The 57671-nt window shown below is 47.4% G+C and carries 54 protein-coding genes and 3 riboswitches (2 of these 57 cut by a window edge); of the genes, 43 read left to right on the top strand and 11 right to left on the bottom strand.

The annotated features are described in order from the left end of the window. The 4 genes from M3629_RS20115 to nfsA all read left to right on the top strand — a co-directional run. Positions 1–279, top strand: partial view of a heavy metal translocating P-type ATPase gene (locus M3629_RS20115; protein ID WP_435368250.1) — the 3' end only. 2283 nt of this gene lie to the left of the window's left edge; only the last 279 of its 2562 coding nucleotides appear in the window; its start codon lies off the left edge, out of view; its stop codon occupies positions 277–279. 306 nt (positions 280–585) lie between these two features. Then, positions 586–1746 carry a YhgE/Pip domain-containing protein gene (locus M3629_RS20120; RefSeq protein WP_090918797.1) on the top strand — a complete coding sequence of 387 codons (1161 nt, stop codon included), beginning with the start codon at positions 586–588 and terminating at the stop codon, positions 1744–1746. A 158-nt stretch (positions 1747–1904) separates the two neighbouring features. Beyond that, positions 1905–2501: a TetR family transcriptional regulator gene (locus M3629_RS20125; protein WP_251509759.1), complete on the top strand. Its 597-nt coding sequence runs from the start codon at positions 1905–1907 to the stop codon at positions 2499–2501. Next, positions 2494–3237, top strand: a complete 744-nt coding sequence (gene nfsA, locus M3629_RS20130) for an oxygen-insensitive NADPH nitroreductase (RefSeq protein WP_251509760.1) — start codon at positions 2494–2496, stop codon at positions 3235–3237. Before M3629_RS20125 ends, nfsA begins: the two co-directional genes overlap by 8 nt. A 150-nt stretch (positions 3238–3387) precedes the next feature. On the opposite strand, the gene M3629_RS20135 is transcribed toward nfsA, so the two are convergent. The 5 genes from M3629_RS20135 to M3629_RS20155 all read right to left on the bottom strand — a co-directional run bounded on the left by M3629_RS20135 (position 3388) and on the right by M3629_RS20155 (position 7691). After that, the gene (locus M3629_RS20135; protein WP_251509761.1) at positions 3388–4197 is read right to left on the bottom strand and encodes a TatD family hydrolase; all 810 of its coding nucleotides are present in this window, start codon (positions 4195–4197) and stop codon (positions 3388–3390) included. A gap of 101 nt (positions 4198–4298) precedes the next feature. Then, on the bottom strand, positions 4299–5162 hold the full coding sequence (locus M3629_RS20140; RefSeq protein ID WP_251509861.1) for an ABC transporter ATP-binding protein: 864 nt from the start codon (positions 5160–5162) through the stop codon (positions 4299–4301). Positions 5163–5364: 202 nt separating this feature from the next. Continuing rightward, positions 5365–6123 (bottom strand): ABC transporter permease, encoded by a 759-nt coding sequence (locus tag M3629_RS20145; protein ID WP_251509762.1) that lies wholly within the window; start codon positions 6121–6123, stop codon positions 5365–5367. After that, on the bottom strand, positions 6123–6413 hold the full coding sequence (locus tag M3629_RS20150) for an MTH1187 family thiamine-binding protein (RefSeq protein ID WP_251509763.1): 291 nt from the start codon (positions 6411–6413) through the stop codon (positions 6123–6125). The genes M3629_RS20145 and M3629_RS20150 overlap by 1 nt, the downstream gene beginning before the upstream one ends. Before the next feature lie 237 nt (positions 6414–6650). Then, entirely contained in the window at positions 6651–7691 is a 1041-nt protein-coding gene (locus M3629_RS20155) for an ABC transporter substrate-binding protein (protein WP_251509764.1), read from the bottom strand. Between the two features lie 211 nt (positions 7692–7902). Next, positions 7903–8015, bottom strand: a riboswitch (TPP riboswitch). A 141-nt stretch (positions 8016–8156) separates the two neighbouring features. Here M3629_RS20155 and M3629_RS20160 point away from each other — a divergent pair. Further along, complete coding sequence (locus tag M3629_RS20160; RefSeq protein ID WP_251509862.1) at positions 8157–8651, top strand: hypothetical protein; 495 nt, start codon at positions 8157–8159, stop codon at positions 8649–8651. 54 nt (positions 8652–8705) lie between these two features. Here M3629_RS20160 and M3629_RS20165 read toward each other — a convergent pair whose 3' ends face one another. After that, positions 8706–8885, bottom strand: a complete 180-nt coding sequence (locus tag M3629_RS20165) for a hypothetical protein (protein WP_154984922.1) — start codon at positions 8883–8885, stop codon at positions 8706–8708. A 423-nt stretch (positions 8886–9308) separates the two neighbouring features. Here M3629_RS20165 and serS point away from each other — a divergent pair, with 423 nt between their 5' ends. From serS to sdaAA, 26 genes are all read left to right on the top strand, one after another. Beyond that, on the top strand, positions 9309–10604 hold the full coding sequence (gene serS, locus M3629_RS20170; RefSeq protein ID WP_251509765.1) for a serine--tRNA ligase: 1296 nt from the start codon (positions 9309–9311) through the stop codon (positions 10602–10604). A gap of 110 nt (positions 10605–10714) precedes the next feature. After that, complete coding sequence (locus M3629_RS20175) at positions 10715–11839, top strand: Ig-like domain-containing protein (RefSeq protein WP_251509766.1); 1125 nt, start codon at positions 10715–10717, stop codon at positions 11837–11839. 123 nt (positions 11840–11962) lie between these two features. Then, complete coding sequence (locus M3629_RS20180) at positions 11963–12514, top strand: GrpB family protein (RefSeq protein WP_251509767.1); 552 nt, start codon at positions 11963–11965, stop codon at positions 12512–12514. Further along, positions 12511–12924, top strand: coding sequence for a DUF2809 domain-containing protein (locus M3629_RS20185; protein ID WP_251509768.1), 414 nt, complete (start codon positions 12511–12513; stop codon positions 12922–12924). The genes M3629_RS20180 and M3629_RS20185 overlap by 4 nt, the downstream gene beginning before the upstream one ends. Positions 12925–12953: 29 nt before the next feature. After that, a complete protein-coding gene (locus tag M3629_RS20190) occupies positions 12954–13511 on the top strand; it encodes a GNAT family N-acetyltransferase (protein WP_251509769.1) in 558 nt (185 codons plus the stop codon). Between the two features lie 47 nt (positions 13512–13558). Next, on the top strand, positions 13559–13888 hold the full coding sequence (locus M3629_RS20195; RefSeq protein ID WP_090918766.1) for a DUF952 domain-containing protein: 330 nt from the start codon (positions 13559–13561) through the stop codon (positions 13886–13888). A gap of 24 nt (positions 13889–13912) precedes the next feature. Continuing rightward, positions 13913–14479, top strand: coding sequence for a DUF1572 family protein (locus M3629_RS20200; RefSeq protein ID WP_251509770.1), 567 nt, complete (start codon positions 13913–13915; stop codon positions 14477–14479). A gap of 28 nt (positions 14480–14507) precedes the next feature. Next, entirely contained in the window at positions 14508–15083 is a 576-nt protein-coding gene (locus M3629_RS20205; RefSeq protein ID WP_251509771.1) for a histidine phosphatase family protein, read from the top strand. A 9-nt stretch (positions 15084–15092) separates the two neighbouring features. After that, on the top strand, positions 15093–15830 hold the full coding sequence (gene pxpB, locus M3629_RS20210; RefSeq protein WP_251509772.1) for a 5-oxoprolinase subunit PxpB: 738 nt from the start codon (positions 15093–15095) through the stop codon (positions 15828–15830). Beyond that, positions 15830–16855, top strand: a complete 1026-nt coding sequence (locus M3629_RS20215; RefSeq protein WP_251509773.1) for a biotin-dependent carboxyltransferase family protein — start codon at positions 15830–15832, stop codon at positions 16853–16855. Before pxpB ends, M3629_RS20215 begins: the two co-directional genes overlap by 1 nt. Next, positions 16852–17631, top strand: a complete 780-nt coding sequence (locus M3629_RS20220) for a LamB/YcsF family protein (protein ID WP_285888943.1) — start codon at positions 16852–16854, stop codon at positions 17629–17631. The genes M3629_RS20215 and M3629_RS20220 overlap by 4 nt, the downstream gene beginning before the upstream one ends. 27 nt (positions 17632–17658) lie before the next feature. After that, positions 17659–18117, top strand: coding sequence for an NUDIX domain-containing protein (locus tag M3629_RS20225; protein ID WP_251509774.1), 459 nt, complete (start codon positions 17659–17661; stop codon positions 18115–18117). Positions 18118–18633: 516 nt separating this feature from the next. Then, positions 18634–19050 carry a pyridoxamine 5'-phosphate oxidase family protein gene (locus tag M3629_RS20230; protein WP_251509775.1) on the top strand — a complete coding sequence of 139 codons (417 nt, stop codon included), beginning with the start codon at positions 18634–18636 and terminating at the stop codon, positions 19048–19050. Positions 19051–19551: 501 nt separating this feature from the next. Then, a complete protein-coding gene (locus M3629_RS20235; protein WP_251509776.1) occupies positions 19552–21825 on the top strand; it encodes a bifunctional 2',3'-cyclic-nucleotide 2'-phosphodiesterase/3'-nucleotidase in 2274 nt (757 codons plus the stop codon). A gap of 218 nt (positions 21826–22043) precedes the next feature. Next, positions 22044–23108 (top strand): EAL domain-containing protein, encoded by a 1065-nt coding sequence (locus M3629_RS20240; RefSeq protein WP_251509777.1) that lies wholly within the window; start codon positions 22044–22046, stop codon positions 23106–23108. 199 nt (positions 23109–23307) lie between these two features. Further along, entirely contained in the window at positions 23308–25407 is a 2100-nt protein-coding gene (locus tag M3629_RS20245) for a methyl-accepting chemotaxis protein (protein WP_251509778.1), read from the top strand. 81 nt (positions 25408–25488) lie between these two features. Then, positions 25489–26781, top strand: a complete 1293-nt coding sequence (locus tag M3629_RS20250; RefSeq protein ID WP_251509779.1) for an arsenic transporter — start codon at positions 25489–25491, stop codon at positions 26779–26781. 620 nt (positions 26782–27401) lie between these two features. Then, a complete protein-coding gene (locus M3629_RS20255) occupies positions 27402–28334 on the top strand; it encodes a phosphate ABC transporter substrate-binding protein (protein WP_145334049.1) in 933 nt (310 codons plus the stop codon). Positions 28335–28479: 145 nt separating this feature from the next. After that, positions 28480–29388: a phosphate ABC transporter permease subunit PstC gene (gene pstC / locus M3629_RS20260; RefSeq protein WP_251509780.1), complete on the top strand. Its 909-nt coding sequence runs from the start codon at positions 28480–28482 to the stop codon at positions 29386–29388. A gap of 2 nt (positions 29389–29390) precedes the next feature. After that, entirely contained in the window at positions 29391–30278 is an 888-nt protein-coding gene (gene pstA, locus M3629_RS20265; protein WP_251509864.1) for a phosphate ABC transporter permease PstA, read from the top strand. Between the two features lie 13 nt (positions 30279–30291). Beyond that, positions 30292–31047, top strand: a complete 756-nt coding sequence (gene pstB, locus M3629_RS20270) for a phosphate ABC transporter ATP-binding protein PstB (RefSeq protein ID WP_154891423.1) — start codon at positions 30292–30294, stop codon at positions 31045–31047. A gap of 312 nt (positions 31048–31359) precedes the next feature. After that, positions 31360–32073 (top strand): response regulator transcription factor, encoded by a 714-nt coding sequence (locus tag M3629_RS20275; protein ID WP_251509781.1) that lies wholly within the window; start codon positions 31360–31362, stop codon positions 32071–32073. Further along, entirely contained in the window at positions 32070–33566 is a 1497-nt protein-coding gene (locus M3629_RS20280) for a HAMP domain-containing sensor histidine kinase (RefSeq protein ID WP_251509782.1), read from the top strand. The genes M3629_RS20275 and M3629_RS20280 overlap by 4 nt, the downstream gene beginning before the upstream one ends. Before the next feature lie 12 nt (positions 33567–33578). Next, positions 33579–34676: a LolA family protein gene (locus tag M3629_RS20285; RefSeq protein ID WP_251509783.1), complete on the top strand. Its 1098-nt coding sequence runs from the start codon at positions 33579–33581 to the stop codon at positions 34674–34676. Between the two features lie 192 nt (positions 34677–34868). Beyond that, positions 34869–35042, top strand: a riboswitch (glycine riboswitch). A gap of 4 nt (positions 35043–35046) precedes the next feature. Beyond that, positions 35047–35183: riboswitch (glycine riboswitch) on the top strand. 114 nt (positions 35184–35297) lie between these two features. Then, positions 35298–35987 (top strand): L-serine ammonia-lyase, iron-sulfur-dependent subunit beta, encoded by a 690-nt coding sequence (sdaAB, locus tag M3629_RS20290; protein WP_090918738.1) that lies wholly within the window; start codon positions 35298–35300, stop codon positions 35985–35987. Then, entirely contained in the window at positions 35977–36909 is a 933-nt protein-coding gene (gene sdaAA, locus M3629_RS20295; protein WP_251509784.1) for an L-serine ammonia-lyase, iron-sulfur-dependent, subunit alpha, read from the top strand. The genes sdaAB and sdaAA overlap by 11 nt, the downstream gene beginning before the upstream one ends. A gap of 211 nt (positions 36910–37120) precedes the next feature. On the opposite strand, the gene M3629_RS20300 is transcribed toward sdaAA, so the two are convergent. Further along, on the bottom strand, positions 37121–38875 hold the full coding sequence (locus tag M3629_RS20300) for an alpha-glycosidase (protein WP_251509785.1): 1755 nt from the start codon (positions 38873–38875) through the stop codon (positions 37121–37123). Positions 38876–39233: 358 nt separating this feature from the next. Between M3629_RS20300 and M3629_RS20305 the strand changes: the two genes are divergently transcribed. From M3629_RS20305 to M3629_RS20330, 6 genes are all read left to right on the top strand, one after another. Further along, entirely contained in the window at positions 39234–39917 is a 684-nt protein-coding gene (locus tag M3629_RS20305) for a response regulator transcription factor (RefSeq protein ID WP_154891416.1), read from the top strand. Continuing rightward, a complete protein-coding gene (locus tag M3629_RS20310) occupies positions 39914–41500 on the top strand; it encodes a sensor histidine kinase (protein WP_251509786.1) in 1587 nt (528 codons plus the stop codon). The genes M3629_RS20305 and M3629_RS20310 overlap by 4 nt, the downstream gene beginning before the upstream one ends. 97 nt (positions 41501–41597) lie before the next feature. Then, positions 41598–42512, top strand: a complete 915-nt coding sequence (locus M3629_RS20315) for an ABC transporter ATP-binding protein (RefSeq protein WP_090918727.1) — start codon at positions 41598–41600, stop codon at positions 42510–42512. After that, a complete protein-coding gene (locus M3629_RS20320) occupies positions 42509–43225 on the top strand; it encodes an ABC transporter permease (protein ID WP_251509787.1) in 717 nt (238 codons plus the stop codon). Before M3629_RS20315 ends, M3629_RS20320 begins: the two co-directional genes overlap by 4 nt. Position 43226: 1 nt before the next feature. Next, positions 43227–43961: an ABC transporter permease gene (locus M3629_RS20325; RefSeq protein WP_251509788.1), complete on the top strand. Its 735-nt coding sequence runs from the start codon at positions 43227–43229 to the stop codon at positions 43959–43961. A 304-nt stretch (positions 43962–44265) separates the two neighbouring features. Then, positions 44266–46974: a PAS domain-containing hybrid sensor histidine kinase/response regulator gene (locus M3629_RS20330; RefSeq protein WP_251509789.1), complete on the top strand. Its 2709-nt coding sequence runs from the start codon at positions 44266–44268 to the stop codon at positions 46972–46974. A gap of 171 nt (positions 46975–47145) precedes the next feature. Here the strand turns inward: M3629_RS20330 and M3629_RS20335 are convergent, their stop codons facing one another. Then, complete coding sequence (locus tag M3629_RS20335) at positions 47146–48099, bottom strand: L-lactate dehydrogenase (protein ID WP_145334020.1); 954 nt, start codon at positions 48097–48099, stop codon at positions 47146–47148. A 555-nt stretch (positions 48100–48654) separates the two neighbouring features. On the opposite strand from M3629_RS20335, the gene M3629_RS20340 reads away from it, so the two are divergent. The 4 genes from M3629_RS20340 to M3629_RS20355 all read left to right on the top strand — a co-directional run bounded on the left by M3629_RS20340 (position 48655) and on the right by M3629_RS20355 (position 53016). Further along, positions 48655–49353: a hypothetical protein gene (locus tag M3629_RS20340; RefSeq protein ID WP_251509790.1), complete on the top strand. Its 699-nt coding sequence runs from the start codon at positions 48655–48657 to the stop codon at positions 49351–49353. A gap of 151 nt (positions 49354–49504) precedes the next feature. Beyond that, positions 49505–50323, top strand: a complete 819-nt coding sequence (locus tag M3629_RS20345) for a serine/threonine-protein kinase (RefSeq protein ID WP_251509791.1) — start codon at positions 49505–49507, stop codon at positions 50321–50323. Between the two features lie 656 nt (positions 50324–50979). Beyond that, the gene (gene map / locus M3629_RS20350) at positions 50980–51726 is read left to right on the top strand and encodes a type I methionyl aminopeptidase (RefSeq protein WP_251509792.1); all 747 of its coding nucleotides are present in this window, start codon (positions 50980–50982) and stop codon (positions 51724–51726) included. 276 nt (positions 51727–52002) lie between these two features. After that, positions 52003–53016: an NADP-dependent oxidoreductase gene (locus tag M3629_RS20355; RefSeq protein ID WP_251509793.1), complete on the top strand. Its 1014-nt coding sequence runs from the start codon at positions 52003–52005 to the stop codon at positions 53014–53016. Between the two features lie 299 nt (positions 53017–53315). Here M3629_RS20355 and M3629_RS20360 read toward each other — a convergent pair whose 3' ends face one another. From M3629_RS20360 to M3629_RS20370, 3 genes are all read right to left on the bottom strand, one after another. After that, positions 53316–53801 (bottom strand): CcdC family protein, encoded by a 486-nt coding sequence (locus tag M3629_RS20360; RefSeq protein WP_186811773.1) that lies wholly within the window; start codon positions 53799–53801, stop codon positions 53316–53318. Between the two features lie 1085 nt (positions 53802–54886). Then, a complete protein-coding gene (locus tag M3629_RS20365) occupies positions 54887–55462 on the bottom strand; it encodes a TetR/AcrR family transcriptional regulator (protein ID WP_251509794.1) in 576 nt (191 codons plus the stop codon). Then, positions 55459–56184, bottom strand: a complete 726-nt coding sequence (locus M3629_RS20370) for an MBL fold metallo-hydrolase (protein ID WP_251509795.1) — start codon at positions 56182–56184, stop codon at positions 55459–55461. The genes M3629_RS20365 and M3629_RS20370 overlap by 4 nt, the downstream gene beginning before the upstream one ends. Before the next feature lie 429 nt (positions 56185–56613). Between M3629_RS20370 and M3629_RS20375 the strand changes: the two genes are divergently transcribed. Further along, the gene (locus M3629_RS20375) at positions 56614–57075 is read left to right on the top strand and encodes an RrF2 family transcriptional regulator (protein ID WP_251509796.1); all 462 of its coding nucleotides are present in this window, start codon (positions 56614–56616) and stop codon (positions 57073–57075) included. A gap of 268 nt (positions 57076–57343) precedes the next feature. Then, a protein-coding gene (locus M3629_RS20380; protein WP_090918698.1) for a nitroreductase family protein crosses the window boundary here: on the top strand, positions 57344–57671 show its 5' portion. The gene runs 299 nt beyond the window's last position; 328 of the gene's 627 nt are visible here — the first part of the coding sequence; its start codon is at positions 57344–57346; its stop codon lies beyond the right edge, outside the window.

The raw sequence follows: 57671 nt of genomic DNA on the forward strand, positions 1-57671 counted from the left end.
ACCGGAACCGACGTAGCGATGGAAGCCGCAGATATTACGTTGATGCGTGGTGACTTGAACAGCATTGCAGATGCCATCGAGATGAGCCGTCGCACGATGGGCAATATCAAGCAGAATCTGTTCTGGGCGCTTGGCTATAATGTGATTGGCATACCGATCGCGGCCGCGGGATTTCTGGCTCCGTGGCTGGCAGGGGCTGCAATGGCATTCAGCTCGGTGTCGGTTGTGCTGAACGCCCTGCGGTTGCAGCGGATGAAGCTTGCTCGAACGAAGTCATAAGATAAGAGATTAACACTTGAGTAATAAGAGCTATGTAACAGATCAATGATGATCCTTTAAAATGCGCGGCTCGCTTCAAGACGAACTGCGTATTTTTTTACGTAAAAGCGGTCATAAGCCAACCAAGATTGACACTCATGAAAATAAACCCAGCTTCATTCATGAAAATTCGGGCCTAATTTTCTGAATATTACGAAAGTATATTGACAATAAAGACATATGCCTTTAAAATTTAAACGATCGTTTGATTCAAACGAATGTTTAAATCAAATTTGAACTATTTTGAAGATGGAGGAACATAATTATATGCTGCAAGCTCTACGTACCCTATTTAAAAAACCACCAGTGATCATAGGCATTGTTACTGCACTGATGTTTCAGGTTATCTTTAGTGTGATCTGGATGACTGCATATTCCGGTGTGAACGATCGGACGAAAGAATTAACGGTAGCTATTGTGAATGAGGATGGTGAACTGTCCAAAGGGATTGCGGATCGATTGGCAGAAACATTGCCTTTCCATACCGTGGCTAACCTGAGTGCCTCTGAAGCACTGGATCAATTGAACCATCATCAAGTGCACATGGTGCTGGACATTCCGGCAGGATTTAATGAATCCCTTCAAACGGCTGGCGCTACTGCCGAGATCAAATATACGATCAATGAAGCCAATCCGGTAACGATTAAGAGCATGATGCAAGGTGTGTCACAGAGCGTGACCAACACCATTAACAAACAAGCTTCCGCGCAAGGCGTGCAAACTGTTCTTACCGCTTCCGGTGCTTCTGCCGATCAAGCTGCTCAGGCCGCTACGAACCTGACCAACCGGGTGGAAGGCAAGACAACATCGATTAATCCGGTGAACGGCATGAACAATCAGATGGTACCGATGATGATGGTGCTTGCCTCTTATGTAGGCGCCATGATTATGGGCATGAATCTTCAAGTAGCTATGGGTATGTTGTCTTCAATGTATTCTCGCATGACATTGTTCGGTGCCCGAGTTGTCATTAATGTAGGTTCTGCATTGGTTGTTTCTTTGCTTGGTTCTTCTCTGATCGTGGCGTTGGGAGGACAGATTGCACAAGGATTTGTGGCCTTCTGGCTGTTCCAGGCACTGTTCCTGTGTACGTTCATGTTTTTCTCCCAGTTCTTCCTGATTTGCTTTGGACCAGCAGGAAGTGTGTTTAACATCATCTCGCTGTCCCTGCAACTGGTGTCATCCGGTGCGATGGTGCCGCGTGAATTGTTGAACAGCTTCTACAGCGGAATCGGTCACTACTTGCCTGCAACCTATGCAGTTCAGGGTATTCTAAGCGTGCAACTAGGTGGCCCGGGCGTGCAGTCTGCCGCAGGCTCCATCGTTGTTGTACTGCTGATCGCTGTTGCACTGTCCCTCGTTGTGACGCTGCTCAAAAAAGGGCGAAAACCTGCTGGCATGCCAAGCCCGGCTCCAGCAAACAGCTAATATACGTACGCATTATGAAGCTGCGTCGTTTGTACCAAGCACCCCGGTGATTTTCATCGGGGTGCTTGGTGTAATATAATAGATGGGATGAAGTGAGGGCTACAGTCTGCGTAAAATACTGTAGCAACTGACACGAACGGATAAGAGGAGAGAAACAAATGACGGAACCGGAATTGGATATCAAAACGAGGATATTGCTTGCAGCTAAAAAACTTTTTGCATTACAAGGGTATGACGGGACGAGTGTTCGTCAAATCTGTGATGAGGCGGGGGCAAATGTGTCGCTGGTGTCTTATCATTTTGGCGGTAAAGAGAAAGTGTTCGATGCACTATTTGAGCATTTTTTCCCCGAACATATTCTGAGTAAGTTAGCTGCAGAATCGATGTCCCCTGTAGAAGGTATTCGCCGAATTGTTGGTGAAGTCGTGAGGTTTACGATGACGGATCGCGAGATGAGTGACATTGTCCAGTTGGAGATTACCCTGCGTACTCATCGGACTGCAACGGTGTTTCAATATCTGGATCCGGTCTGGAATAAAGTAAGAGAGTATCTACAGCAAGGTAAAGATGAGGGACTGTTCAAGATTGAATCTTCATCCTATGCCATGCTTCAGGTTATGGGCGTAGCACTTGCGCATAAGCGGGCCAAGCACTCGCGTTTTGGTTTTGATTATCAGGATATGAACACTGAGGAACTTGCCGAACAGACGGTGGAGTTCGTACTTCGAGGATTGGGAGTGAACAGCCATGAATGAAACGATTGAACTGATGATGAGGCACCGCTCTGTACGCAAATTCAAGCCAGACCCGGTCAGTGAGGAACAACTCGCAGCTATTGTATCGGCAGGACAGATGGCCTCCTCTTCAAGCAACGTACAGGCCTATTCGGTGATCGCTGTGACAGATCAAGAGCAGAAAGCCAAGCTGGCTGAACTTGCCGGGGGCCAGGCTTATGTCAATGAATGTCCGGTCTTTCTCGTATGGTGTGCAGACTTGTATCGATTGAAGGATGCAGCGGCGCGTTATCTTCCGGAGAAGGAGTCTTATGCGGACTCCACCGAGAATTTTATGGTTGCTACGATTGATGCTGCTCTTGCTTCTCAGAATGCTGCTCTTGCAGCCGAATCACTCGGTTTTGGCATTGTGTATATCGGCGGAATTCGCACTCGGATTGAAGAAGTAGCCGAATTGCTCCAATTACCGGAGGGGGTTTATCCAGTTTACGGGATGTGTATCGGGATTGCGGATCAGGAAACGGGCATTCGTCCACGTCTTCCACTGAAAGCCGTATTGCACCATAACCGCTACCAGTCTGCTCAGACCCTGGAAGGTGTTCGAGAGTATGATGTGACCACGACGGAATACTTGAAAGAACGTACCCAAGGTGAGCGCGCAACCCCGTGGTCGGAACTCATGGCGAAACGCCTTACCGAGCCAGCACGTTTGCAGGTGAGGGCATTCCTGGAACGCAGAGGGTTCTTGAAGCGGTAATTTAAAAGCCAGTTGGACAGGTTTGAACAAGCCACTCCATTGTCAGTTGGGTATGACCAACGTATGACTAACGGAATGTTGTTCAGCTTGGATCCAGCTGGCTTTCGCATGTTTATATGCTTGTTCGGGGTCGCTTTACTTCTCTATCGGTCAATCCTGCAGATGATAAAAACGCTTGGTGTTTCGGTAAAAAAGACGTGCCGCTCGCTCAATTCCCATACCGGTAATTTCACTCCAGGCCTGAATCACCCGACGCGTCATAGCCGGGTGTGTCATTCGTCCCTGAAACGGCCCTTCGAAGGGCCAAGGTCCATCTGTTTCAGCCATGACCTGTTCTGCTGGATATTGCCGGGCAAGCTCCCGAATCTCAGTCTCGTATAGAATATCGGGTGTAAAGGAGATAAAATATCCGTTGTTTGCCATACGCCGAATGGTCTGTTTTGATCCTTTGAACCAGTGAAAGTGGGCGCGTGTAAACTGATGTTTTTCCAGCAGTCCGCAGGCTATATCGGCATCCTCATACACGGCATGCAGGATGATGGGTTTATGGTGTTTTTTGGCGAGGATGATGAACTGCTCCAGCAGATCAATATATGCGCTTTGGTCAAAGCTAAGGCCTGCACGCTGTACTTCTTCACGGCTGTAATAGGGCAGGCCCACCTCACCGATGGCAATAGCATGTCCGATGTGTTCCTCGATCCAGCAAAAGAACGCTTCTAGTTCCTTGAGGGAGGGGAGTTGCTGTTCGGGATGATAGCCAAACGCCGGATAGATGTAACGCGGATGCTGCTTAGCAAGTTCCAGATTGGCCTGAGCAGAATCTAAATTCATGGAAACAGCGATCATGCCCTCGACCTGCTGCGCTGGAAAACTGAGCACTATTTCCTGCTGTTCCTCCGGTGTGTATTTATCAAAATGAATGTGGGCATCGATTAACGGTGCAAACGTTGGCGAATGCATGGGGAGAGCCTCCTTATAACGTAGGTATTCATATATATAACGCCGAGTACATGGTGTTGGATCACCCAGATCAGGAAAAATATAGATAAAAACCCGCGCTATCAAGATAGGCGGGCTTTCTGCTGTTCTTCTTTCATCCACTGGGCAATCTGCCGTTTGCGTTCGAGAAAGGCAGGCTCTTCTGTTATTTCATCTCGTCTTGGACGGTCAAAAGGAACATGAACCTCGTGTAGCACAGCCGCCGGTCGATTGGATAATACATAAACCCGATCCGCCAGTAACAGTGCTTCCTCGATATTATGGGTGATGAATAGCACCGAGCGACGATTCTGTTCCCAGATATCCAGCAGCCAGCGTTGCATGTCGCTCCGCGTCAAAGCATCGAGCGCGCTAAATGGCTCATCAAGCAGCATCAGTTCCTGCGGGCTGAGCAATGCACGCAGGAAAGCAACACGCTGTTGCATTCCGCCTGACAGTTGATGAGGGTAAGCTCGCTCGAATCCGGCAAGGCCAACGCTGCTCAGCCACCGTCTTGCCTCTGCGAGCGCTTCGGCGCGTGGAGCAACGGGAGCAGTATACGCTGTAGCAGAAGCGATCTCGCCTGCTAGCAGCACATTGTCTTCAATAGTTCGCCACGGGAAAAGGGAGGGTTGCTGTGGCATGTAGCTGATATGTCCGCGTTGTCCCGTAACTTGCTTGCCGTTCATGAGCACTTGGCCATCCTGCGGCTTGAGCAAACCACCGATGATGTGGAACAGGGTGCTTTTGCCGCAGCCGGAAGGGCCGACGATGGCAACAAACTCCCCTTTTTCCACCGTTAGGGACAAGCCGTTCAATACTGGTAATTTACGCCGCCGTTCTTTAAAATACGCATGCACGTCAACGATGTTTAGCGCAGGCGGAACCGAAATGGAACCTGGACCCGTCGTTTTATGGTGAGTCAGACGTAAAGTTGTATCCGTCATTTCACTGTCCGTCCATGTGGAAACAGAAGAAGGTACTGCCGATGGTGCAGATTCCGCTATGGAAGCCTGAGCGGATTGGGAAGCTGCGTCGTGATCTCGGAGTAGTGTGCGGCTAACTTGTGCGGATTGCACCCGTTCCTTCGGGTATCTTTTCATAGGGAATCACTTCCTAAGTACATAATACGTTAAGTTCTGAGCAGAACTAGCGCTTCTGTGGGCGCCAGCGAACGAGCAGCTTCTCTAACAGCGCAATGAGCAGGAAAAGAAGCAGGCTGAGCGCCACGATAATCATGATGGCAACAAAAAGGCGATCCGTGCGGTAAGCCGATTTCTGTAACATCATATAATAGCCGATGCCTTTGTCGGCACCAATCCATTCCGCGATGATGGCACCCATGACACTATATGTGGCGGCGATTTTGACACCGGAAAATATCGATGGAAGGGCATGCGGAAGCTCCAGTTTCCAAAAGATATGACGGCGATTCGCACCTGCCATGCGCATATAGTTCATCATCGCCGCATCCGTGCGTGTTAGTCCATCCATGGCGGCGACCGCTACAGGGAAGAAGCAGACCAGAATGATAGTGATCAATTTGGGTAGCAGACCAAAGCCGAACCAGATCAGCAGGAGCGGTGCAAGTGCGATGGTCGGGATATTTTGACTAAGTATAAGTAACGGATACAAAGCCGACTTCAGAAAAGGGATCAGATGCAGCACCATGGCAATGAACAGACCGACCGCTGTCCCGGCGACAAATCCGATAAAGGTTAGCTGAATCGTTGCAGCGGCGTGCATACCCAAACGGTCAGCCTGAGACGCTGCTTCGCGAGCGATATCGGACGGGGCGGGCAACATCCATTTCTCAATGTGGAATAAGGAGACGGACCCTTGCCATATCGCAATAAAGAGAATAACCGCCACGAGGGGCGGCCATACACTTTTGAAATAGGTAGACATTAGCGATATTTCTCCGTCAGTGTATCCATGCTGAATCCGTCCGGGCTATGTGCGATTTTGATCTGTGAGATGATGCTTGGACTACCAGCCTCTACAAGCACTTCGTGCATTTTGCGGACAACCTCCAGCAACTCATCCAGTTCGCCTTCCATGGTGGTATCTAGCGCATTAACCTGATATTTCAGGCCGGATTGCTGAATGACTTCGATGGCGCGGTCTACGTAAGGATAGGAATGTTCACCGTTTGGTGTTTTGGGAATAACCTGAATGCTGAGTAAAGTACTTGCCATAAGAAATCAATGCTCCTTTCGTGTGTGGGTGAATAAGTTGATATGGTCGTTGTACACCATACCACTCCGATTGCAGTCCCCTCGTTAGATCGCTGTTACCCCCAGATTTTTTTGATTCCCTTTTCCAAAGGGAAAATCCGGTGATAAACGCGACCGCTTCGCTTCTTCAATTTTTTTCTGCCCTTTTCGTTCAAAACGTGTATATATCAAATTTCATGGTTACATTTAGATTTAATATTACTGCGGTAAAAATTCGTTAGTGTAGGCTTTCGTTACATCGATCTCTTTATCCAGCAGTTTTTTGCTGAACATCCAGTCGGTGTAGTTCTTCCATACGTCTTCCTTTTGTTCACCCCAGCGCGGTGCATCATCTTTGTATTTCGGGCTGAGCCACTTTTGGCTTGCGAGTACTAATTCTTTGTCCAGGTCGGGAACAGCTTTGATCAAAATGTTCGCTGCTTCTTCAGGGTGATCAATCGCATATTGATATCCTTCAGAAGTTGCCTTTAGGAAAGCTTTCACCAGTTCGGGGTCTTTCTGAATCGTCTGTTCATTGGTCACGAGTACAGGGGTGTAGTAATCCAGCGCTTGGGCATAATCTTTTACATATAACATGTCAAGCGGTTCTCCGCGTAATTCAGCCTCAATTCCCGTCCAGGCATAGAAAATCCACGCAAAGTCGATATCCCGTTTCACAGCTGTGAAGAAGTCGGCATCGCCCATGTTAATCTTTTTGACTTTGGATACTTCAGCACCTTCGCCCTCCATAATGGATTGCATCACTGCTTCTTCCACCGGTGAACCCCAGCCGCCGTAGGTTTTACCTTCAAAGTCTTTGGGTGATTTGATCTTACGATCCACTGGAGCGGCAAAACCCGAAGTATTATGCTGAATAACTGCGGCAATCGACACAAGGGGAACATCCTGCGTACGTGCCTGAGTGACACTTTCCTGGTAACTGACGCCAAACGGCACCTCACCCGAGGCAACCATCGTATCCGCACCGCCGGCTCCTGGCTGTACAATCTCCACGTTTAAACCTGCTGCTTTATAAAAACCTTGGTTCACCGCTGCATACAGACCGGTATGATTCGTATTTGGAGTCCAGTCGAGCACGACCTTCACATCTTTCAGTGCAGTGTTGCCATCCTTATTGGTTTGCTCCGAGCCTGTTGCACCTTCCTGCTCTGCTGGAGCGGCTTCTTTGCCACCACATGCAGCTACGGTAACCAATAGCACACACATGAGTAACATTCCCATCGTTTTACGCCATTTCATTGTGATTCTCTCCTTCGTATGTCCGGCCGGATGGCGCGGGGTACTCCTTGGCTTCATATCCAATCCCTTTGCATAAATCGACGGATTTATACGTGCGGGTTCCGAATAACGTCATTTTTCTGTTTCTGCTGGCAAAAGAGAACAAAAAAAGCGCCCCGTAATCCGGGACGCGTGCAGGCGTGAGAGAGTGGCGTTCAGCTTATAGCTGTGCCGTTGCAATATACTCCGATTCCTACGCTGGCATGATCCAGATCAGGTCTAAGGGTTAGTATCTTGATGGGATACACTCTCAGCCGGCCAATTCCGACTCCCCTGGGAAACTATGAAGTTACGGGCATTACTAGGTGTAATTATAGGCCAGTGACAGGATTGTGTCTACATAAGTTGGACTAAAAATATTTTCACAGAATGTTCATTTATGTGAGGGTTGCCCGATTGTCTATAATGATCCAAGTTACAGAAAGGATGAGTATATTGCCAGTAAGCAAGAAAGAACAAGTGATTTTTGGACTTATCATGTGTACAGGAATGGTCATGGTAATGATGACCTTCAATCTATGGCATACGGGGATGTTGAGTCAGATGTCCGTGCTGCAGCTATTGCTCCAATTTGTGCTTTGTTTTGTCATTGCCTTTTTGGTGGAATCGTTTATCGTCGGACCCGTAGCGAGAAAAATTACGTTTTCCTTCTCATTTGCGAGGTCGAGTAAAATCAAAGGTGTAGTTACGATGTCCTTTTTCATGGTGATCGGCATGGTTTTGCTCATGTCTTTATATGGCATCACTACAGCTTATACTGCTGGTGGGTTAGAAGGAGAATCTGTGATTAATGCTTATCTTCATACCATTGTACGTAACTTCGGTCTGGCATTGCCGTATCAGTTAATTGTACTCGGGCCGCTAGTGCGTTATGTATTTAACAAGTTGTTCAAGGAACCAGCAGCCGTTGCGTCGGTTTAAATCATCGTATCGTTATCCATCATGACAAAAGTATTTCCTGGGCAATCCTGTGGTTTAAGAAGTTCTAGCGTAAGCGATCCAAAACAAAATACCAATAATCACAGCAGCAATAATGATCGTAGTGAAGACTCCGCTCAACCATGAACCTCGCTGGGCTTGGCGGGCAAGTTCATCTGCTCTTTGTTTGGCGGCTTCGCCCTCGGATGAATTCAGATGGTTTGGGTCCATATTCATAAAGCAATCACCCCTTGTTGTTTTAGAAGTTACTTCAATTTTACTTGATCCAGCTTTGGAAAGATACGTAAGAGGGAACTGTAACAGCTTAGGGTTTGGACGAATGGATAAAAGGAAGCTTCATTTTTTATTAAAATGGGGCATCTATCAGTTGCAATCTTGTTCTGTCTTCGTATATACTGAGAAACACAATTACAGATCGGATCATGCCGTTGAAGAGAATCCAACTCAGAGGCGTTTTCGCCAGGGAGCGAATTGAAACTATCCCAAGTTAACCGGAACCGCCCGTTATCGCGGACCAAGAGGCTGAATCAGGAGATTTGAACTGATTTGGCAAGTTGGGTGGCACCGCGAGCAGAGCGCTCCTCGTCCCAAGGGATGAGGGCGCTCTTTGTATTTTTTTAGCCAAAGGAGACGGTGACCATGTTAGAAATGAAGTGGGTTCGGGCACATGCAGAAGAGGTTCAGGCGGCGGCAGACGGGAAAAAGATCAAGGTGGATATCGCTGCGTTAATACAGCGGGATGACGAGCGCAAAGTGCTTTTGCAGCAAACGGAAGAAGCGCGTCGTCAGCGTAATACACTATCGGCTGAGATCGGGAAGCTCATGCAGTCGGGTGAGCGTGAGCAAGCGGAGAAGATGCGGGCACAGGTTAAACAATTGAATGAACAGCTGGAGCAAGAGGAAGCCAAGCTGGCGGTAATCCAGGAGGAAGTGACCAGACTGCAATGGCTGGTGCCTAATATCGTGTCGCCAGATACGCCTGTGGGCTTGTCGGATGAAGATAATGTAGAGCTACGGCGAGTGGGAGAGCTACCTGTGTTTGACTACGAGGCCAGAGATCATGTCGAGCTAGGAGAGATGCACGAACTGATCGACATTCCGCGGGGTGTGAAGATCGGTGGAACGCGAAGCTATGTATTGAAGGGGGCAGGTCTGTTGTTACACCGGGCGGTACAGCAACTTGCACTGGACCTGTTGCTGAAGCAGGGATTTACCCCGCTGGAGGTTCCGCTCATGGTCAGGGAGGATACACTGGTAAACACCGGATTTTTCCCGACAGGCCGGGATCAGGTATATGAATTGCAAGGAGAGAACAAATGGCTGGTCGGCACATCGGAAGTGCCGCTGGTTTCGTATTATGCGGATGAAGTGATTGATGTGAAAGAGCCCGTGAAGCTGGCCGCAGTGTCGACGTGTTTCCGTAGTGAAGTAGGCTCGGGTGGACGGGATGTACGAGGTCTGTACCGTGTACATCAATTTGCCAAAGTAGAACAGGTCATCCTGTGTGCGCCGGATGCGGCGGAATCGGAACGGATGTTACAGGAGATTACGGGACATGCGGAGGAATTGCTGCAACGGCTTGAATTGCCCTATCGTGTAGTGGCGGTATGTACGGGAGATATGTCGCAGAAAACGTACAAACAGTATGACATCGAAACATGGATGCCAAGCCGCGAAGCATATGGGGAAACCCATTCGTCGTCGAATTTGCATGATTTTCAGGCTCGGCGTTCGAACATTCGCTGCCGTGATAAGGAGGGCAAGTTGGTCTACTGCCATACGCTCAACAATACAGCCGTAGCTTCGCCGCGCATTTTGATCCCACTGCTGGAGAACCATCAGCAGGCAGATGGCAGTATTTATATTCCAGTAGCTTTGCGTCCATATATGGGCGGGGCCGAACGCTTGATTTTGCCAGAGCATGAGAAGGAATGAAATAGAGAATAACTTGTCATTTAACTTTAACCATCTCATGTCCGATATAAAGTATAGTAGATAGTAAAATATTAGGCGAAAAAGAAATTAAACGGTTGGATGATGGGAGAATGAGACTGGACATGGACAAGAGTCGAATCAAATGGTCGTTACGAGGTATGCTTGCTCTAATTATCGCACTCACAGTTGTTGTGCCTACCTCAGTTTGGGCAGCGTCAGGTGATGTCATTTCAATTGAGATTTCAGGTAGCAATCCGCGGAAGATGAATGTGGGAGAGACTACATCCTATCAGGTGCTTGCGACGGTGGAAGGCGCGGACCATAAACAGGATGTTACCGGGGGAGTAACCTGGTCCACTAGCAATACTGCTGTGGTGACAATCACAAAAGGTAAAGTCAAAGCGATCGCTGCAGGCGAGGCCACGATTGTTGCTCAAGTGAGCGGGGTTAAAGCACAGGTGGTTGTTCAGGTGCAGGATAAAATCAAAAGCATCAAGGCTTCACCTAATGCGTATACGTTTGTAAAAGGAAACGAAGGCACGCTTCCGAAAGTCAGCATTACGCGTGCTAATGGCAAGGAAGAGGAGGTCACATCCGATATTGTATGGACGGTGTCCAGTAACCTGGCTGTGATTGAGAACGGAAAGATCAAAGGCGTCACTCCTGGTAAAGTGATACTGCAAGGGAAGTACGGGTCGACTCTCGTTAAAGTACCGATAACGGTGACAGACACCATTAGCAAGATAGAGGTTAAGCCTGCAACAATCCAGTTAACGATCAAAAAATCTACCCCGCTTAAAGTGATGGGGACGTACTCCAGTGGCAAAACAGTCAATCTATCCAGATCTGTGATATGGACGTCATCCAATCCTGGCGTGGCAGCAGTGAAAAATGGTACGGTCAAAGGGATGAACGAAGGACAAGCCACCTTGACTGGTACGGTTCAGGGTCAGACCGTTACTGTAGAAGTCAACGTGGTACCTACGCTCCAGAAGCTGATTATGGGTCAGAAGAGTTTGGTTTTGTCTCCGCAGTCCAGCTCGGCGCTAGGGGTAATGGCTCAGTATGATACGGGGAAAACGTTGATGGTGACGGGAAGTGCGGTGTGGAGCAGCTCCAAGCCGAATGTCGCCACCGTAACGAATGGCAGAATCGTTGCTGTAGCCAAAGGTAAAACAAGCATTACCGCGAAGTGGGGCAATAAAAAAGTGACGATACCTGTGACGGTAAAATAATGTTGCTTTTTTCCACATAAGTGTTGATCAGATCGAATTGAATCCATGTATACTATGAGGGAGGCGTACTTATGCGTCTCCTTTTTTGAACATAGAATCGAGCTTCGAGGAGTGATTATGGAAATGACCGATCAGATGAACCCGGAGAATTGGCCTGCATGGGCCACGGAACCTGTAGAAGTTGTAGGAGCTAACCCCGCTTGGAGTGCGCAGGCTGAGGAAGAAATTGCGCAGTTAAGAGAGCTTTTGAAACACCTGGAAATACATACATTCGAACATATAGGGAGCACATCCATACCTGGTTTGTCTGCCAAGCCAATTATTGATCTGATGGGGAAGGTGCAGTCCTGGGATGACATGGAGCGCATTGCCGAGAAGTTGAACCCTGTAGGCTGGAACTACGTTCCGCCTGAACTGGATGGCCGGGAATACAGACGATTCTGGGTCAAAGTTAAAGATGGGAAACGAGCTGTGCATCTGCATCTCATGCGTCCAGATGAGGAACGCTGGGAGCGACAGATCCGGTTTCGGGATGCACTGAGATCTCGGCCGGATTTGGTGAAGGCCTACGCCGAACTGAAAATCAAGCTTGCAGATGAGAATAAAGACGACAGAGAATCGTATACCAGTGCCAAAACCGAATTCATCTTAAAGGTTCTGGATGGAAAGCTGTGAAAAACCAGAACAGCCAGTCCATTAAAAATAGATGGGTCTACTTCATCGCCATGATTATCACGATGGCAGCGGGACTAGCTTCAAGAACATATGGAGCCGTATTGCCTGACTGGGTTCATGAGCATTTTGGGGATGCGCTATGGGCAGGCATGATCTATTTTGGCGTACGTATGGTATTCATTCATTTGAGCCGTGCGAGAGCAGTCTGGATCAGTGTTATATCCAGTTGGGGCGTTGAATTCTCTCAAATGATTCAGGTACCTTGGCTGAACGATCTGCGTTCGACGTTGTTGGGAGCTCTGATATTGGGTCGTGGATTTCTAGTCAATGATTTAATCCGATACCTAATCGGCATATTATGTGTTTATTTTATAGACCGTTTTATCTTGACTAGATTTATACGTTTATAGAGTCAATTCATAAATAGGAGGTACGCTGAATGAATATCGATAAACTTTTTGCAGCATCCCCTGAGTTTGAAACCGAACGGTTGTACCTCAGACGTCTTACGATGGATGACCTCGATGAATATTATGCATTTGCATCTGACCCGAAAGTTAGTGAGCAAAGCTTGTGGCATTGCCATCAAAGCAAGGATGACTCCATCGGTTATCTGGAGCGAGTGCTGCGAAACTATGAGCAAAAAACGGTATATCTCTGGGCTTTTGTGCTGAAAGAAACGGGAACGCTGATTGGAAGAGGTGGCATTTTCCATCTGGATGAATTCATGCAGAGCGGGGAACTGGGGTACGCCATTGGTAGCGCCTATTGGGGCAAGGGGCTTGCCGCGGAAGCTATGCAACCTATCGTTGATTACTGCTTCGAGCAACTGGACTGTAACCGGCTGGAAGGAAAATGTAATGCGGGCAACATCGGCTCTGCGCGTGTGATGGAAAAGCTGGGCATGGTGCAGGAAGGTCTGCTACGCAAACAGTTGAAAATTAAAGGTGTGTTTACCGACCAGAAAATGTACGCCTGCATCCGGGATGATCTATAATAGTTGATTAACATGAGCTGTCTTACAGCGACCAAGGAGGAAAAACTATGATTTATAGCATTATTTCCCGTTCCGTATGGGAGGAAGTGTCCAAAGGAGACACATATGCACCAGAAAGTTTGGAAACGGACGGCTTTATTCATTGTTCCACCGCAGAGCAGATCCCGTGGGTAGCTGGACAGTATTATGCAGGACGTACCGATCTTTTGTTGCTCGGGATTGAAGAAAGAACGTTGAAGGCAGAGCTGGTCTATGAGGATTTATATGAATTAAACGAGTTATTTCCACACATCTATGGAGAGTTGAATCTGGATGCGGTAAGTAAGGTCCTGAACTTTGAACCGAATGCAGACGGCACGTTTTCTTTCCCGGCATAACTTTCTAAAATGGGGGTAAGACGGATGGACATGAATCAGGCTTTTTTGGAAACAGCGGAGAAACAGTTCCTCTACTACAAGCAGCTTGGTGAACGCGCAATGGAACAATTGGAGACGGAGCAGTTGTTTCAAACGTGGAACGAGGACACCAACAGTATTGCGGTCATTGTGAAACATCTATGGGGCAATATGCGATCCCGCTGGACGGATGTGCTGACAACGGATGGTGAGAAACCGTGGCGTGAGCGTGATGCCGAATTCGTGGGTGATTTTCATACTCGGGAAGAGTTGCTTGCTAAATGGGAAGAGGGCTGGGACTGTCTGCTGGGAGCACTGCGTTCCTTCACCCCGGATCACATGTCTCAGATCATATATATTCGGAATGAGGGCCATACCATTATGGAGGCGATGATGCGGCAGTTGGCGCATTATCCGTATCATGTGGGGCAGATTGTTCACACGGCCAAAATGTTAAAAGAAACTTCGTGGGATAGTCTTTCTATCCCCAGAAACGGGTCAAATACTTATAACGAAGGCAAGTTTTTGAAACCAAAGACCAGAAAGCATTTTACAGAGGACGAGCTTGAATGAGTTTTAGAGAAAAGAGGGATTACAAACGATGACACAAATTGCGTTGATACGTCACGGCAGTACGGCATGGAATAAAGAAAAACGTTCACAGGGACAGACAGACAATCCGCTTGATCAAGAGGGCAGAGAACAGGCGGCTTTGTTGGCGGCGAGGCTGGCGGAGGAATCCTGGGATGCCATCTACGCGAGTGACTTGGAGCGGGCAAGTGAAACGGCTCGTGTTATCGCAGATCGGCTTGGTATTCAGGAGATTCATCTCGACCCGAGATTACGTGAAATGGGTGGAGGTCAGGTGGAGGGCACAACAGAAGAGGAACGTGTCGCGAAATGGGGAGCAGATTGGAGTTTGCTCGATCTAGGAAAAGAGCACCCGGACACAGGTGCTTCCCGAGGGAAAGCGGCGCTAGAAGATATTCTCCAGCAACATCCGAATGGACGAGTCATCGTCGTGAGTCATGGGGCTGTGCTTCGTAATACACTGCGGGCACTGGTACCGGAACTGGATATCAACGTAAAGCTGGGGAACACCTCCATTACACGAATGGTGCATCGGGATCAGGCATGGCAGTGTGAATTGTACAATTGCAGTGCGCATCTGGAGTGAGGTAAAGCCATGGACACAATCTCCTATAACTGGACAGAGGACAGGTTATCTCCACTCGGAGAGCGTGGAATTGTAATACACTGCGGGGATGCGCTGTCTGAGGTGGTGCATCAGAGGGTGATGTCAGTATGTGCTCTTTTGGAAAAGGGATCTGTGACAGCTATGGTGGAGTGGGTACCTTCTTATTTGTCTGTCACATTGTTTTACGATCCTTGGATATCGTCTTATGAGGATACATGTAAGCTTCTGCTACAACATTTGCGTCAACTCAATGACGAATCTAAAGATTTGAAGTCGATTGGGATGGGGAATCTCCCTAGGATTGTGACTATTCCGGTATGTTACGGCGGAAAGTTCGGGCCGGATCTGGAATATGTGGCTAACGAACATGGCCTCACAGTAGAGGAAGTCATTGCGATCCATTCATCCGTTGATTACCTCGTACATATGATTGGATTTGCCCCCGGCTTCCCTTATTTGGGAGGGCTACCTGAACAAATAGCCACGCCACGGAGGGCAACGCCGAGGCTTCAAGTAGAGGTGGGGACGGTAGGCATAGGTGGTTCTCAGACAGGGATCTATCCGATAACGACACCAGGTGGGTGGCAGTGTATTGGACGGACACCTATCCGTCTTTTCCGTCCGGAAACGAATCCTCCAAGTCTGCTTGAAGCGGGAGACTTTGTTCGCTTCAAGCCCATTACGATGCAAGAATACTTGGAACTGGCGCGGAAGGAGGAGGAGTGATGAGTATACAGATCATTCGTCCTGGCTTGTTAACAACCGTTCAGGATGAAGGTAGAATCGGGTATCGCCGTTATGGTGTACCCGTAGGCGGTTCAATGGACATGTTCGCGGCGCGAGCAGCCAATATACTTGTCGGTAACTCTCGGCACGATGCAGTACTTGAGATCACGATGTCCGGGCCGGAACTGCAAGTACAAACCAATCAACTGGTTTCGCTATGTGGTGCAGATCTCAGTGCCACGGTAGATAGGCAGCCTGTACCTTTGTGGCGCCCCGTGCTGTTGCGGGCTGGCAGTGTATTGAAGTTTGGCGCATGCCGGCATGGCCTGCGTGCATATTTGGCGTTTGCTGGCGGGATCGATGTACCAGAAGTGATGGGTAGCCGTAGTACGGATGTTAAGACCGGGTTTGGTGGTTTTCATGGAAGGGCTCTGCGTGCGGCAGATGTCCTGGATACGGGGAGCATCCAAGATCAGGTTCGACAATGGATACGTTTTATGGAAGAACAATTAGGTGATAACAAATCCATGGTCGCTCCGGCATGGCTATTATCGGAGCGGGAGAGGCCCAACTATTACGGTAAATCTGTCATTCGAGTGATGCAAGGTCAAGACTGTGCGGAATTCAGCGCAGAGAGCCTGAATCGATTTTATACCGAAGATTACCTCATCTCTCCCCAATCTGATCGGATGGGATATCGGATGCAGGGTTCACGGCTGGAGCTGGATCGGCGATTGCATCGTTTATCCGAGGCGGTCACCTTTGGCACGGTGCAGGTACCTGCGGATGGACAGCCTATCGTATTGATGGCGGATCACCAGACCATTGGAGGATATCCTGTGATTGCACAGGTAGCTGCGGTTGATTTGCCCATTCTGGCTCAGGCCAGGCCCGGAAGTCGCGTTTCTTTTGCAGAGATTACGCATGAAGAAGCACGTGATCTCTACATAGATCGTGAGCGGAACTTAAGATTGCTGAATCAGTTGATTCGCAGGAAAATGGCAGAAATGGAGGCGGTATATTGAACACTTCTTATAGGCTGGATGTTAACTGTGATCTCGGTGAGAGTTATGGAGCCTACCAGACGATGATGAATTCCGATGATGCCATCCTGCCTCTGATCACATCGGCTAATATTGCCTGTGGATTCCATGCGGGTGATCCCTCCGTCATGCGGCTAACGGTAGAACGGGCAATTGCACATCAAGTAGCCATTGGTGCACATCCCGGGTTGCCTGATTTGCAGGGATTCGGACGACGAAATATGGAGATTACGCCTCGGGAAGCTTATGACATGGTGGTGTATCAGATTGGCGCTTTGCAGGCCTTCATCTATGCCAGTGGAGGGTGCCTGCATCATGTGAAACCACATGGAGCACTTTATAATATGGCGGCAACCAATTCGAAGCTCGCTGAGGCTATTGCCGAAGCGGTTTATAGGGTGCAACCTGAGCTTTATTTATATGGTTTGGCAGGCAGTGAGCTGATCAGGGCAGCTCAGCGAATCGGTGTTCGCGGCGTGAATGAAGTATTTGCAGATCGGACGTATACCTCTGATGGCAGATTAACGCCTCGCAGTCACGAAGGTGCTCTTATAGAACGATCTGAAAAAGCACTGGCTCAGGTGATTCGCATGGTTAAAGACGGAGTGGTCGTATCTACGGATGGAACCTTAGTTCCCATTATAGCAGATACAGTTTGCATCCATGGTGACGGCACACATGCGCTTACGTTTGCTCAAGAGATTCGTCGCATGCTGGAATCCGAGGGTGTTGCACTGACCACATATGAAGCGAGATAAAGATGGAGAATGGAGGAGTTGTACACCATGAAACACATACGGAATTCGGCCAAAGCGGTCATTGTTCAGGACGGAAGTTTGTTACTGATTCGTTTGCAAGATCAGTATGGTGATGCCTATGTTTTTCCAGGCGGTGGACAGGAGAAGGGCGAAGAACTGAAAGATGCGGTAGCACGGGAGTGTCTGGAGGAGATTGGACAGGCGGTGCAGGTAGGCAAGCTATTACATATTCGGGAATACATCGGTGCCAATCATGAGTTTGCTGAGTGGGATGCAGATATCCATCAGGTGGAGTTTTATTTCGAGTGCAGTCTTGTTGATCCCAAAGCTTCAGTCTTTGAAGGCTCTAACCCGGATGATCATCAGGTTGCTGTAGAGTGGGTTGCACTTGAGGAACTGCACAACATCCGTCTGTATCCCAAAACCATCGGTGAATTGCTGTTGAAAAAGGGAGAGCAACGCATTTACCTTGGAGACCTTAATTAAGTTAATATTCTCAAAATTGTCATGCATATGTTCTGGTTCAGGGATTCATCATAGGTGAGGCGGGTACACTATAAGTACAGGCGTATGTTAAAGGAATCGTGCTTAAATATACATCTGTACATTGTGTCATTAGGAATCTGTGTCGACTGTTAGAGACATAGATTGTATACAATTAATCTTAAAAGAATAGTTCAAAGCTTTTGGGCTTTGAACCGCTTCTACCAATGAAAGAACTGCAGAAGTAGTTAAAGGGACGAAGTCGATTCTGAAGAAGCGAGCTAATCGCGCGTTGTTTTGAATTTTTAATTCTAACTCTAAGTTTGAGGAATTGTGCGTAGTGGAGAGAACGGAATTGATTCTGAAGAAGCGAAGCGCTCGCCTTTATCACTGGATTATGTACCAATAAAAATATTTAATAATAATCCGGGGATAACAGCGATCGGAAGAACGATCCGTACTCGTAACGCTTATGCACAATTCATCAAACACTCCCCCATCCCGAAAGGAGCAACTCCCATGAACCAGAACGAATTGGAACAAAACATTGTAAAGGCTTTGGAAAATAACCCGTATTGCAGTTTCTCCACCGTAGAAAATGGCAAGCCGAAATCCCGTTATATGGCAATTTTCAATGATGGGCTGAATATTCATCTGGCAACCAACCGTCAGACGCACAAAGTAGAGGAACTGGAAAACAATCCGAATGTTAGCCTTCTGCTTGGTTACGAGGCCGGAGGTACCAAGGAAGTTGTGGAGATCGAGGGCACATGTGAGGTCACTAAAGACGAATCTTTACGTGAGCAAGTGTGGAATGATGAGTTGAAGGCATGGTTCGATGGACCTAATGATCCCAACTATGTGATCTTGGATATTACCCCTGCTCGTATAGAATATACAGGCAAAGACCATGAGCATCATGTGTGGGAACAGTAAATTCAAGCGTAGCTCCAAGGTAAACCAATCACCAAACCATCTTGGCGAATCCTCGTTGTAAGACGACGAAAACATAGAAAGATTTCAACCGTGAATGCCTGTTCTGAGGCTTCGCGGTTTTTTATTATATTCCAAAACAGCACGATATTCCGCATGATGTAACAGTGATGTAATATACGTGAATTTAAGTAATTATAACCTAACCCTTTCCTTATTTTCTGCAAAATATGTCGAAATCACGCATGAAAACGTAAATTCGACTAGTTATGTGCGGATAACGTAAAAATTAATGCTTTTCATTGTTTTAACATTACGTTATGATTTGATATGTAAATACACGCACAGATATGAATAGATGTTCATGTGAGATAAACTTACCTGAAGACACCGATGAGTGCTCATTGGATCATCAGTACGCACAACCCATGAAATCTATTATTTTCTGTGCCTGTGTTTGCGGTATTGCATGATTTAATGTACATAAACCGGGAGGGGTTATTTTTGAAGAAAAGTAAGAAGTTATTATCAAGCCTGACTGCCGCTTTCGTTGCATTTAACGTGCTTGCGGTATTTCCAGTACCTGTATCGGCTGCCGATGCGGCCAAAGTCAAATTGCGGATTATGGAAACAACGGACATTCATGACAACCTGATTAACTATGACTATTATTCAGACAAAGCGACGGATCAATATGGACTGGCCAAAACAGCTACACTGATCAAAAAGGCACGTGCGGAAGCAAAGAACAGCTTGTTGTTCGACAATGGTGACTTGATTCAGGGTAACCCGTTGGGCGACTACGTTGCAAAGATTGATCCTCTGAAAAAGGGTGAAACTCACCCTGTATATAAAGCGATGAATCTGCTCGATTATGATGCAGGCAACATCGGTAACCATGAATTCAACTATGGTCTCGATTTCCTCGACATGACATTGGAGGGAGCTAATTTCCCTTACATTAATGCCAATGTTTATGTAGACGATGGGGATCAAGATGAAACAAATGACAAAAACTATTTCACGCCATACAAAATTTTGGACAAAAAAGTAACGGATGAGAACGGCAAGGAGCATACCATTAAAGTGGGTGTGATCGGCTTTGTGCCACCGCAAATCATGCAATGGGACAGTGCTAACCTTGAAGGTAAGGTTATTGCCAAGGATATCATCGCTACTGCGAAAAAATTTGTTCCAAAGATGAAAGCCGAAGGTGCAGACATTATCGTAGCGATCCCTCACTCGGGATTCGAGGATATTCCGCAAACCGACTTGATGGAGAACTCCGTGCTGTACCTGAGCCAGGTGGAAGGCATTAATGCCATTCTGTTTGGACATGCCCACAAAGTTTTCCCTAGTGCAGACTTTAAAGGAAAAAAAGGAGTCGATCTGGAAAAGGGTACAATTAATGGTGTTCCTGCTGTAGAGCCTGGCTTCTGGGGTGATCACCTCGGAATCATTGATCTGGATCTTGAGCAAGTGGACGGCAAATGGAAAGTGGTTGATTCCAAAACAGAAGCACGTCCAATCTACGATACAGAAAACAAAAAACCGCTGGTAGATGCGGATCAGGCGATTGTAGATGCGGTTCATGACGAACATGAGGGTACACTGGAATATGTACGAGGTCCGGTTGGCGAAACGACAGCACCAATCAACAGCTTCTTCGCTCTGGTGCAGGATGATCCATCCATACAGATCGTAACCAATGCACAGAAATGGTACGTGGAGAAGAAACTGCAAGGTACTGACTATGAGAACGTTCCGGTCTTGTCTGCGGGTGCACCTTTCAAGGCAGGTGGACGTTCCGGTGCGTCGTACTACACCAACATTCCAAAAGGTACAATTGCTATCAAGAACGTGGCAGACCTTTATGTATATCCAAACACGGTTCATGCTGTCATGGTGAATGGTGCTGAGTTGAAAGAGTGGTTAGAGTGGTCGGCAGGCCAATTCAACCAGATCGATCCAGCTAAAGGCGGTCAGCAACAATTGATTAATATGGATTTCCCAACGTATAACTTTGATGTCATTGATGGTGTGACCTACCAGATTGATGTCACACAACCAGCTAAGTATGACAGCAAAGCGACAGTGGTTAATGCATCGGCCAGCCGGATCAAAAACTTGAGTTTCGAAGGCAAGCCGGTAGATCCAGCGCAAAAATTCATCGTAGCAACAAATAACTATCGTGCATCTTCATCCAAATTGGCTAACCCGGACGGTAAACGTATCGTTTTGGCTGCACCAGATGAGAACCGTCAAGTGATTATCGACTATATTCGTGAGAACAAAACGATTAACCCAACAGCAGACGGCAACTGGTCTCTGGCACCAATTAAACCTTCTGCTGGTGTAACAGCGGCAGCGCTGAATGACCTTGAGGTGGTATTTGCCTCTTCTCCAGATGCGAAGGATCTGGTGGAAGCTAATCCAGCCATGTCCTTTATTGGTACCAATAAAGATGGGTTCGCAGAGTACGGATTGAAACTGACAGGTGAGGCAACAGCAACACCAAAACCCGAACCAAGCCCGGCTCCGACACCGAAACCCGAACCAGCACCAGCGCCGACGCCAAAACCTACACCAGCACCAAAACCACAGCCGGGGAAACCCGCTACGAACCATAAAGTCGTATATGTGGTGCAAAAAGGGGACAACCTGTATCGCATCGGTTTAAAATATGGTGTGGACTGGCGTGTACTCGCCAAAACAAATAAAATCGCAAATGTGTATAACCTGAAAGTTGGACAAAAAATTGTCATTCCTGCTTCATAGAGTCTAATAAAGGGTACAGACCAAAGACTGGCAGTCAACAGACTGCTGGTCTTTTTTGTGGCAAGAAGGAATACAAATGTTTCTGTATACGTCATATAGGAAGTCACTAAAACATTAAAGATTAATTTCTAGACCCATGATATACTATTTACAAACTTTGGGTATAAAACTTGGGAACATTAATGATGTAGCTTGATAAACTGGCAAGGGGGTTCTACATGAATTGCAGTGGCTGCAGTCCAATCTATCCGATAGAGGGCCAAGGTACAGTGTACCTGCGTCCCGTCTCCCCTGCTTTGCTGGAAGCGCTGCAAACCAAGGGAAGGCATGTTGATTATTCAGAAAAGATGCTTTGGTTCCATTTTTCCGATGCACAGGACTTGCAAGATCGGATGGAAGAGATTATAGAGATGGAGAAGTTATTAGCAATTTCCTTGGCTGTTCAGTTAAAATCTGCTACCGATCCGCTCGCGGATGATCTGGAGAATGAGTGGATTAGTCTATCCATGCAGCACGCCAGAATCAAATATGCTGATATCGTTTCTACTATTTTAGAACGTCAGTTTACCAGTTATATGCAACCGATTGTAGATGCCTCAGAGTGCATTATCGGATTTGAGTTTTTGCTTCGACCAGCCGAACACGGAAGAGCATTTAGTTCCTATGAATTATTTGAAGTAGCTCGCGAAACGGGACTGCACTCGTTTCTGGATCGCACTGCTCGTATTAAGGCTATTGAAACAAGCGCTAGATATCTGCCTCGCGGTGTGAAACGTTTTGTTAATTTCCTGCCTTCCTCTATTTATAACCCTGAATATTGCCTGACACATACATTTGATGCGATAGAACGTCTCTCGCTTGATCCGAAAGATTTCGTTTTTGAAGTCGTGGAAACGGAACAGATCCAGCAACTGTCTACGTTGCAGCATATTTTTGAGGTCTATCGCTCTCGCGGTATGTCCGTAGCATTAGATGATGTAGGCGCTGGATTTTCGACGATCGAACTAATGAACCGCTTAGAGCCGGATTTTGTGAAAATTGATCGTAGCCTGATTGACTATTGTGATCAGGATGAAGTGAAACAGCGGAAGATCAAGAACATTGTTCACTTATCCAACCGATTTGGAGGCAAAGTGCTTGCCGAGGGAATCGAACGGATGGAGGAGTTTGAATTCTGCCGTTCGGTTGGGATTGAACTCGCACAAGGATATTATTTTGGTAAACCCGCAGCACAACCTCCTGATGGTCCATACTCAGGTCCATCGTACAGAGCGGCGAGATAACTGCTGTTCACCTGTAAACCTAAACACTAAGATTCAACATAACATTACAGCACAAGTCACTTTCCCTTGAAGTGGCTTGTTTGTTGTGAACTTTGTTTTTATTCAAAAAAAGCTCTTCATTAGCCGATATATAGTATAGACCAATAGAAGTTCATACATAGCTGGGAGCATGGTGACATAATACAAGGGGGAGAACCGATTGAAAGAGACTACGGAATACCAGCAAAAAAATCAGAAGAAACCCGTCAAACCTGTCAAAACAAAAGAGAATAAGAACAAAAAGAAAAGTAAAAAGAAAACTTTCGTCTGGAATATCCGAAATAAAATGCTTGTTTCGTTTTTGGTTGTTCTCCTGGTGCCAAGTTTGGCAATTGGCTTGGTATCTTTGTATATCGCGGAAGATACAGTACAAGGGCAATTGAACGATAGTGCACTTCAGAGCGTAAGTACAGCCAATAAAATTGTAGAAAGTCAGGTCAACAACAAAATTTTTGACATTAACTTCTTCTCCGATTCACTCGATGCGTCCTTGATCAAAGGAGAAAATGATAGCACGGAGCTTCAAACCAAGCTTGCTCAGTATCTGGGACTGCATCCGGATGCTTTGAATATTTTTGTAGGGTCGACAGAAGGAGTCATGGTTCGCGGCAAGCCAACAGAAAGTAGCCAGCGAGGAGAGGCATATGATCCAAGAGAGCGTGAGTGGTATAAGCTCGCGATGGATAAGCCGGGTATGGTTGCTGTTTCGCCTGTCACCAAAAATACAGATGGCGTAGCGGTTGTTTTTATCTCCAAAACGCTTAAGGATCAATCCGCTGTAATAGGCTTGTCACTTGATTTGACCAATCTACGGGATCAGGCTGCGATTAAGGTTGGTCAAGAAGGGTACGTTATAATCCTGGATAAAGATAAACATGTTGTTGTTTCTCCTGTACAAGAAGTAGGTACACAGGAAAAGAGCGGCGTGTTGGATCAGATGTATGATGGCAAGGAAGGTCAATTTGACTATGATTACGAAGGCCGTTCCAAAACCATGATTTTCTCTACGAATGAAGCAACGGGTTGGAAAATTGCAGGTACGATGTTCAAGAGTGAAGTCACCGACGCAAGTAAGGAAATAAGACTTGCTACGCTTATCGTTCTTCTGGCATCTGTGTTCCTGGCCCTTATCTTTATTATCTGGTTCACTCGTTCGTTAGTGAGCCCGATTAAACGGTTGCAGGAAAATGCAAGAGCTGTAAGTAAAGGCGACCTCACCGTAAAGATGGATAGTAAACGTAAAGATGAAGTGGGTGAACTCGCGAAGTACTTTGAACGCATGGTGGATAACTTACGCATGATGATTCTGGGTGTGCAGGAAACGGCAGAACAAGTATCTGCTTCTTCACAAGAGTTGTCTGCGAGTGCGGACCAAACAACCAAAGCCATCGAACATTCAACGATGGCGATCCAAGAACTGGCCGAAGGTGCAGAGCAACAAGTGAATAGTGTGAAGGATGGTTCTGGACAGATGAGCCGTATGGCAGATGATGTTCGTCAGATGTCAGAGCGTGTACAATCTATAACCACAGCGATGCGAAATACATCCGGGGCAGCATCTTCAGGGAATGAAGCAGCGGGAGAAGCTGTTGCACAGATGAATATCATCCAGAAAACGGTAGAACAGTTAGGAGATGTGGTGCAGTCCCTTAACGCCCGTTCGGTTGAGATCGGTAGTATGGTTGATGTCATTGCGTCCATCTCAAAACAGACTAACCTCCTTGCATTGAATGCATCGATTGAAGCAGCAAGAGCAGGGGATGCAGGACGTGGATTTGCAGTCGTAGCTGGAGAGGTACGCAAGCTGGCTGAAGAATCGGGTAGTTCCGCGGCTCAGATTGGTGAACTTGTGCATAATATTCGTCAGGACATGGACTCTGCCCTAACAGCGATGAATGCTGCCCAAAGCCGTGTCGGTGAGGGGATACAGGCTGTAAATACGTCTGGACAATCCTTCGCCCAAATCCGTGAAGCGGTGGAGGATGCCGTTCATACGCTGGATGAACTATCGGAAACGACGAAACAATTGGAGAAGGGTGCCTCCCATGTAGCTCAAACGATGACGGATATTTCGAACGTTACTCAGGAATCTGCGGCAAGCACCGAATCTGTATCGGCTTCATCGCAAGAACAACTGGCTTCTGTTGAGGAGATTGCGTCGTCTTCTGCACATTTGAATAGTATGGCTGAACAGTTACAGGGATTGCTGGGTATGTTCAAAATGATGGATGATCCCGCAAAAGATAATAGCAAAAAATAAATATAGACATTCCTCTTGCGTCCCTGTATAAATATATCGTCTGGTTCTTACGGGCAATTGTACAGGACAGCAGGAGGAACTATGGTATATATAGCAATATTAATATTTGTTTTGACCATCACGATGGTGATCTGGCAGCCTCGTGGCATCGGGATTGGCTGGAGCGCTTCAGGGGGAGCAATCCTTGCCCTGGCAGCAGGGGTAGTTAGTTTCAATGATGCTTCGGATGTGGCCTCAATTGTATGGAATGCTACGCTGGCCTTTGTTGGCATTATTATGATTTCTTTGATTTTGGACGAGACTGGATTCTTCGAGTGGGCTGCCCTTCATATGGCACGTCTGGCCGGAGGTAACGGACGTAAATTATTCCTTTATTCTATTTTACTGGGAGCCGCGGTGTCTGCTTTGTTTGCCAACGATGGCGCTGCGCTGATCCTGACACCGATTGTTCTCGCAATGGTTCGTGCTTTAAAGTTTGACGAGCGCATGGTGTTGGCATTTGTCATGGCAAGTGGTTTCATCGCGGATACGACCTCATTGCCACTCGTGGTCAGCAATCTGGTAAACATTGTGTCTGCCGATTTCTTTGGCATCACGTTTGTAGAGTATGCGGTGCGTATGTTTGTGCCCAACCTGTTCTCTATTGCAGCGAGTACGGCGATGCTGTTTTTGTTTTATCGTAAAAGCATCCCGCAGACGTATGATGTCACGGCCGCTCGTGACCCCAAGGAAGCCATCCGTGATCCCCGGGTGTTCAAGATTGCATGGTTTATGCTGGGGCTGTTGCTTGTAGCTTACTCCTCCAGTGAATTTCTGCCGATTCCCGTCTCCATTATTGTAGGTGCGGTGGCCTTGCTATTCGGTATACTTGCACGCAAGAGTGAAGCGGTGGATTTGAAAAGGGTGGTTAAGGAAGCACCTTGGTCTATTGTTGTCTTCTCGGTAGGGATGTACATTGTTGTTTATGGTTTACGTAATGCGGGATTAACGGATTATCTAAGCAGCTGGCTTGATGCTATAGCGAATTATGGTCTGTTCGCAGCATCACTAGGGATGGGCCTGATCGCTGCGGTACTATCATCCGTAATGAACAATCTACCAACGGTATTAATCAATTTGCTTGCCATTCAGGGGGCACACACGGAGGGTATTGTTAAGGAAGCCATGATCTATGCTAATGTCATTGGCTCTGATCTGGGTCCAAAGATGACGCCAATCGGATCACTGGCAACCTTGTTATGGCTGCATGTATTGTCTCGCAAGGGCGTTAAGATTACATGGGGATATTATTTCAAGGCAGGCATTATTCTAACCATTCCAACGTTGTTGATTACATTGGCCGGTTTAGCATTATGGCTGTGGATCTTGGGATAAAAATAAGCAGTGAGTTTAAAATGGTTAAAATAGTTATGATTTAAAAAGGCTATTCTTAACGGGTGTGTTAACCACATCTGTTGAGAAGGCCTTTTTTTGTTTGCAATCATAAATACCTTGTCCGTTCCTCTCTTACATAAACTCGCCTTTGTCTCCGAATGTTTACATATGAAAAATGAAATCCATAACGATTTGGAGACAACAGCGATCGGAAGAATGATCCGTAACCGGAACGCCCAGCACGGAGTGGTTCTTTTACTGCCCTCAGCCTTAGCTAGGAATATAAATGTTTTAGAAACAGATGAGCGCTGACACAGCGGAGGGAACGGAACGATTGTGGAAAAGCGGAGCGTTCGCCTTTATCCCCGGATATATTCCTCTTAAATATACAATCAAATATATCCGGGGGTAACAGCGATTGAAACAACGTCCGTTCCCGAAGCGACCACCAGCGATTCTAAAGTAGGTTTCGTATTTTATCCCTAGCCCATATTTTTAACATTGCGTTTACAAAACATTGATTTTCAGATGACATACCGAAACTACAATGATAAAAGAGTTGATGGTGATCACACAAATTCACAAAACGCCATCACTACATTGGGGGAGGAAAACAAAAAATGTTTAAAAAGTTGCCGTTTATTTTGATGACCTTAACGTTCGTACTGGTGCTTGCAGCATGCGGATCGAAAAACGACGCAGGTACTACAGATGGTGCCGCAAGTAATGGATCAGGAGAAAATACTGCTGCTGAACTCAGCGGTAACATTCTGGCTGTTGGATCAACAGCACTGCAGCCTCTGGTAGAGCAAGCTGGACAAAAATTTATGGCAGTTGATCAATATAAGAACGTAATGGTACAAGTGCAAGGCGGCGGTAGTGGTACGGGTCTGACACAAGTGTCTGAAGGACAAGCAACAATCGGTAACTCTGACGTATTTGCTGAAGAGAAGTTGAAAGATGAAGCAAAAGCAAAAGAACTGGTTGACCATCAAGTAGCAGTTGTAGCGATTGCACCAGTAAGCAACAAAGATGCGGGTGTAACGGATCTGACGAAAGAACAACTGGTAGATATTTTCTCCGGTAAAATCACGAACTGGAAAGATGTTGGCGGTAAAGATCAAGCTATCGTTATCGTGAACCGTCCAGGTAGCTCCGGTACGCGTGCAACTTTCGAGAACTTCGCGCTGGGAACAAAAGTAGAAGATATTCAGGGTTCGATCCAAGAAGATTCCTCCGGTACAGTTAAGAAACTGGTATCTGAGACTCCGGGAGCAATTGGTTACTTGGCTCTGTCTTACCTGGATGACAGCTTGCAAGTTCTGAAATACGGCGGTGTTGAAGCTACAGTTGAAAATGTGGAAGCAGGAACGTATCCAGTATGGGCTTACCAACACATGTATACAAAAGGTGAGCCGGATGCAGCAACAAAAGCATTCCTCGACTACATGCTGAGCGATGAAGTTCAACAAAATGACGTTAAGGAACTGGGCTACATTCCGGTATCCGGCATGAAAGTAAAACGCGATGCAGCAGGTAATGTAACTCAGTAACATTCTTTGAACTTGCGCATACAGCGAAAGAGGCGGACCCAGGTCCTGCCTCTTTGCGCGGTTTGCTCAGGAATTATCCCATATTTTGCACTAATTCTACTATAGAAGGATGGTTGTTATGGAACAGACCGAAGGGGGAACGGTAATGAACAATAAACTGAAACCACGCCGGCCCTTGAGAGAGAAACATTACTGGGAAGAATGGACGGGACGGATCTACACGTCGATATGTGTCGTTTTCCTGATCGTTGTCATGTTTTCCATCGTATATTTTGTCGCATCCAAAGGATTGTCTACCTTTTTCCAGGATGGCGTGAGCGTGCGTGAGTTCATATTCGGGAAAACGTGGAATCCAACAGGCGAGCCTGGCGTTTATGGTGCATTACCGTTTATCACGGGTTCCTTTACAACCACCTTGCTTGCTGCATTGATTGCGAGTCCGCTTAGTCTGTGTGCAGCGCTCTTTATGACCGAGATTGTACCGGGTAAAGGTAAAAAGATTTTGCAACCAGCAATTGAATTACTTTCCGGTATTCCATCCGTTGTGTACGGATTTATCGGTTTGAGCGTAATTGTTCCTATGTTGCGTAGTGTTTTCGGAGGAGCAGGAATCGGGATTGCAGCCGGATGTCTTGTTTTGTCCGTCATGATACTGCCTACTGTAACGAGTATTATGGCAGATGCATTGTCTGCTTTGCCTAAAGGTTTGCGTGAATCTTCTTATGCACTTGGTGCGACACGTTGGCAAACGATTTATCGTGTAATCATTCCAACGGTGCTGCCTGCACTACTGACAGGTATAGTCCTCGGTATGGCTCGCGCATTTGGTGAAGCGCTGGCTGTGCAGATGGTTATTGGTAATGCACCGCATGTACCGACATCCCTGCTTGAATCGGCATCAACATTAACAAGTGTAATCACCCTGAGCATGGGTAACACCACGATGGGATCAGTTCATAACAACGCATTGTGGAGCATGGCGCTTGTCCTGTTGGTAATGACCTTTGTCTTTGTCATTCTGGTTCGCCTGCTTGAAAGGAGGAACCGGGTATGAGAATAAAGCCAAAAACAGCAGATAAAATTGCAACAGTGGTCATCGTCGTTCTGGCTTTATTCATAGTTGTACTTTTGCTCGGTTTACTCGGATTTATTCTGTTCCGGGGTGTCGGTCAGATTAACTGGCACTTCCTAACGAGTGCGCCGCAATTGCTCAAAGGTGGCGGTGGCATTGGACCGCAGCTCTTTAACTCTATCTTCTTGCTTGTCTTAACGTTGATCATCACCATTCCGCTCGGCTGGGGCGGAGGGATTTATATGGCGGAATATGCTAAACCCGGTCGGATTACAAGTTTCATTCGACTGGTTGTCGAAGTATTATCTTCGTTTCCATCGATCGTTATCGGTTTGTTCGGACTCTTGTTAATCGTAAATACGTTCGGTCTCGGTTTCTCCCTGTTATCCGGTGCGATGGCACTGGCGATTTTCAACCTGCCACTTATGGTACGGACGACAGAACAAGCTTTCCGAGCTGTTCCCAAAGAGCAGAAGGAAGCGGGACTTGCTCTTGGTTTGTCCAAATGGAAGATCATTACGTCCATCCTGTTGCCTGTGGCACTGCCAAGCTTGATTACGGGCACGATTCTGGCATCCGGTCGGATTTTCGGTGAAGCTGCGGCCCTGATGTTCACTGCGGGTATGAGTAGTCCGCCGCTGGACTTTACGGATTGGAATCCAACAAGTCCAAGATCACCAATCAATCCGCTTCGTCCTGCGGAAACACTGGCTGTGCACATCTGGAAAGTCAACAGTGAAGGCATTGGACCGGATTCCAAAGAAATTGCAGCGGGAGCTTCTGCCGTGCTGGTCATTCTGGTACTGGCATTCAATCTGAGCGCGCGCTGGATCGGCCGGGTTGTGTACCGCCGTATGACAGCTTCGAAATAAGGAGGAAATCCACATGGCCATACCTTTTGGTACGGAACAGTTAAGCATATATTATGGGCATTTTCAGGCCGTGAAACAAATCAGCCTGACTTTCCCCGAAGCCAGTGTAACGGCTCTGATTGGGCCGTCCGGTTGCGGCAAATCCACATTTCTCCGTTCTTTGAACCGGATGAACGATGAGATTGCCGGCTCACGTACAGAGGGACACATCTGGATGGATGGCAATGACCTCAACGAACCCGGGACAGATGTAATCAAGCTTCGTCAGAAAATCGGCATGGTGTGGCAGAAGCCCAACCCTTTTCATAAGTCCATCTACAACAATATCGCATTTGGCCCCCGCTACCGCGGTACAAAAAGTAAGAAGGCACTGGATGAAATTGTGGAAAAAAGCTTGCGCCGTGCTGCCCTTTGGGATGAAGTAAAAGATAGACTGCATGAATCAGCTTTGGCACTTTCGGGTGGTCAGCAACAACGTCTCTGTATCGCTCGTGCACTGTCTGTTGATCCGCAGATCCTATTGCTCGATGAGCCCGCATCTGCCCTTGACCCTGTGTCTACGGGTAAAGTGGAGGAGTTGATCTCCGAACTGAAGCAGGAACTACGCATCGTTATTGTTACCCATAACATGCAGCAGGCGGCACGTATCTCGGATTATACCGCTTATTTTTATTTGGGAAGTCTGGTTGAGCATGGTGAGACGGAGCACATTTTTACTAACCCGGACAATCGCTTAACGCAGGAATATATTATGGGGCGTTTTGGTTAAACAGAAGATAAGACTCCTGGATTAGTATTTCCGGGAGTCTTTTTTGCTCTTAGAATATCTGGGGTTGTTTGCCAGGTGGAAAGCCCCATGCTAGGATAAATAGAGATCGAGAAATCATTACAAGAGTTAAGCGGTAAATTTTTTCAATTTTTATTATGAGACGGAGCGTCCTGAAGTTCAGGGTGCTCTTTTTGTTGTAGATGAGGTTTAGAGATTGGGATATATGCGATATGTAATTCTAAAGAAACTATAAACTTTGCAGCATCATGTGTATTTTTCGCTACACTTTAATCCAGGGAGGATGAAAGCGCAATGACAGACAAGGATAACATACTGTTAGTAGAGGACGATCCAGAAATTGCCCGGATCTTAATGGATCATCTACGTCGTGAAGGGTATGTAGTGACCTGGGCATCAAGTGGACTGGAGAGCTGGGAAGATTTCAAGAACGGATTATATCATCTTGTCCTACTTGATCTAATGTTGCCGGAGATGGACGGATTTACAGTATGCAAACATGTCAGGCTGATCAGCGATGTTCCGGTATTGATCATGAGTGCCCGGACCCAGGAAGAAAGCAAACTAGAAGGACTTGGCTTGGGCGCAGATGATTATATCACCAAACCTTTTAGTTTGGCGGAGCTTACGGCTCGAATCAAAGCCCACCTGAACAGATATCGTAGATATCAAGGTGGTCAGTCCAATGCATCGCTTCAGCAATACAACGATGGGTTAACGATTCACCCACTGAATCAGCAGGTGAGACTGCATGGTATAGAGGTGCAGTGCACAGCTAAAGAAGGAGCATTGCTAATGCTGCTGACTTCGCACCCCAACCGAGCCTTTACGAAAACAGAGATTTACGAACATGTGTGGGGTCAATCGGCAGAAGGAAGCTCCGCCGCTACAGTTACTGTGCACGTGAAAAGTTTGCGGGCCAAGCTGGGAGATGAGCCGCACCAGCCGCGCTGGATTCAAACCGTATGGGGCAGCGGATATCGTTTTATTGGAGAACGGGTGGAATGAAGCTAAAATATTGGCTGATGATTGCGTTCCTGATCGTGATGTTTTTGCCTGTGGCGGCAGGATGGGCTTTATTTTCCTTATTTAACTATTATGAAAATCATCGTGCGGTAAAGGAGTATGTGGAATTGACAGGACGTCTGGCACCCATAGAAAAGGTCTTAAATGATCCAACGCTGTACCAGCTGAAATCTCTTGAGCGTGATCAAACCCTCCCTGCGCTTGCTAGCGAACAGCTAAGTTTCAATCTTTATCTACCTTCTGGGATTCGGGTGTACAATTCTGGCGGGGATACTTGGTCAACAGGTGGATATACGGTAAGAAGCTCTGAATTATATCGAAATCTGTATAATCTTCAGATTCGACACCGCACATTCTCATTGAAAAAACCAGTTTGGGATCAAGGGGAGCTGGTAGGGATTTATGAAATAACGATGTTGCGTGAGGAGCGGCTTGAAGGAATATCGCTACGAACGACATGGGTTATCGGTGGATCAGTAGCATTTTTTGTTCTCTTGTATGGAACAGTGTTGTGGCTGTTATTCCGCAAGCTTTTCTTCCCTATGAAAGTTTTGATAAACAGGATGCATGGATTTGCCCGTGGAGAAAAACTGGATGAGATCCGGGTCAACGGTCGCAGTGACGAGATGGGTATGTTGTTACAGCAGTTTGATGCGATGCAACAAACCATCAGGCAGACCCAGGCGGAAGTGCAGAGACAACAAAAAGAAAAAGAGATGATTGTAGCTTCCCTGTCACACGACCTGAAGACACCTCTCATGTCCATCAGTGCTTATGCGGAAGCACTTAGTATGGAGGGGCAGTCCAAACAATCAGAGAGACAAGAGTATAGAGAAGTTATCGCGAGAAATGTTGAACGCATGAAACAAATGATCGGTGAGCTGGAAATGTACACAGCATTGGGTTCCAGAGATTCAGAGCTTGCTATGGTTGAGGTAGAAGGGGAAGAGTTTTTTGAGATGTTACTTGGCAGTTACGGAGAACTCGCAGAACGTGAAAATTACACCATGCAGATGTCTGTATGTACAAATCATGATTACCGGGTTCACCCTGAATCACTGATGCGTTTGACCGATAATTTAGTGCATAACGCGCTTCGTTACAGTCCTCCCCAAGGTAGAATCGGGCTCGCTGTAATGGATTCAGCATCAGAACTGGCGGAATGGATCGATCCATCACTGGGGGCAGAACTGGATGCGTACAGAAATGGTGCGACACTGCTTGTCGTTCAAAATGAAGGCCCTCCTATTCCGGCAGAACAGCTGGAGCGGATTTTTGAGCCGTACGTTCAATATCACAAAAAGCAACTAGGCGGTTATGCAGGAGGCTCTGGATTAGGATTAAGCATATCAAAGAGAATCGCATTAAAGCATGGAGGAGATATACGCATGTGGTCCTCTGAACGATATGGGACTGTATTTGTTTGTCGATTGCCGGAACGGAGGAATCCGGATGAAACACAGGATATAACTTAAGGAAAGGTGATAATGATGATAAAAATGGGATGGAAGCTGATGGGAGCGGCCTTGATTGCAGGTTCATTGTTTGCGGGATGCGCAGAGAAAGATATGCTTGGGATGTCAGGAGCGGATATGATTGAGAAAATAATTGCATCCGAGTCTGAGCCAGGGTCATACTATGCCGAAGGTACGATGAAGATGTGGACAGATCGTGAGATTACGAGCACGATACACGTGAAGGAATGGGTCGACGGAAAAACAGGGAAAAAGCGGATCGAGACCGATGAAAACGGAAACGTGAGTTATGCGGTTCATAACGGTTCAGAGATTCTGCTCTATGAAGAAGAGGCGAAGACCGCTATTGTGATGGATTCATCAGCGCTCCAGCAGGAACCCAACCAAACCCAGAAGCAGATGCTGGTGGATCAACTGGAACGTATGCGTGATAACCATAATGTGAAGATGTTGGGTCAGGAAAAGCTTCAAGACCAGGAGGCCATTCATATTGAACTAACGCCGAAGGATAAGGATTCACTCTCCATGTCTTCGGAGTATTGGATAAACCCCAAAGAGTGGATGGTTGTTAAAGCCACGAGTACGTATGGGGATACCAAATCAGAGTTTCTATATGACCAGATCAATTACAATCCTGAGTTCACAGACGAGACGTTTACGCTGGATATTCCTGCAGATGTAGAAGTGAAAAATATGAATGACGTGATGAATAACCAAGAAATCACACTGGAAGAGGCAGTGCAGGCCGTGGGTCAGCCCTTCCTACAGTATATCGGAGCGGATATGAAATTATCGAGAATTGAGCTCGTTTCATCTATGGGTGAACAAGGCCGGGATGAAGTGACACTGTATTATGTGAAGAATAACAAACCAGAGATCAGTATGACCGTATTTGAAGCACCAGGGGAAAACGGTAATGAAAAACTGCTTCCAGAGGAAAAGAAAGTTAGCATTCGTGATACAGAAGGTTCATATATGTCTATAATTCGGAACTTGTCGTGGAGTGAGGATGGTCTTCGTTATTCGGTCATGGGCGAAAATGATTTTTGGACAGAAGAGCAACTACAGATGTGGGTAGATGAATTGCAAATAACGAAGCAAGCGAAATAATATTGTGGATAGAAAAAAATGAACAAGCTTTGAACCATATGAACGAAATAAGCATATCGTATATAGAAAATGATGTGCTTCAAGATTACGTCACTTTTATTGACATATAGCGTATGGCATATTACGCTGTATATGATTGAATGCATGGCAGAATGGTGAACTTTCATTCATGTAATAACAGAATATAGCGAATGATAACGAGCGGGAGAGACCTAGCAGGATGATGCAATACAGTACAAGTAGGCACGGTTAATGCAGTTTTAGATGTAGAACTGTACTGTACAGATGGCTTGGGCACCGAAGGAGCAAGCAGTTATGCACCCGGCATAACCGTTAATCTCTCAGGTAAATGTACCGTCGTTGGACGCAACTCTGGAGAGTGCGCGGAAGAAGCGCCACCCAAGGGGTATATGATTGTCAGATTGCTGAACAGATGAGTGCTTGCGTGTACTCAGCCTTGTTCTTTCTGGCTTAGAATCATGAAACTCTCAGGTATCAAGGACAGAGAGAGGGCTAACGGCCTTCTTCTGTCCTTTTTTAATGTCATCAATCAGTAAATCAGGAACATTGTGGTGGGTCTTGTCCAGATATCGATGACAAAACCAATTGGAGGGTTAAAAGGTGCGATTTAAAGATGTTTTTTCAATTATTGGCCCGTCGATGACGGGACCATCCAGTTCACATACAGCCGGTGCTGCAAGATTGGGACGAATCGCGCGTCAGTGGCTGGGATGTACACCGGAACGTGCAAGGCTTACATTATATGGATCATTTGCGGATACCTATCAGGGACATGGAACGGATCTGGCACTAATCGGCGGTCTGTTGGGTTACGTTACAGATGATCCACGTATACCGGATGCAGAGCAATATGCAGATGAAGCAGGCATGGAGGTTGAATTTTACACCAGCGGTTTGCCAGCCCCTCATCCGAACACGGTCAAGATTGAATTGTGGCACGGCGAACGGGCATGCTCTTTAATAGGTGCTTCCATCGGTGGCGGTAGTGTATCTGTGCATGCATTAAATGATTTTCGAGTACAGATCAGTGGAGAGTTTCCGACACTTGTTTTGCGTCATGCCGATAAAGCGGGAGTTCTGGCATCCGTGACCTCAACCATTAGCTCATCCGGAGTGAATATCGGTTATATGCAAGTGGATCGAAAGGCTCGTGATGGTGAGGCACTTACAGCAATGGAGATGGATGCACCGCCAAGTGAAGACACGTTGAACAAGCTGCGTTCATTGGATCATATGCTGGACATTCGTGTGATTGATCTGAAGAGAGGGGTTGATCCGGATGCGGTTTAAACATCTGCATGAATTGAACACCATCTGCACTGCGGAGTCCAAAACGATTGCACAGTTGATGATTGAAGAGCAGGTGCAGGAGACCAACACACCCGAAACAGACGTCGTAAAGCAAATGTCGGAGTACTACCAGGTGATGAAAGAAGCGGTACGTAAAGGACTTACGGAAGATACCACCTCACGTAGCGGACTGACGGGTGGGGACGGGAAAAAGATGGCCGAATATATTCGCCAAGGCGAAACATGCTCAGGTGATGCTTCTGCCCTTGCCATGGCCTATGCACTTTGCGTATCGGAAGTGAATGCCTCCATGGGACGGATCGTGGCTACGCCAACAGCGGGCTCTTGTGGCATCATTCCGGGTGTGTTTATCAGCTCGCAGGAACGTTTTGGCTGGACGGATGAACATCTGGTAAATGGATTGTTCTGCGCCGGTGCTATTGGTTACGTAATTGCCAACAATTCATTTATATCCGGGGCCGAGGGCGGTTGTCAGGCGGAAGTAGGATCAGCGATCGGCATGGCTGCCGGCGCGATGGTGGAGCTTCGCGGAGGGACACCGGAGCAGGTAGTGCATGCGGTAGGATTAGCTTTGAAAAATACATTGGGCCTCATCTGCGATCCGGTTGCTGGCCTTGTAGAGATTCCATGCATCGTGCGCAACGGACTGGGTGCCGTCACTGCACTGGCTGCCGCAGATATGGCACTCGCCGGTGTACGCAGTGCCATTCCGTCTGACGAAGTCATTGACGTGATGTTGGAGGTAGGCAGTGCGATGCCAAGCCGTCACCGCGAGACGGCGCAAGGCGGGCTCGCTCAGACACCCACAGGCCGCAAGATGATGGAGAAGCTGGCGAAACCAAAGGCCAAGCGGTTGCCGGATGAGTCATCCGAAACATCAACAACAGGGTCAGAAGCTTAGGGGCACACAACCAGGTTCCGATTAGCAATTAGCATGTAGTAATTAGAGCATGCTAAGTTGTTATTACTGCATATCAAACAAGCGTCCGCGAACCTGAAATTCTCAGGTTATGCGAGACGCTTGTTTGCCCAGTTTGCCTAAACCGCCAAGATAGCAGTCAACCAATCAGAATGGAAGAAGGCAGTCATTTATTGTTGTTTCCAAAAGGCATCTACTTTACTTCTGTGCGCATCACGGCATATCCGTAAGCAGGCAGTTCAATGGCAAGCACACCGTCTTCCAGAGCGGTGCGATGGTTGCCCTCAAACAGTTCTGTCCAAGGTTGCTCCCCTGCATCCAGTTCAACGATGGCGGTTTCCTCAGAACGGTTGAACAGAATGAGGATGCGTTCCTCGTCACTTTGCCGCTCCATCACAAGCTGGCTACCGCCTTCCTGAGCTTGCAGGAAACGAATGGTTCCTGCTGCACGCAGTGCAGGATGAGCATGACGCAGAGCAATCAGCTTTTGATAAAAGTGAAGTAGCTCCCGATCCTGCTTCGCTTCGTCCCACTCCATGCATTTGCGGCAACCTGGATCATGTTCGCCGTCCAGTCCAATCTCGTCACCATAATAGATACATGGGGCTCCCATATAACTGAACTGGAACAAGGCAGCCAGCTTCATCTTGCGTTGATCGCCCTCACACAAGGTAAGCAGGCGCGGGGTATCGTGACTGTCGAGCAAGTTAAAGGCCACTTCGCTCGCTTGAAGTGGGTAGCGGGATAGCTGGCGGCCAAGGGCGCTTGCGAATTGTTCAGCGTGCATTTTATCTTCCACAAAGAAATGATTTACGGCGGCGGTGAACGGATAGTTCATGGCGGCATCAAATTGGTCCCCTTGCAGCCAGGAAGAAGATTCATTCCATATTTCACCCAGAATGTAGGCATCCGGGTTGGCTTCCTTAACAACCCGTCTGAAATCTCTCCAGAAATCATCGTCCACTTCATCAGCCACATCAAGACGCCAGCCGTCCGTGCCAACTTCTTTGATCCAATATTCAGCCACTTCGAGCAAGTAGGCCTTCACATCGGGATGCTCTGTATTCAGCTTGGGCATATGAGCTTCAAAGCCAAATGTCTCATAGGTTGGAATACCATCCTTCACGTCCAGCGGGAATTCATGCACGTGAAACCAGTCCTTGTATTTGGACTGGGCGCCATGCTTTTGTACGTCGACAAAAGGAGCAAACGTTTTGCCTGAATGATTAAACACGGCATCAAGCAGTACACGAATACCACGCTCATGACACAACTTCACCAGACGCTTCACCGTATCAGCATCACCGAAATGGCGGTCAACGCGCAGATAGTCTTCGGTATCATATTTATGATTGGTTGTAGCTTCGAAAATAGGAGTGAAATAAATCGCATTAATACCCAGTTTACTGAGATAATCGAGGTGGTCGATTACGCCTTGCAAGTCACCGCCAAAGAAATTAAAGGGGGTGGGTTCACCGCCCCAAGGTTCAACCTCTTTGGGATTGATATCCGGATTGCCATTGGCAAAACGTTCGGGGAAAATCTGATAAAACACAGCATCTTTCACCCAAGCTGGAGGTGTAAACACGGCTCCGGCATGAATATAGGGGAACTGGAACATGCGGCCGGGATCATCCGGCTCCTCCTCTTGGAAATCCGTCTCGGTCATCCAGATGTGTTCTTCTCCACTTTTGAGCAAAAAAGCATACTTCAATCGATGATACGGAGGTCTCACTTCCCCCTCGTAGTAGTCAAACATCGAGTCTGACGTCAATTTGGTCAGAGGAACCATATCTCTTGTTTCCTCCCACGCGTATTTATCTCCAGTCAGGGCATACACCTCGGTGAGATCATTCTTTTTGGCACGCAGACGTAGACGAATCGTATCCTGATCATAGGCATAGGCCCAGTTTCGTTTCGGTTGGTGAAAGATGGCTTCAAGCAGCATATGTAATTCCTCCTGTCAGATATGAATGAAGTATGCAGAGACCAGTTAAATTAGATAAAATAGGCTAGTAGTACAGTAATACAGGTGATGATATGTAGAAAGATATAGCTTCATATTACGTGACTGCAGATTGCGTTATAATAGGGTATGAACAGAGAGGACCGGCTCCAAACGAGCGATATGGAATGTACTGAAACCTAGACAACGAACATTGTAGCTTGTGCATTCGGGCTTGAATTTAATCTGGTGCGCAAGCCCGCCCCATTCGAAATTAAAGGGCATAACATCGAGATCGATAAGTAATGCTGCCCAGGTATATCATTAACCCAATGAGGATGGAAAGGAAACGAATACATAGATGAAAAACAAACTGTTATACATTGAGGATGATACGGAAATTGCAACATGGGTGAGAGAAGATCTGGAGGAGCGTGGATATGAGGTCGTCTGGCTAGGGAGCGGTGAAGGGGCCACCGAGGCTGTGGCAGACTGCTCCCTAGTCATTCTGGATGTCATGCTGCCAGGGCTCGACGGATTCACGGTAGGCCAGCGGTTAAAAAAAGAATATCCTGCTGTGCCCATCGTTATGCTCTCGGCCAGAACATCCATTGATGACAAGTTGCATGGGCTTGATTTTGCCGATGATTATGTGACTAAACCTTTTCATCCGGACGAGCTTGCAGCGCGAATCGAAGTTCAGCTGCGGAAAGCAGGCAAGGTAGGTTCAAGTGAAGCGGTACTGAAGCTGGATCATCTGTCGATTTATGAGCAGGATAACCGGATCGTGAATGAGCAGACGGGGGAAGAGATTATTTTATCCGGTAAACAGTTCCACATCTTCGCTTATTTGCTTCGGCATATGGGCATGATTCGCACCAAAGAGCAGATCTATGAAGCGGTGTGGAACGAGTCTTATCTGGATGGGGACAAAACGTTGATGGTGCACATCCGGCATCTGCGCGAGAAGCTGGAGATTGATCCGGCCAATCCTGTCATTATTCAGACAGTACGCGGTGTTGGCTATCGCGTGAAGAAGCCATGATCAGATGGTATAAAGAACGGAAGGCAAGGAAGTCTGAACAGAACAGAGGCAGTGAAACAGGACAGCCTATCCGTCCCAAAATAAAGTTTGGGCGATCACTGATGTCCAGATACATGCTACTGATTCTGGCAGCTTTTTTGTTTGTACCTGTTGTGGTACCGGTGGTAGCAACGGTATTTATTGTGGTCATCAATAACGTAAGCTCTAGCGAAGAAGCACCTTACGGTGATGCTGATCAGATCACCAAACTGTGGGCTATGGAATCCAAAAAGCTGGGCGGGGCTTCTGACCAAATCATAGATAAACGGATGAAAGAACTGCAGGAGAAATATCCTAAATCAGCTATGTATCGTGTAGATGCGGCAGGCAGAACGAAGTTAGTGCTTGGCGGTGAAGAGGCGGAGGTGCTGAAGTCTAAATCATTACATCCTTCAGTCACCTCGGAAGGGGAGCCGGCGTCTTTAAATACAGACGTCATTCTGAAGTGGTCGCTCGCAACTGGAGAAAAAGCAGAGACCCGAATCCCGGCAAGATGGACACCAAATGATGCGGTTCAGTTTATGAAGGAAGCTTTCTATCGCGATCCTCTAACCGTGGTTTCTTTTATTGGCGGAGGAAATGTGAATAAGGGACAAGGGTTTATGGTGATTGAAGTCCCTCGTGAGCTCATTCAAAACATGACCAATAACGGGGTATTAGAATTCATCTATTTCGGGGCAGTGATGCTGATTGTGTTTGTGATCTTTATTGTGATGTCCGTTCTGTTCTTCGCCAAAATTCGCAAACGACTGATTCACTTGCAATCTGCTATGGTTACCCCGAGCAAGGAGGGTATACCTCTTCCAGTCGACATTAAGAGATCGGATGAGATTGGACATTTGGAGGAATCCTTTAACCAGATGGTACATCAGTTAACGGATAGCCTTCAGCGTGAGCGGGAAGAGGAGCAACTTCGCAAACGGCTTGTGGCAGGGTTATCCCATGACCTGAGAACACCGCTTACGGTAATTCGCGGGCATATGCATGCACTGAATAAAGAAAACCTAAGTGATCAAGGCGTGCGTGCACTGAGTCGGATGGAAGGCAAGATACAGGATCTGGGTGAACTGATCGACAATTTGCTCACGTATAATCTGCTGACTAGTGGAAGATATACTTTAAAACTGGAGCAGAAAGATGCACTGCGTATGATAAGGGAAACTGCTGCTTCCTGGTATCCGTTGTGGGAGAAGGAAGAGTTCGAGATCGATATTGACCTGCCTGAAACTCCGTTAATCTGGGATGTAGATGCGCAAGGGCTGCGGCGTGTGCTGGATAATTTGTTTCAAAATGTAGTTCGCCATGCGGCAAGCGGAAAATATATTCGCATTTCCACGGAGCAGATTCAGGGCCGAACTGCCGTAGTGATCGCGGATCGCGGACCGGGGATTCAGCCGGATTCGGGTACGAAGGGCACAGGACTTGGCTTATCCATTGTCGATTTGCTGATTCGTGAGATGGGCTTGCGGAAGCGGGTAGATAGCTCGGATGCGGGTGTCCGTACCTATCTATACAGCGGCAAAGAGATTGATCGGGGAATTTGAACGCAGGTAGAAGAAGTTCCTTTTTAAACTAAACTTAAACTTGGACGCACGCTTGCTTTAACCTTGGAGAGTTACGATAGTTCCGAGGTGATAATGAATGAGCGAAAATATTATTCAAACAGCGAATTTATGGAAAACATATAAGGACCGTGCAGCGGTTCGTGAACTTGACCTTCATATTAAAAAGGGAGATATCTACGGATTTCTCGGTCCCAATGGGGCCGGCAAAACAACAACGATTCGCATGCTTCTCGGATTGATTAAACCGACCAAAGGTGTCATCCGGGTCTTCGACAAAGATATTCGCAAGGACCGTATGGACATTTTACGGCGTGTAGGTTCTCTGGTCGAGTACCCTTCCTATTATGGTCATCTGAATGCGGTAGAGAATCTTGAGGTACTGCGCCGCATTATCAATGTACCCAAGTCAAGGATTGCGGAAGTGTTATCTATTGTCGATCTGACAAAAGATGCTAAACGAAATGTAAAAGGGTATTCCCTCGGCATGAAACAGCGTTTGGGCATTGCCAGCGCGCTACTCGGTGAACCGGAACTGCTTATTTTGGATGAGCCAACGAACGGACTTGACCCGGCGGGGATTCAGGAGATTCGGGAACTCATCAAACGGATGCCGCTGGAGCATGGCATCACCGTTCTTGTATCCAGTCATTTGCTGAGTGAAGTGGAGCAGATGGCGAGTCGTGTCGGTATTATAAGAGATGGCAAAATGGTGATGCAGGACACGATGGCGAGTCTCCATAGTCAGACAGGCAGCTCAATCAGGCTCACGGTGTCTGAACCGGAGGCAGCCATGAAGCTTGCTCGTGAGCAGGGGCAATTTGGTCAGAGACAGGGTGCTGAGCTTACCTTCCCCTACATGGATAACAGCGCAGTTGCACTGCTGGTACGCCGATTGATTGAACAGGATCATGATGTATACCGGGTCGAAGAACAGAGACAGTCTTTGGAGGATCTCTTCATGCGTGTCATTGGCGAGGGGGCTTCCCTATGACAGGACGTGCATTATCAGCCGACTGGCTTAAAATTCGTGGCAAAGGCATCTGGTTTCTGGTATTTCTGGCACCAATCGGCTTAACGGCCATGCAGGCTCTGAATTTCGGATTGCGACTGGATTATCTGAAAGAGCAGTATGCCGATAATTTGTGGGGAGGTCTGCTCGGTAACGTAGTTGTTTTTGTTCCGCTGGCTTTAATGCTGGGCGCAACCATTTTGAGTTCGATGATCGCCGGAATAGAGCATGAGCAGGGGTCGTGGAAGCAACTTCTGGCGATGCCAATTAAAAGGCCAGCCGTTTATCTTGCAAAGTTTCTGCTGGCCTGTGTGCTACTAATGATCTCATGTTTGTTGTTAACGGCGGGGATTGTTGGACTGGGACTTGTGCTTGGTTTCGATGCCAAAGATATACCGTGGGCACAGGCACTGAAGCTGGGGCTTATGCCGCTAGCTGGCGCACTGCCTGTATTGTCCATTGAATTATGGTTTACGCTGGTATCCAAAAATCAGGCGCTACCGGTTACATTCGGCATTATTCTTGCGATTACCGGTATGTTTTCACTCAGCATTTCTCCACACTTTCCACTTGCTTGGGCACAGATGGCTTGGAGTGCGCCTAACGCTTACTTATACGCAGCAATGGGTGCAGGTTTAGGAATCATCATTCTGCTGATAGGCATGATGCACTTCAGTCGGAAGGATGTGGCCTGATATGAATTTTGCTACAACCTATTTTCGTATCTTATCTGCGGAACGTTTGAAAATGGTCAAATCGCCTATCTCGCTTTTGGTTCTAATCAGTCCCTTGATCGCACTGCTCATCGGTCTGCTCTCTTCCCCATCGGGCGATTGGATTGCATTGATGTCAGCCATGGTGATGATTCACGGTATGCTTTTGTTACCGATGCTGACAGGGGTGTTCACCTCATTTGTATGCCGTTTCGAACATGCAGGGGGTGGATGGAAACAGCTCTTGGTTCTGCCACTTACACGTACAGGTGTGTACTTAGGCAAATTCACAATGGTGTTACTGCTCCTCGCTGGTACACAGTTACTTCTATTCGGAAGTATCGTTTTGACAGGATTAATCCATGGGATGGCATCACCGGTACCTTGGGGATTCCTTGTCAGTAAAATGTTGCTTGGACTTCTGGCTTGTATCCCATTGGCGGCATTACAGATGTTTGTCTCTCTGATCTGGAGCAGCTTCGCCGCGCCGCTTGCCTTGAACTTTGCGCTAACGATACCTAACATTCTGGTTGCAAACTCCGCAACGTATGGCCCGTATTATCCATGGGCACAGCCGATGATTCTAATGCTTCCCATTGAGGGAACAGGGTTTGGTGCGTTCAATGTTCCACTGGGTACACTTTTATCCGTAGTTGGTGGCAGCGCCGTGCTATTTATTGCGATGGGTATGATTTATTTTTCGAAGAAGGAAGTATAAAGTAAACGATCGATGAGAATAACAAATGAACCTTTCCTGAGGCTGTGCATCCAAAGAGTTGGTATGCAGACAGTCTCAGTTTTTTTATTATGCGACAAGCCTAATTCCATCTTTTTCATACCCATTCATGTGAATTTCATCCTATTTTATAAGCAAAGTTAGACGAGAATCTGGTAAAATAAAAAAAGCTGTTTCTAGTCAGGCGAACATGGTTATTCGAGGGTAAGACTGTTACAGCCGAAAATGGCGCATATGTAATGTGATGAAGAAAGAAGATTTTGGCTGAGAAAAGAGGGGTAGGCCTTTGGATCATAATAAAACGGAAACCCTGAAACGAATTATTTCTGAGGGTAGCTCTTACCGATCATTGTTTTTTAACCACCCGGATGCCATCTATGTGATGGACATTGAAGGGAATCACATCGATGCTAACCCTTCGTTTGAACGGTTATCCGGCTACAAGATTGAAGAGCTTGCAGGGGTGAGTCGGGATCGCATCAGCCCGCCTGAGAGTGAAAATAGAAGAGTGCAATTCATCGAAGATGTTCTGGCTGGACGTTCAGTCAGTGAAGAGATGGCTTTTTATCATAAAGATGGTTCTGTGAAACATGCGCAGGTGACCTATATACCGATTACAGAAGGGGATGATGTCGTCGGCATCTATGGTATTGCCAAGGATGTGACGGATAAGGTGATCATCGAACAGGAACTGCAGCAGACTCAAGAGAAATATCAGGTATTGGCCGAACATGCGCAAGATCTGATTACAACCTGTGCTATAGATGGTGAACTCTTGTATGTCTCTCCATCCGTTCGTGCGCTGCTTGGTTATGAGCCGGAGGAAGTCGCAGGAAAATCGTTTAAATCCTACTGTTACCCGGGAGATTATCCGGACCCTTTGCTCATTTCGAATATTGGTCATGGCTGCAAGATGAGAGTGTTACACAAGGATGGGCATTACATCTGGATGGAGACATTGGCGAAGCCCGTGACCGGGGAACATGGAAAAATAACGCAAATTGTGAGCATTAGCAGGGATATTACCCAGCAGAAAGATGCTGACAGACGTCTTCGCGAAAGCCGTGAACGGTACAAGTCATTGTTTGAATATAATCCGGCTGCGGTATACTCCCTCGATCTGGAAGGGAATTATAGTGCTGTGAACAGCAATATGGTGCAAATGCTTGATATTCCGCGTAGCAAACTCATCGGACAGTCCTTTCTGTCGAACCTGGATAAACGGGAACTGCAGAAGGGGGAAGCTGGATTTGAGCTCGTGAAGCAGGGGGAGCCTCAATACTATGAGACCCGTGTTGTAAATTCTAACGGTCGGAAGATCGAAGTTTCGGTAACGAATGTGCCGATTATTATAGATAACGAAGTAGTTGGTGTCTACGGTATAGTATCAGATATAACGGAGCGCAAGGAGTACACGGAGCGTATTCAGGAGCTGAGCAAGCAGCATGAGTTGATCCTCAATACCGTTACCGAAGGAATCTACGGTCTCGATGCGGATGGCATTACGATGTTCATGAATCCGGCGGCGGCGTCCATGTTTGGTTATGAAGCTCATGAATTCATTGGTAAGAGTTCACACCCGATTATCCATCACACCCGTGCAGACGGAAGCTATTTTCCAAAAGAGGAATGTCCGATTCATATGACGGTGCTGGATGGACATGCGCGTTCAGTGACGGAGGACGTGTTCTGGAGAAAAGACGGCAGTAGTTTCCTCGTACAGTATCAAGTAACTCCGATTATTGACGAGGGCCAGATTCGTGGTGCGGTAGTTGTCTTTAATGACGTTACCGGTGAACGTGAAATTGTTCGCGCCAAGGAAACGGCCGAACTCGCTGCACAAGCCAAGTCCGAGTTCCTGTCCCTCGTCAGTCACGAAATCCGGACACCGATGAACGGCATTGTAGGAATGACCGAGCTATTGGTGGGTACGGACTTGTCGGAGGAGCAGCGAGAGTACGCCCAGATTATTCAAGAGAGCGGCGATGCACTGCTGAACATTCTGAATGACATTCTGGACTTCAGTAAGCTGGAGTCTGGTAAAATGGCCCTGGCCTACGAGCCGTTCTCGCTCCGCAAGATGCTGGAGCAGGTTGCGGAGCTGTTCAAGCCACGGGCGGACGAGAAACATCTGGATATTCGCTTCCGTCTGAATCCGAGTATCCCTGACTATATGGCAGGGGATTCGATGCGAATAAGACAGATTTTGGTGAATCTTGTGGGCAATGCACTGAAATTCACGGATCAGGGAAGTATCGATGTCACGGTAGATATCATCAAAGGAGGCAAACCTGAGGATAGTGTACTGGATTTTGCTGTGCAAGATACGGGGATTGGTATTCCTGCGGACAAGCAGGATCAGTTGTTCCAGTCGTTCTCTCAACTACATCCAGTTATTAACCGCAAATATGGCGGTACAGGACTCGGGCTGGTGATCTCCAAGAGACTTGTCGAGATTATGGGTGGAAGCATCAGTGTGGAGAGTACCGAAGGAGAAGGCTCCGTTTTCCGGTTTGCCATTCCAACGACACGAGTTGAAGCATCAGGTGAAAAGTCAGCAAGCGAGTTCCGGCATGACCGTACACGTCAAAGTGACAAGGTGGCTATGCGTATTCTCGTAGCAGAAGATCATCCGGTTAATCGGAAGATTCTCCAAGAATATCTGGAGAAACTGGGTTATGAGGCTGATGTGTGCACGAACGGTGTAGAAGCGATTGATGCCATCTCGCAGAATGCCTATGATATTGTACTGATGGATATTCATATGCCTGTGATGGACGGTCTGAAAGCCACCAATCTGTTACATCGGTTAATTCCTGAGGATCGGATTCCCCCGATTATTGCCGTAACGGGTAATTCCAGACGGGAAGATAAAGAGGCCTGTCTGGAGATCGGCATGAGGGACTTTATCAGCAAGCCTGTGATGCTAAGTGAACTGAAGCGGGTCCTCCAGCAATGGGGGCCGTCTGATGAGCCATTAATTGGGCCTAGTTAAGTGGAGATGCATGTGTAGATCATTGGATTGCAGCCCAACGGATTAAAAAGATAAGTGTAGCAGAACAACCTTCATTTCCACAGTGTGGTGAAATGAAGGTTGTTCTTTTTGTATTTTATTTAGTAGCAAGCTCGCAGATTAGACCAGTTGCTACTCCGAATTTACGGAGGCTTAGGCGATGGTCAGGCGGTTAATATTACCGGACAAAATTTCACAGGAACGCTCGAATTTCTCAACCTCGGCTTGATCGAGATTTAATTCGATAATCTCTTGAATGCCGCCCTCTCCGATGATTGCAGGGACTCCTGCACATACATTCCGCTGCCCATATTCGCCATCGAGAATCGCGGATACGGCAATGATTTTATGCTCGTCATTCAGGATGGAGCGAGTAATATGGGCAAGTGCATTCCCGATGCCAAACTGGGTTGAACCTTTACGGGTGAAAATTTCCCAGCCGGCATCTTTCGTTTTTTTGGCGATATCGTCCAGATCCAGATGCTTGAAGCGTTCCTTGTGTTGATCCAAAATGTGCAGAATAGGCTTGCCGCCAATGGTAACATGGGACCAGGCCACAAATTGGGACTCGCCATGCTCACCGAGTGCGTAGCCGTGTACGCTGCGCGGGTCGATGGAGAATACCTCGGAGAGCAGTGTTTTGAGCCGTGAAGAGTCGATCGAAGTTCCCGTCCCGATAACACGCTCACGCGGCAAACCGGACAATTTCCATACCATATACGTAACAATGTCCACGGGGTTGGCTGCGACAACAAAGATGCCGTTAAAACCACTGTTCATGATCGGAACCACGATATCTTTGGCAATGGATTCTGCTTCCTCCAGAACATCCAGTCTTGTCTGTCCAGGCTTTGGATTGGCTCCAGCGGTCAAAATGATGACATCCATACTGCCGCAATCGGCATACGTTCCTGCGTATACTTTCGTTCGGTTGTGTGTAAAGTCCATGCAATGGGAAAAATCGAGTGCCTGTGCTACCGCACGGTCATACGTCCGATCGACCATCATAATCTCCCTGCATATCGATTGATTGATCATCGAATATGCACAACTTGAACCCACAAGACCCGCCCCGATGACCGCCACTTTTCCTGATTTGCCTAACACTGCCTTCAGCCTCCGTTTACATTGGATTTATCCGTTACTTGATTATTGTTATGTTAAGTATAGTGCTTTATTTTATGCTGAAATTCAATTCTACGTTACATAAGATAACACATGGAAAAGCTATACAGCAATGATTCCCTCTGTCGCGGGAGCGTATTGGAGTAGTGGAGTTAACAAAATTGACATCAATTTGATGCACTCCGAAATTTAGACGGCATTTGCATATCCCGTTTTCGACATGACAGCATTCCTGTAGCTTGTCGGATGAAGAGGTTTTTTTGCGAAATATAGACCTGACAAAAGTTCTTACGAATCCCCAGAAACAGAACTAAACCGTCAAAGGGTTCTGCAAGCAGACTGACGAATACTTACCGACATGCAAGAGAAAAGCACTGGCGGGTTACATGAGGAAGGTTGTTTTAGGGTTGTTCAGGTATCATGTGCATCGTCCATTGTTGTGCAAGAGAAAGGTCACCCGAACCGATGACAGTTCGTTGCAGGAACGCTAAAGTCGTTATTTTGCAAGCCCAAAAACTTCATACCGGGAGGGAATTCATGATGATTGAAGAAGTAGGAGCAACGACGGAAACGGCCAAGAGCCTGGGTATAGGTGCCAGTACTCTTCGTAAATATGCAGCAGCACTCGAGGAGCAGGGATATCGTTTCGAACGTTCTGCGAATAAATCCAGATTGTTCAAATCCGATGATATCGAGTGCATCGAACGTCTGATGACTGAGCTTAGAGAGCATAACCTGCCGCTGGCTGATGCAGTGGTCACGGTACTATCCCCAGCAGAAGGGAAAACAGAACAGCATTCTGTCCAAGCCATTCGTGAGCAAACGGAACAGGAGTGTGCTGTAGCCAGTACGGTCTTATCTGGAGCTAATCCATTACCGCCGCTGGAAGTGGATCAGTACGGTCAATTGAGATCTTATGAAGGACTCGGCCAGCTTGTAAGTGAGGTTACCTACGGTGCAGTTGAGCCCAAGCCGGAAGAGGACGATCGCGTGCAGGTGTTACAGCACCGGGTGGATGAACTGGAACTGACACTCCAGCATCTGGCGGAGACTCATCTTGCGCTCCAGGAACAGATGGAAAAGCAACGTCAGTGGATGAACGAAAAGCTGGAGGAGGAACGAGATCGCGAACTCGTGACGAATTTGCGCAGCTATCAGGGGCGTAAACGGAAGTCGAAAATCACTTCGCTTCGCATGTTGTTTGGCTTGATGCCAAAGAAACATAAAGAAGCTTAAATGATTCTGCATTATGTATGACCGTGATTTCACATATACAGCCTGCTATAATTAGCTCCAATACAACATGAAGTCCAGCCGCTGATCAGGCATTTCTCATGACAGGACAGGAAACCGGATCAGGTATCAGATAGCTGGCGTGGGAGGCAACGTGGAGCTGCAGCGAAGCTGGCAAAGATTGCTCGGATTATTTACAGACCGCCCCGGGCGGCAAGGGACGATCATAGGAGAACGTTATGTGATACGGGAGCTTCTAGGTATGGGTAGTTACGGACTGACCTATCTGTGCGTGGATCAGCAGACGGGAAGGGAAGTCGCGTTGAAGGAATCGAAGCCGAGTAAGGGCAGACTTGCTGCGCGGCTGCTGAGCAGGGAAGTGGATGTGTTACAGCACCTGCATCATCCAGCAATTCCGAAGCTTTTGGATACCTTTAACGTGCGAAGACGGAATTATATGGTGACAGAGTATGTCCGGGGACAGACGCTGGAACAATTGATCTTCGAAGAAGGTCAGCAATATACAGAGCGTGAATGCCTGGAACTCGCTTGTCAGCTGTTGTCTCCTGTAGCTCATGTTCATCAGCAGGGATTTATTCATGGCGACATCCGAATCCCTAACGTCATTGTACGAGAGGGACGAGTGCATTTGATTGATTTTGGCCTGGCGAGACGCTTGGGGGAGCCGTTGTTGCCAGAGTTAAAACGCCGAATGAAAGATGTGCCTGAACTTGAGGATGAACCGGCTATACCTGATCAGGATTTGCAGGATATGGGTCACTTTCTGCTTTTCATGCTGTATTCGGCCTATGAGCCTCAGAAGGGTAGCGCTCCTGCCAGCTGGCAGGAGGAGCTTCAGCTTACGCCTGCACTGCATGAGATGCTGGAGCGGCTTCTCGGGCTTCGTCCGGGTTATGAGGGCGGGGCAGGAGAGTTGCAGCGTGAGATGGATCGGTTGAGACCGTTGCTGTAGAAGCAGAAAAGCGTAGTAGAAGTGTTATAAACTAAAAAGCAGGGGTGTTCCGAAGGCCGTGTGTACGGTATCGATGGAACACCCCTTTGTTATATCTGGTGGTTAAGAGTCAGGTTCAAGCGAGAGTGAAGTCGGGACCGACGTAGAGTCAAATTAGAATTGAGTCAGATTCAACCCGAATGGGCTAAGCTAGACCTTGACTCATGGGGCAGAACAATCTGGCAGGGTCAGGATCGTTTAGCTAGAGCTATACTTTCTGCTTTTATAATAGCCTGATCCATGGCGCTGATCCCTGTACTTCATATCGGATGAGGAATAGCGCTTGTATGTGCGTTTCCCGGAGGAGCTGCTGTATTTTTTATAAGAACGTCTATTGGAGGAACTGTAACGTTTGTGGTGAGATGAGGACTTGGAGTCGATGAGTTTGCCTATGAGCTTCTTAAACATGAGTCGTCCACCCTTTCGTTTTCAGTTATTTTTATGCTAATACGAAGCTTGGGCAAGACGGGTTTCGTGTTTTTGGAGAAAAAATACTCATTCATTCAATGCTTGGCGTATAATAGGATGTTGGTTCAGTTATCGGAATTTTTTATTTTGAGCGTTTCGCGTTACAATAGAAGACAGGATAAGATCATAACGGACAAGGAGTAGTTGGCATGATCACGATAAAGACGAAAGAACAGATTGAACAAATGAGAAAAGCTGGAGAAATTCTGGCTGCGTGCCATAGAGAAATTGCAAAACTGATTCGTCCGGGAATCACTACACAGGAAATTGACCAGTTTGCAGAGGCATTTATGAAGAAAAATGGCGCTATACCGGAGCAAAAGGGCTACAACGGGTACCCTTATGCGACATGTGCGTCGGTTAATGACGTGATCTGTCACGGTTTTCCGGGAAAATATGTGCTGAAAGACGGCGATATCGTTACCATCGACATGGTCGTGAATTTGGATGGCTGGCTGGCGGACTCGGCTTGGTCTTATGCAGTGGGAAATGTAAGTCCTGAAGCGCAACATTTGTTAGACGTGACGAAAAACTCTCTATACAAAGGCATTGAGCTTGCTATTGTCGGTAACCGGATCGGAGACATCTCGCATGCCATTCAAACGTATGCTGAAGGAGAAGGACTGTCCGTGGTTCGTGAATTTATTGGACACGGTATTGGAGAGAAGATGCACGAAGAGCCGCAGGTTCCTCACTATGGCCCACCGCATCGCGGTCCGCGGCTTAAAGAGGGCATGGTCATCACCATTGAACCGATGTTGAATATCGGAACATTCCGCAGCAAGCTGGATTCGGACGGTTGGACTGCACGTACTTTGGATGGAAGTCTGTCCGCTCAGTATGAACATACCATTGCCATTACAGCCGATGGACCGGTTATTCTGACTGCGCAATAAAGATGTGTGGACTACACACACAGATGTAAGGCTATCTGCCCGGTATGAAAAGATGGAGTCATTTCACTGTTAGCAAATTCATTTTCACTGTGCTGTAAGGTTGGTTTAGAGCTATATTGTGACGAAATTTGTATATTTCCGGGCGGCCCACGTTTGTGATCCGCCTGTTTCGGTTTAAACTATTATGAAGATCAACATAGATCCAGTGGTGTGCCTGTGTTACTGCAGATGACAATGGCTAACCTTGAAGCCACTGGGAATCAGGAGGTTATTTTGATGAGTGTAAATAAACAGATCTTACTGGCGTCCCGTCCTGAAGGGACTCCATCCAAAGAAAATTTTGAATTCGTTGAGGCATCGCTACCTGAACCGGAAGCTGGGCAAGTGCTGGTTCGTACATTATATTTGTCGGTCGACCCGTACATGCGGGGACGAATGAAAGATACGAAATCCTATGCACCGCCGTACGCCCTGAATGAAGTCATTAAGGGAGGAGCGATCGGGCAGGTTGTGGAATCATCCGAGCCAAATTTACGCAAAGGTGATCTGGTGACGGGGATGTGGGGCTGGCAGCAATATGCTGCGGTCAATACGACGGATCTATCGCTGATTGATTCGGACGAGGCTCCAATTACAGCTTATCTCGGTGCATTGGGCCTGACAGGTTTGACCGCGTATTTCGGCATGGAGGATATCGGCAAACCCAAAGATGGAGAGACCGTTGTGGTCTCTGGCGCCGCAGGAGCTGTGGGGATGATCGCAGGTCAGATCGGTAAAATCGTCGGTGCGCGTGTGGTCGGTATCGCAGGTTCTGACGATAAATGTACCTATCTGAAAGAAAAGCTTGGTTTCGACGTTGTGCTTAACTATAAGACGGAGCAAGATATGTCGGCAGCGATTGAAAAGGCTTGTCCTGACGGGGTCGACGTATATTTCGACAATGTTGGCGGCGATATCTCGGATGCCGTATTGCGACATATCAACCGGAATGCGCGTATTCCGTTGTGCGGACAGATATCGTCTTATAATCTGGAGAAACCGGACATCGGCATGCGTCCACAAACGCTGCTGTTAACGAACACGGCGCTGATGAAAGGTTTTCTGCTGGGCGACTATACGAAGTCCTTCAAAGAAGGACGTGCTAAGCTTGCTAAGTGGATTCAGGAAGGCAAGCTGCAGTATGAAGAAAATATTGTGGACGGCTTCGAACGGACGCCGGAAGCTTTCATTGGACTCTTCTCTGGAGATAATCTGGGCAAGCAGCTGGTGAAGGTTGCAGACCCTGAATAGATGGATTGAGCGAGTGAATTTGGGTTGATGGATGAGTACGGTCATTCCAACGATTAAAGCGACTTCCGCATAACAGTTCTGATTAAGTCGTTGCAGCCTGCAAGCAAAAGACACGTTCTTAGCACCTTTTTATGGTGTGTTGAACGTGTCTTTTTAAATTGATGTTGATGTCGATTGATGTTATAGCTAAGTTGATGTGATCAATGTGATTGGTAAATGCTTAATACCTTGATTGTTTAATTTCTTATTGCTCTAGACCTATAAAAATCAGGGTAGTGCCGGGGGATTTTAGCTACCGTTTAGTTCTGAACAGCGAGCACTTCCTTGTAGTGTTTGTACATATATACACGCCAGCGCACAATCATACCGAACGCCAGCAGGAAGAACAGACCGCCTGTTTGCGGAATGCTGACATATCGCTGGATGACTTCATGCAGAATCAGGCGTACAGCCAGAAGTCCTAGCAAAATGAAGGCAAAGCTGCGGGAACGTGTGGCAAAAATCTCTTCTCCTACGCGTTCAAACTTGGTGCTGCGAATGAGAGGATACGAGAAAATAAACCAGCCGACCAGAAGCGCGATGAGCGCCCACAACCATGGAACATGGGTCTCCGGTACAACAAACATAAAAAAGCCTGTGCTCATGCCGAGCGGCGGAATAATAATTTTACGGATGGTGACCGGCCGGTGGCTGGCTTTCATACGAATGAAGATGGCAAGTAAGGCCATGACAAGCATGCCAACAGTCGCCCCGATTTGAAGATAGTACGGAGAGATTTGAGCCACGTAAACGCCCTCTTTCTACAATGATATGTAATCCGTTCAACCGGATAAGATACAAAAAGACCTGATTTTTCAGTTCCTATTATAGCACAAACACAGGAAATCGATAGAATACATATCTTTTAAAAATGCAGGTAATGTTGATCGTTTTTTATTCGGAAAATATGTAGGAAGTGTCTGAAAACTCTGAAGAAAGCTGATTTTGCCGAATGTTCATTCCAAGCAAGGAAGTTTCCCGCATGCGTATCGGGACACGTCAAGGGAAAGTGACGTAGCAGAGGCGGAAAGGGGGAAAGATGCACTTCAGTAGGTTTCAAGACACGCTCTAGTATTGTTCCCGCTGAGTTGTCGTTTATTCGAATAAGAGGAAATTAAGCAGATGTACTAACAGATGTACTAACAAGATGTACTAATGGCTGCACTAAGAAGGGATTACTGCAACATATGGACAGGCGTGGGATGGGGTATCTAAACTTATTAACCTCCTGCTCCTGTTCCTGGGCACAAGCTATGTAGGCTAACGATCACCAGGAAGCTTATTTGCCGCATTTTCTGCTTCTTTTAATTCTAACGATCAGGAGAAACCTTATTTTGTGAATTCTCGGTCTGTTATATGGTTTCTAACCGTTTTTTGAGAAAATAGCATCTCTGGTGATCGTTAGAATTCCAAAAGGCTGTTTATCGGGCATATAAGCTCTCTGGTGATCGTTAGAATTCTGACGGACGTATGGAAGTCTCAATTTGTTGAGAGGAAATTGTAGTAGGCCGGACAGATTCAACGGATGAGGCGACGGAGGTTAGCTTAGTTGTAGGCATGCTTCGCATGAAGAGGGGCACCGCGTGAGCCAGGAGCTACAAGCGGTGCGGGAAACTTAGTTCGTTTGATTAGACAGACTTTGATTACTTGGTGTAGCTCAGCTTCCGAAAGTATCATCCTTCCTTCGGTTGCTTACGAGTGTCTCGGCGGTATTCTCTTGCTTGGATATTTAGGAAACTTAGCTTTGTCCAGAATAGTTTACCTCTTGCTCATAGGAACGATAAGCTATAGATGCTAGCGTATATCCCGATAGAGTTAGCTTCGCCCTTGTTTATATGTCTTCGGACAGGTGGCGCAGCCCGTGAAGAAAAGCGGACACGGTCAGACGCAGGCTGTCGTCCGGACTGAAATCCATGCCGAAGCCACCCTGTGCCTCAATGGAGGCAAAACCATGGCAGAGGCTGCGCAATCCCCGAACAGCATGCAATGCTTGCGCTTCGGTAAGGGGGTAAGGCTGCAAAGTATGCAGCAGCATGTTCAGCAGAGCTGTTTTGCATGCCGCGAGCTGCGGTTCATTCAGGTCGGGTGCATGGTACGAGGCTTCGTAGAGCCCGGGATGCTGGCGAACGAAGCCTATATAAGCAGCGGCGATGGCTTGAATGGCCTCGTCGCCGGTGCGATCCGCCGTAGCCTCGTTTACGGCAAGGCTAAGCTGTTGCACTGACATCAGCGCCAGTTCCTGGCGAAGCCCGGGGAGCCCGCTGATGTGGTTATAGAGCGACGGCGAGCGCACATCCAGCCGCTTCGCCAGAGCGGCCAGGGTCAGCGCCTCAAAGCCGTCGCTGTCCACGATCTGGATCGCAGCGTCAAGCAACGCGCCGCGATCCAGACCTTGCCGGGGGCTCATCGCTGCCCCCCGGCTGGTTGCAGTCGCTGCTGAGCATCAGCGACTGCCGCGCGCATGGCCGCCGCGGGCTGGCGAAGCATTCGTCCGTGGCCAACGGCCAGCACGGACGGCTCCAGCTCCGCCAGGCGCTTCGCGCTGGCTAGTGCCGCTTCGCGATTCCACGTGGCCAGCGCAGGGAACGGGAAGAGCGGGCGAACGCGGCCGGACACGGCGAGGCCTCCGCGCACTTGATACGCATCGCCGGCGATCGACACTCGGCTGCGTGTATCCATGAAGGCCATATGCCCGGGCGTATGGCCTGGAGAAGCAATAGCGACCAGCGATCCAATCTGGTCGCCATCTTCGAGCAGGCGATCCGGCTGCGTACGGATGCCTTTGGGCACACTGCCGCGTACCGGGGTCTGCGGCTCGTGCGGCAACAGCGATGTGTCCCCGGTTAACAGCTTGGCATCTCGGCTGGAGATGCATACCTCAGCATCGGGGAACACATCCTTGAGACCATCAAGCGCCCCAACGTGATCCGCATGGGCATGGGTCAGGATGATGGTGGTGATGGGTTTCCCCAAGGAAGCGGCTGTCTCCAGAATACCTTTGAGACTGAATGGCATGCCTGTATCAATCAGGGTCAGGCCTTGTTCCTCTTCAACAAGATAGACATTTACAGGGAAGAGGCGGGGAAGAAAGGTGACTTGGTGAACATCGAATTCACGGGTGATCCGCATCGGAAATCCTCCTAAAACTAATGATGTTAGTAATATAACTAATGACATTAGTTTATGCAATATAAATTTTCCTCATAACCGGATAAATCCTGAATCAGCTTAAAATCAAACTTTACAAAAAAAGCGTTTTCAAAATGAAGATTAGCGATTATAATAATCACGTAAGCCCTTTCATATGTCTATCTTATTGGAGCCCTTCGCGAAGCGAAAGGCTCACTTTTTTATGCATAGAACGTTTCCATCAACAGTTTTTAATCAGCGTTCGGCAGATTACCAAGAGAGTGTAAGTATTGATATAACAGGGAAATCTACGATCCAATGACGTTCTGGAGCAAGTGTTGACAAACATAACTGTTATTCATATAATGACAGTTATACTTACCTTGGAATGAAGTTCATCGGTGTTGTATGCCGGGAAGGGAGTAAGTTATGAACAGCGAATTTACCATTGCGGTGCATTGTCTTGTTTTTCTATCGATGAGAAGCGAGTGTATGGCCAACAGTGAAGACCTGTCTCAAAGTGTGGGCACACACCCGGCCAGAGTCCGCAAGGTACTAAGTGTTCTGCGTAAACATGGTTACTTGACGACCAAAGAAGGTGCTCATGGGGGATACTTGCTTAGTCGACCAAGTGAAGAGATCAAGCTTGGAGAAGTGTACAGACTAGTTGCTGGAGGTTCGCTCGGGCCAAGCTGGTGCTCAGGAGAATCGGGTTCACCGTGTAAAGTTTCCTCTAATATGCAGGATGTGATGGGGGCTATATACGATGGAGGGGAACAAGCGCTGAGCGCTTATTTCGACCGCATATCGATCCTTGATGTGCAGCAAAGTATTGAGCGTGGAGAAGGGCCTTTTCCGATGGAAGGGGTATCTGCCAAAGGGAAGACCTGAAAGGGTGCTCTCGTCAGAGTCATGGCGTTAAGTACGTGATGATGTGGTCAAACAGTCATGGGAGAGAAGTGTAAGAGATACGTATGCTCCGGTGTAAAAGAGGTTGAAAGTTGAGGTAATTCCGGGCATAACGTGAACACAGATGGGGAGCGTTCGTCTGCGCTGATGTTATTTTCGGAAGGCCTGTGCTTGGGGCGGAATGGCTTTCAAGGCGTGCTTTGCGAACGTAAAAATATAATATTCCAAACAGAACTAAGGAGTGGAACACATGTCCGTTACTGAAAAAAATGAAACACTTAGCGTTATTAGCGAACGCCACGCAGTTAAAAAGTATGAAAAAGGTTTTGTATTGCCGGAGGCTGACCTGAACGCAATCTTGACTGCAGCTTCTGAAGCCCCGTCTTCCTGGAACCTGCAACACTGGAGATTCCTCGTGATTGAATCCGAAGCAGACAAAGCAAAATTGCTCCCGATCGCTTACGGACAAACTCAAGTAGTGGACAGTTCTGTTACGATTGCCGTTCTCGGTGACCTGGAAGCGAACCGCAATACATTCATCTACGATCAAGCTGTTGAAGCTGGCGCATTGCCTGCTG

Source organism: Paenibacillus polysaccharolyticus (assembly GCF_023714295.1).
GTDB classification, from domain to species: domain Bacteria; phylum Bacillota; class Bacilli; order Paenibacillales; family Paenibacillaceae; genus Paenibacillus; species Paenibacillus polysaccharolyticus_A.

What these genes read in the sequence shown, in the direction of transcription:
- M3629_RS20120 (WP_090918797.1), top strand. Translation starts at nt 586, where the DNA reads ATGCTGCAAGCTCTACGTACCCTATTTAAAAAACCACCAGTGATCATA.
- M3629_RS20125 (WP_251509759.1), top strand. Translation starts at nt 1,905, where the DNA reads ATGACGGAACCGGAATTGGATATCAAAACGAGGATATTGCTTGCAGCT.
- nfsA (WP_251509760.1), top strand. Translation starts at nt 2,494, where the DNA reads ATGAATGAAACGATTGAACTGATGATGAGGCACCGCTCTGTACGCAAA.
- M3629_RS20135 (WP_251509761.1), bottom strand. Translation starts at nt 4,197, where the DNA reads ATGCATTCGCCAACGTTTGCACCGTTAATCGATGCCCACATTCATTTT.
- M3629_RS20140 (WP_251509861.1), bottom strand. Translation starts at nt 5,162, where the DNA reads ATGACGGATACAACTTTACGTCTGACTCACCATAAAACGACGGGTCCA.
- M3629_RS20145 (WP_251509762.1), bottom strand. Translation starts at nt 6,123, where the DNA reads ATGTCTACCTATTTCAAAAGTGTATGGCCGCCCCTCGTGGCGGTTATT.
- M3629_RS20150 (WP_251509763.1), bottom strand. Translation starts at nt 6,413, where the DNA reads ATGGCAAGTACTTTACTCAGCATTCAGGTTATTCCCAAAACACCAAAC.
- M3629_RS20155 (WP_251509764.1), bottom strand. Translation starts at nt 7,691, where the DNA reads ATGAAATGGCGTAAAACGATGGGAATGTTACTCATGTGTGTGCTATTG.
- M3629_RS20160 (WP_251509862.1), top strand. Translation starts at nt 8,157, where the DNA reads ATGAGTATATTGCCAGTAAGCAAGAAAGAACAAGTGATTTTTGGACTT.
- M3629_RS20165 (WP_154984922.1), bottom strand. Translation starts at nt 8,885, where the DNA reads ATGAATATGGACCCAAACCATCTGAATTCATCCGAGGGCGAAGCCGCC.
- serS (WP_251509765.1), top strand. Translation starts at nt 9,309, where the DNA reads ATGTTAGAAATGAAGTGGGTTCGGGCACATGCAGAAGAGGTTCAGGCG.
- M3629_RS20175 (WP_251509766.1), top strand. Translation starts at nt 10,715, where the DNA reads ATGAGACTGGACATGGACAAGAGTCGAATCAAATGGTCGTTACGAGGT.
- M3629_RS20180 (WP_251509767.1), top strand. Translation starts at nt 11,963, where the DNA reads ATGACCGATCAGATGAACCCGGAGAATTGGCCTGCATGGGCCACGGAA.
- M3629_RS20190 (WP_251509769.1), top strand. Translation starts at nt 12,954, where the DNA reads ATGAATATCGATAAACTTTTTGCAGCATCCCCTGAGTTTGAAACCGAA.
- M3629_RS20195 (WP_090918766.1), top strand. Translation starts at nt 13,559, where the DNA reads ATGATTTATAGCATTATTTCCCGTTCCGTATGGGAGGAAGTGTCCAAA.
- M3629_RS20200 (WP_251509770.1), top strand. Translation starts at nt 13,913, where the DNA reads ATGGACATGAATCAGGCTTTTTTGGAAACAGCGGAGAAACAGTTCCTC.
- M3629_RS20205 (WP_251509771.1), top strand. Translation starts at nt 14,508, where the DNA reads ATGACACAAATTGCGTTGATACGTCACGGCAGTACGGCATGGAATAAA.
- pxpB (WP_251509772.1), top strand. Translation starts at nt 15,093, where the DNA reads ATGGACACAATCTCCTATAACTGGACAGAGGACAGGTTATCTCCACTC.
- M3629_RS20215 (WP_251509773.1), top strand. Translation starts at nt 15,830, where the DNA reads ATGAGTATACAGATCATTCGTCCTGGCTTGTTAACAACCGTTCAGGAT.
- M3629_RS20225 (WP_251509774.1), top strand. Translation starts at nt 17,659, where the DNA reads ATGAAACACATACGGAATTCGGCCAAAGCGGTCATTGTTCAGGACGGA.
- M3629_RS20230 (WP_251509775.1), top strand. Translation starts at nt 18,634, where the DNA reads ATGAACCAGAACGAATTGGAACAAAACATTGTAAAGGCTTTGGAAAAT.
- M3629_RS20240 (WP_251509777.1), top strand. Translation starts at nt 22,044, where the DNA reads ATGAATTGCAGTGGCTGCAGTCCAATCTATCCGATAGAGGGCCAAGGT.
- M3629_RS20250 (WP_251509779.1), top strand. Translation starts at nt 25,489, where the DNA reads ATGGTATATATAGCAATATTAATATTTGTTTTGACCATCACGATGGTG.
- M3629_RS20255 (WP_145334049.1), top strand. Translation starts at nt 27,402, where the DNA reads ATGTTTAAAAAGTTGCCGTTTATTTTGATGACCTTAACGTTCGTACTG.
- pstC (WP_251509780.1), top strand. Translation starts at nt 28,480, where the DNA reads ATGAACAATAAACTGAAACCACGCCGGCCCTTGAGAGAGAAACATTAC.
- pstB (WP_154891423.1), top strand. Translation starts at nt 30,292, where the DNA reads ATGGCCATACCTTTTGGTACGGAACAGTTAAGCATATATTATGGGCAT.
- M3629_RS20275 (WP_251509781.1), top strand. Translation starts at nt 31,360, where the DNA reads ATGACAGACAAGGATAACATACTGTTAGTAGAGGACGATCCAGAAATT.
- M3629_RS20280 (WP_251509782.1), top strand. Translation starts at nt 32,070, where the DNA reads ATGAAGCTAAAATATTGGCTGATGATTGCGTTCCTGATCGTGATGTTT.
- M3629_RS20285 (WP_251509783.1), top strand. Translation starts at nt 33,579, where the DNA reads ATGATGATAAAAATGGGATGGAAGCTGATGGGAGCGGCCTTGATTGCA.
- sdaAA (WP_251509784.1), top strand. Translation starts at nt 35,977, where the DNA reads ATGCGGTTTAAACATCTGCATGAATTGAACACCATCTGCACTGCGGAG.
- M3629_RS20300 (WP_251509785.1), bottom strand. Translation starts at nt 38,875, where the DNA reads ATGCTGCTTGAAGCCATCTTTCACCAACCGAAACGAAACTGGGCCTAT.
- M3629_RS20305 (WP_154891416.1), top strand. Translation starts at nt 39,234, where the DNA reads ATGAAAAACAAACTGTTATACATTGAGGATGATACGGAAATTGCAACA.
- M3629_RS20310 (WP_251509786.1), top strand. Translation starts at nt 39,914, where the DNA reads ATGATCAGATGGTATAAAGAACGGAAGGCAAGGAAGTCTGAACAGAAC.
- M3629_RS20315 (WP_090918727.1), top strand. Translation starts at nt 41,598, where the DNA reads ATGAGCGAAAATATTATTCAAACAGCGAATTTATGGAAAACATATAAG.
- M3629_RS20320 (WP_251509787.1), top strand. Translation starts at nt 42,509, where the DNA reads ATGACAGGACGTGCATTATCAGCCGACTGGCTTAAAATTCGTGGCAAA.
- M3629_RS20325 (WP_251509788.1), top strand. Translation starts at nt 43,227, where the DNA reads ATGAATTTTGCTACAACCTATTTTCGTATCTTATCTGCGGAACGTTTG.
- M3629_RS20340 (WP_251509790.1), top strand. Translation starts at nt 48,655, where the DNA reads ATGATGATTGAAGAAGTAGGAGCAACGACGGAAACGGCCAAGAGCCTG.
- map (WP_251509792.1), top strand. Translation starts at nt 50,980, where the DNA reads ATGATCACGATAAAGACGAAAGAACAGATTGAACAAATGAGAAAAGCT.
- M3629_RS20355 (WP_251509793.1), top strand. Translation starts at nt 52,003, where the DNA reads ATGAGTGTAAATAAACAGATCTTACTGGCGTCCCGTCCTGAAGGGACT.
- M3629_RS20365 (WP_251509794.1), bottom strand. Translation starts at nt 55,462, where the DNA reads ATGAGCCCCCGGCAAGGTCTGGATCGCGGCGCGTTGCTTGACGCTGCG.
- M3629_RS20370 (WP_251509795.1), bottom strand. Translation starts at nt 56,184, where the DNA reads ATGCGGATCACCCGTGAATTCGATGTTCACCAAGTCACCTTTCTTCCC.
- M3629_RS20375 (WP_251509796.1), top strand. Translation starts at nt 56,614, where the DNA reads ATGAACAGCGAATTTACCATTGCGGTGCATTGTCTTGTTTTTCTATCG.